Annotated in this window: 50 protein-coding genes and 1 other annotated feature; of the genes, 42 read left to right on the forward strand and 8 right to left on the reverse strand. The window is 36.4% G+C overall.

The annotated features are described in order from the left end of the window. Window positions 1–116: 116 nt before the first annotated feature. The 15 genes from ACTNEP_RS19075 (at window position 117) to yicI (ending at window position 19,257) form a co-directional block, all read left to right on the forward strand. Complete coding sequence (locus tag ACTNEP_RS19075; RefSeq protein ID WP_441163550.1) at window positions 117–953, forward strand: carbohydrate ABC transporter permease; 837 nt, start codon at window positions 117–119, stop codon at window positions 951–953. Window positions 954–980: 27 nt separating this feature from the next. After that, window positions 981–1,859, forward strand: coding sequence for a sugar phosphate isomerase/epimerase family protein (locus tag ACTNEP_RS19080; RefSeq protein ID WP_441163551.1), 879 nt, complete (start codon window positions 981–983; stop codon window positions 1,857–1,859). A gap of 25 nt (window positions 1,860–1,884) precedes the next feature. After that, on the forward strand, window positions 1,885–2,970 hold the full coding sequence (locus tag ACTNEP_RS19085) for a Gfo/Idh/MocA family protein (RefSeq protein WP_441163552.1): 1,086 nt from the start codon (window positions 1,885–1,887) through the stop codon (window positions 2,968–2,970). A 25-nt stretch (window positions 2,971–2,995) separates the two neighbouring features. Further along, entirely contained in the window at window positions 2,996–3,709 is a 714-nt protein-coding gene (locus ACTNEP_RS19090; protein ID WP_441163553.1) for a YesL family protein, read from the forward strand. Between the two features lie 110 nt (window positions 3,710–3,819). Continuing rightward, window positions 3,820–4,929 (forward strand): GntR family transcriptional regulator, encoded by a 1,110-nt coding sequence (locus ACTNEP_RS19095; protein ID WP_441163554.1) that lies wholly within the window; start codon window positions 3,820–3,822, stop codon window positions 4,927–4,929. Between the two features lie 204 nt (window positions 4,930–5,133). Further along, entirely contained in the window at window positions 5,134–6,186 is a 1,053-nt protein-coding gene (locus tag ACTNEP_RS19100) for a LacI family DNA-binding transcriptional regulator (protein ID WP_441163555.1), read from the forward strand. 272 nt (window positions 6,187–6,458) lie between these two features. Beyond that, on the forward strand, window positions 6,459–7,727 hold the full coding sequence (locus ACTNEP_RS19105; protein WP_441163556.1) for an extracellular solute-binding protein: 1,269 nt from the start codon (window positions 6,459–6,461) through the stop codon (window positions 7,725–7,727). A 129-nt stretch (window positions 7,728–7,856) separates the two neighbouring features. Further along, window positions 7,857–9,140 (forward strand): ABC transporter permease subunit, encoded by a 1,284-nt coding sequence (locus tag ACTNEP_RS19110; protein ID WP_441163557.1) that lies wholly within the window; start codon window positions 7,857–7,859, stop codon window positions 9,138–9,140. Further along, window positions 9,140–9,982, forward strand: a complete 843-nt coding sequence (locus ACTNEP_RS19115; RefSeq protein ID WP_441163558.1) for a sugar ABC transporter permease — start codon at window positions 9,140–9,142, stop codon at window positions 9,980–9,982. The genes ACTNEP_RS19110 and ACTNEP_RS19115 overlap by 1 nt, the downstream gene beginning before the upstream one ends. 45 nt (window positions 9,983–10,027) lie before the next feature. After that, window positions 10,028–12,412 (forward strand): glycoside hydrolase family 31 protein, encoded by a 2,385-nt coding sequence (locus ACTNEP_RS19120; protein ID WP_441163559.1) that lies wholly within the window; start codon window positions 10,028–10,030, stop codon window positions 12,410–12,412. 170 nt (window positions 12,413–12,582) lie between these two features. Then, window positions 12,583–13,638 carry a LacI family DNA-binding transcriptional regulator gene (locus ACTNEP_RS19125; RefSeq protein WP_441163560.1) on the forward strand — a complete coding sequence of 352 codons (1,056 nt, stop codon included), beginning with the start codon at window positions 12,583–12,585 and terminating at the stop codon, window positions 13,636–13,638. Window positions 13,639–13,925: 287 nt separating this feature from the next. Continuing rightward, on the forward strand, window positions 13,926–15,221 hold the full coding sequence (locus ACTNEP_RS19130; RefSeq protein WP_441163561.1) for an ABC transporter substrate-binding protein: 1,296 nt from the start codon (window positions 13,926–13,928) through the stop codon (window positions 15,219–15,221). Window positions 15,222–15,344: 123 nt separating this feature from the next. After that, a complete protein-coding gene (locus tag ACTNEP_RS19135) occupies window positions 15,345–16,148 on the forward strand; it encodes a carbohydrate ABC transporter permease (RefSeq protein ID WP_441163598.1) in 804 nt (267 codons plus the stop codon). Further along, window positions 16,145–16,969: a carbohydrate ABC transporter permease gene (locus ACTNEP_RS19140; protein WP_441163562.1), complete on the forward strand. Its 825-nt coding sequence runs from the start codon at window positions 16,145–16,147 to the stop codon at window positions 16,967–16,969. Before ACTNEP_RS19135 ends, ACTNEP_RS19140 begins: the two co-directional genes overlap by 4 nt. Before the next feature lie 26 nt (window positions 16,970–16,995). After that, window positions 16,996–19,257 carry an alpha-xylosidase gene (yicI, locus tag ACTNEP_RS19145; protein ID WP_441163563.1) on the forward strand — a complete coding sequence of 754 codons (2,262 nt, stop codon included), beginning with the start codon at window positions 16,996–16,998 and terminating at the stop codon, window positions 19,255–19,257. A 175-nt stretch (window positions 19,258–19,432) separates the two neighbouring features. Here the strand turns inward: yicI and ACTNEP_RS19150 are convergent, their stop codons facing one another. Continuing rightward, a complete protein-coding gene (locus ACTNEP_RS19150; RefSeq protein ID WP_441163599.1) occupies window positions 19,433–20,407 on the reverse strand; it encodes a pectate lyase family protein in 975 nt (324 codons plus the stop codon). A 399-nt stretch (window positions 20,408–20,806) separates the two neighbouring features. Continuing rightward, window positions 20,807–21,083, forward strand: a binding site (T-box leader). A 100-nt stretch (window positions 21,084–21,183) separates the two neighbouring features. Here ACTNEP_RS19150 and ACTNEP_RS19155 point away from each other — a divergent pair. The 5 genes from ACTNEP_RS19155 (at window position 21,184) to ACTNEP_RS19175 (ending at window position 26,006) form a co-directional block, all read left to right on the forward strand. Beyond that, window positions 21,184–22,041: an SAM hydrolase/SAM-dependent halogenase family protein gene (locus ACTNEP_RS19155; RefSeq protein WP_441163564.1), complete on the forward strand. Its 858-nt coding sequence runs from the start codon at window positions 21,184–21,186 to the stop codon at window positions 22,039–22,041. A gap of 95 nt (window positions 22,042–22,136) precedes the next feature. After that, window positions 22,137–22,691 carry an ECF-type riboflavin transporter substrate-binding protein gene (locus ACTNEP_RS19160; protein WP_441163565.1) on the forward strand — a complete coding sequence of 185 codons (555 nt, stop codon included), beginning with the start codon at window positions 22,137–22,139 and terminating at the stop codon, window positions 22,689–22,691. Between the two features lie 26 nt (window positions 22,692–22,717). Next, window positions 22,718–24,433, forward strand: a complete 1,716-nt coding sequence (locus tag ACTNEP_RS19165) for an ABC transporter ATP-binding protein (protein WP_441163566.1) — start codon at window positions 22,718–22,720, stop codon at window positions 24,431–24,433. Next, window positions 24,424–25,251 carry an energy-coupling factor transporter transmembrane component T family protein gene (locus ACTNEP_RS19170; RefSeq protein ID WP_441163567.1) on the forward strand — a complete coding sequence of 276 codons (828 nt, stop codon included), beginning with the start codon at window positions 24,424–24,426 and terminating at the stop codon, window positions 25,249–25,251. The genes ACTNEP_RS19165 and ACTNEP_RS19170 overlap by 10 nt, the downstream gene beginning before the upstream one ends. A 173-nt stretch (window positions 25,252–25,424) precedes the next feature. Next, a complete protein-coding gene (locus tag ACTNEP_RS19175) occupies window positions 25,425–26,006 on the forward strand; it encodes a thioredoxin family protein (protein WP_441163568.1) in 582 nt (193 codons plus the stop codon). Between the two features lie 161 nt (window positions 26,007–26,167). Here ACTNEP_RS19175 and ACTNEP_RS19180 read toward each other — a convergent pair whose 3' ends face one another. From ACTNEP_RS19180 to ACTNEP_RS19190, 3 genes are read right to left on the reverse strand one after another with little or no spacing between them, the layout of a single operon-like run. Beyond that, window positions 26,168–27,472 carry a TRAP transporter large permease gene (locus tag ACTNEP_RS19180; protein ID WP_441163569.1) on the reverse strand — a complete coding sequence of 435 codons (1,305 nt, stop codon included), beginning with the start codon at window positions 27,470–27,472 and terminating at the stop codon, window positions 26,168–26,170. 19 nt (window positions 27,473–27,491) lie between these two features. After that, entirely contained in the window at window positions 27,492–27,986 is a 495-nt protein-coding gene (locus ACTNEP_RS19185; RefSeq protein WP_441163570.1) for a TRAP transporter small permease, read from the reverse strand. 4 nt (window positions 27,987–27,990) lie between these two features. Then, window positions 27,991–29,001 (reverse strand): TRAP transporter substrate-binding protein, encoded by a 1,011-nt coding sequence (locus tag ACTNEP_RS19190; protein ID WP_441163571.1) that lies wholly within the window; start codon window positions 28,999–29,001, stop codon window positions 27,991–27,993. Between the two features lie 453 nt (window positions 29,002–29,454). On the opposite strand from ACTNEP_RS19190, the gene ACTNEP_RS19195 reads away from it, so the two are divergent. The 13 genes from ACTNEP_RS19195 (at window position 29,455) to ACTNEP_RS19255 (ending at window position 42,935) form a co-directional block, all read left to right on the forward strand. Further along, complete coding sequence (locus tag ACTNEP_RS19195; protein ID WP_441163572.1) at window positions 29,455–30,927, forward strand: sodium:solute symporter family protein; 1,473 nt, start codon at window positions 29,455–29,457, stop codon at window positions 30,925–30,927. A 46-nt stretch (window positions 30,928–30,973) separates the two neighbouring features. Next, entirely contained in the window at window positions 30,974–32,239 is a 1,266-nt protein-coding gene (locus ACTNEP_RS19200) for an AGE family epimerase/isomerase (RefSeq protein ID WP_441163573.1), read from the forward strand. Further along, window positions 32,220–33,455 carry a neutral/alkaline non-lysosomal ceramidase N-terminal domain-containing protein gene (locus tag ACTNEP_RS19205; protein WP_441163574.1) on the forward strand — a complete coding sequence of 412 codons (1,236 nt, stop codon included), beginning with the start codon at window positions 32,220–32,222 and terminating at the stop codon, window positions 33,453–33,455. Before ACTNEP_RS19200 ends, ACTNEP_RS19205 begins: the two co-directional genes overlap by 20 nt. Next, window positions 33,456–34,211, forward strand: coding sequence for a glucosamine-6-phosphate deaminase (locus ACTNEP_RS19210; protein ID WP_441163575.1), 756 nt, complete (start codon window positions 33,456–33,458; stop codon window positions 34,209–34,211). A gap of 1 nt (window position 34,212) precedes the next feature. Next, window positions 34,213–35,391, forward strand: coding sequence for an N-acetylglucosamine-6-phosphate deacetylase (locus tag ACTNEP_RS19215; RefSeq protein WP_441163576.1), 1,179 nt, complete (start codon window positions 34,213–34,215; stop codon window positions 35,389–35,391). A 3-nt stretch (window positions 35,392–35,394) separates the two neighbouring features. Continuing rightward, window positions 35,395–36,147: a sugar isomerase domain-containing protein gene (locus ACTNEP_RS19220; protein ID WP_441163577.1), complete on the forward strand. Its 753-nt coding sequence runs from the start codon at window positions 35,395–35,397 to the stop codon at window positions 36,145–36,147. A 76-nt stretch (window positions 36,148–36,223) separates the two neighbouring features. Next, entirely contained in the window at window positions 36,224–37,360 is a 1,137-nt protein-coding gene (locus ACTNEP_RS19225; protein ID WP_441163578.1) for an ROK family protein, read from the forward strand. 243 nt (window positions 37,361–37,603) lie between these two features. Next, on the forward strand, window positions 37,604–37,969 hold the full coding sequence (locus tag ACTNEP_RS19230; protein ID WP_441163579.1) for a hypothetical protein: 366 nt from the start codon (window positions 37,604–37,606) through the stop codon (window positions 37,967–37,969). Window positions 37,970–38,098: 129 nt separating this feature from the next. Continuing rightward, complete coding sequence (locus ACTNEP_RS19235; RefSeq protein WP_441163580.1) at window positions 38,099–38,878, forward strand: ABC transporter ATP-binding protein; 780 nt, start codon at window positions 38,099–38,101, stop codon at window positions 38,876–38,878. Window positions 38,879–38,890: 12 nt separating this feature from the next. Further along, entirely contained in the window at window positions 38,891–39,760 is an 870-nt protein-coding gene (locus ACTNEP_RS19240; protein WP_441163581.1) for an ABC transporter permease, read from the forward strand. A 22-nt stretch (window positions 39,761–39,782) separates the two neighbouring features. Beyond that, complete coding sequence (locus ACTNEP_RS19245) at window positions 39,783–40,784, forward strand: ABC transporter substrate-binding protein (protein ID WP_441163582.1); 1,002 nt, start codon at window positions 39,783–39,785, stop codon at window positions 40,782–40,784. A 60-nt stretch (window positions 40,785–40,844) separates the two neighbouring features. Further along, window positions 40,845–41,468 carry a cysteine hydrolase family protein gene (locus ACTNEP_RS19250; protein WP_441163583.1) on the forward strand — a complete coding sequence of 208 codons (624 nt, stop codon included), beginning with the start codon at window positions 40,845–40,847 and terminating at the stop codon, window positions 41,466–41,468. A 27-nt stretch (window positions 41,469–41,495) separates the two neighbouring features. Continuing rightward, on the forward strand, window positions 41,496–42,935 hold the full coding sequence (locus ACTNEP_RS19255; RefSeq protein ID WP_441163584.1) for an MFS transporter: 1,440 nt from the start codon (window positions 41,496–41,498) through the stop codon (window positions 42,933–42,935). A 106-nt stretch (window positions 42,936–43,041) separates the two neighbouring features. Here ACTNEP_RS19255 and ACTNEP_RS19260 read toward each other — a convergent pair whose 3' ends face one another. Both ACTNEP_RS19260 and ACTNEP_RS19265 read right to left on the reverse strand, forming a co-directional pair. Next, complete coding sequence (locus ACTNEP_RS19260; RefSeq protein WP_441163585.1) at window positions 43,042–43,161, reverse strand: VOC family protein; 120 nt, start codon at window positions 43,159–43,161, stop codon at window positions 43,042–43,044. Window positions 43,162–43,490: 329 nt separating this feature from the next. After that, the gene (locus ACTNEP_RS19265) at window positions 43,491–43,637 is read right to left on the reverse strand and encodes a BH0509 family protein (RefSeq protein WP_441163586.1); all 147 of its coding nucleotides are present in this window, start codon (window positions 43,635–43,637) and stop codon (window positions 43,491–43,493) included. A 258-nt stretch (window positions 43,638–43,895) separates the two neighbouring features. On the opposite strand from ACTNEP_RS19265, the gene ACTNEP_RS19270 reads away from it, so the two are divergent. Beyond that, the gene (locus ACTNEP_RS19270; RefSeq protein WP_441163587.1) at window positions 43,896–45,179 is read left to right on the forward strand and encodes an NCS2 family permease; all 1,284 of its coding nucleotides are present in this window, start codon (window positions 43,896–43,898) and stop codon (window positions 45,177–45,179) included. Between the two features lie 18 nt (window positions 45,180–45,197). Here the strand turns inward: ACTNEP_RS19270 and ACTNEP_RS19275 are convergent, their stop codons facing one another. Together ACTNEP_RS19275 and ACTNEP_RS19280 are read right to left on the reverse strand one after the other, a co-directional pair. Next, on the reverse strand, window positions 45,198–45,377 hold the full coding sequence (locus tag ACTNEP_RS19275; RefSeq protein WP_441163588.1) for an IS3 family transposase: 180 nt from the start codon (window positions 45,375–45,377) through the stop codon (window positions 45,198–45,200). Between the two features lie 40 nt (window positions 45,378–45,417). Then, window positions 45,418–46,335 (reverse strand): VOC family protein, encoded by a 918-nt coding sequence (locus tag ACTNEP_RS19280; RefSeq protein ID WP_441163589.1) that lies wholly within the window; start codon window positions 46,333–46,335, stop codon window positions 45,418–45,420. A 345-nt stretch (window positions 46,336–46,680) separates the two neighbouring features. Between ACTNEP_RS19280 and ACTNEP_RS19285 the strand changes: the two genes are divergently transcribed. From ACTNEP_RS19285 to ACTNEP_RS19320, 8 genes are all read left to right on the forward strand, one after another. Then, entirely contained in the window at window positions 46,681–47,274 is a 594-nt protein-coding gene (locus tag ACTNEP_RS19285; protein WP_441163590.1) for a glycerol-3-phosphate responsive antiterminator, read from the forward strand. Window positions 47,275–47,535: 261 nt separating this feature from the next. Then, on the forward strand, window positions 47,536–48,825 hold the full coding sequence (locus ACTNEP_RS19290) for an ABC transporter substrate-binding protein (RefSeq protein ID WP_441163591.1): 1,290 nt from the start codon (window positions 47,536–47,538) through the stop codon (window positions 48,823–48,825). Window positions 48,826–48,890: 65 nt separating this feature from the next. Continuing rightward, window positions 48,891–49,805, forward strand: a complete 915-nt coding sequence (locus ACTNEP_RS19295) for a carbohydrate ABC transporter permease (protein WP_441163592.1) — start codon at window positions 48,891–48,893, stop codon at window positions 49,803–49,805. Further along, the gene (locus tag ACTNEP_RS19300) at window positions 49,795–50,619 is read left to right on the forward strand and encodes a carbohydrate ABC transporter permease (protein WP_441163593.1); all 825 of its coding nucleotides are present in this window, start codon (window positions 49,795–49,797) and stop codon (window positions 50,617–50,619) included. Before ACTNEP_RS19295 ends, ACTNEP_RS19300 begins: the two co-directional genes overlap by 11 nt. Before the next feature lie 11 nt (window positions 50,620–50,630). Next, window positions 50,631–51,761: an ABC transporter ATP-binding protein gene (locus ACTNEP_RS19305; protein ID WP_441163594.1), complete on the forward strand. Its 1,131-nt coding sequence runs from the start codon at window positions 50,631–50,633 to the stop codon at window positions 51,759–51,761. Then, on the forward strand, window positions 51,758–52,561 hold the full coding sequence (locus ACTNEP_RS19310; RefSeq protein ID WP_441163595.1) for a sugar phosphate isomerase/epimerase family protein: 804 nt from the start codon (window positions 51,758–51,760) through the stop codon (window positions 52,559–52,561). Before ACTNEP_RS19305 ends, ACTNEP_RS19310 begins: the two co-directional genes overlap by 4 nt. A gap of 18 nt (window positions 52,562–52,579) precedes the next feature. Continuing rightward, on the forward strand, window positions 52,580–53,389 hold the full coding sequence (locus tag ACTNEP_RS19315; RefSeq protein WP_441163596.1) for an HAD-IIA family hydrolase: 810 nt from the start codon (window positions 52,580–52,582) through the stop codon (window positions 53,387–53,389). Between the two features lie 230 nt (window positions 53,390–53,619). Then, on the forward strand, window positions 53,620–54,474 hold the full coding sequence (locus ACTNEP_RS19320; protein ID WP_441163597.1) for a metallophosphoesterase family protein: 855 nt from the start codon (window positions 53,620–53,622) through the stop codon (window positions 54,472–54,474). The last annotated feature ends 491 nt before the right edge of the window (window positions 54,475–54,965 follow it).

Consider the following 54,965-nt stretch of genomic DNA (forward strand, 5'->3'; position numbering starts at 1 on the left):
CCTAATTTTGAATCAATTGGTGGCCACCAATTGATTCAAAAGCAACAAAACCATAAAAAATCAAAGAAAAACGGCGAAATTCTAAGAAATAATTAATTTATTGAGGGAGGTTGTAAATGATGCAGCCAAAGGTTAGAAAAAAACTTTTGAGAACTTCTGCCCATTTGGGTTTACTAATTGCTTCAGCATTTTTCTTAGTCCCATTTTTGTGGATGGTCTCCACATCATTGAAGCCAGTTACACAAATTTTTACTTATCCGCCTGATTTTATACCTAATCCATTTCAATGGAGTAATTATATAGAAGCAACAGAGTATATTCCGTTTTTTACTTATTTATCTAATACGGCTATTATTACAGTGTTTAGTACGATAGGTGTTATGTTATCCTGCCCTCTTGTTGCCTATAGCTTCGCGAAGCTAGAGTGGAAAGGACGCAATACGATGTTTATCATCACTATAGCAGTTATGATGATTCCGATGCAGGTTACGATGATTCCACTGTTTCTATTATTTAATCAGATTGGGTGGGTTGGAACACCTTTACCATTAATTGTTCCAGCGTTTTTCGGTGTCCCATTCTCGATTTTTTTAATGAGACAATTTTTTATGGGATTGCCGAACACATTACGTGATGCCGCAAAAATTGATGGCGCAAGTGAATTCAGGATTTATTGGCAAGTTATGTTACCGCTTGCTAAACCAGCAGTACTAGCTGTTGGGTTGTTTCAGTTTATGAATGTGTGGACTGATTTTATCGGACCATTACTTTATCTTACAGATGAATCACAATATACATTATCACTAGGGTTACAGCAATTCCAAAGCCAAAAAGGTACAGAATGGGGCTTGATGATGGCTGTTTCCACGATGATGACATTACCAATTATCGTTTTATTTTTCTTTATGCAACGAACATTTATTCAAGGTATCACCTTTAGTGGTATTAAATAAATAGTTTTATTATAGGAGGTTGTCAAGATGGATTATCAAATTGGAATGCGTTTATCTCCGAATATTGGAGGGGAAGGTATGGAATATGCTGCTAAATGGGCAGCAAGCATTGGGTTAGATGTGATTGATGTTCCTGAATGGAATCAAGATATAAAAGGAACACTTGATAAGTATGGACTTAAAGTTGGTTCGATTGATGGACGGGGTGCTGTAGGTAACTCAAAACTATTAAGCCTAGATTATGAGAAAAGGAAACAGGCGGTATTCAGTTTAAAAGAACAGATGTCCGAGGTTGCTGCTTTAGGTGGAAAGGTACTTTTTATGTGTTTGATTCCTGAGGATAATAGCACCCCAAGGCAAAAAAGTTTTGAATTATGGAAAGAGACGTTTCCTGAAATTGTGGAACATGCTGAAAAAGAGGATCTCTATATAGCATTAGAGGGTTATCCAGGTCCAGCTCCTTACTATCCCACAATTGGTTGTACACCTGAGATGTTAAGAGCGATGTTCGAAGCAATTCCTTCTAAACACTTCGGTTTGAATTTTGATCCGTCTCACTTGGTCCGCTTAGGGATAGATTATATGCGCGTATTAACAGAATTTGGTGATCATATAAATTACTGTCATGGCAAAGATACAGAAATATTGCAGCAAGAATTATATGAATACGGGATTTTACCAGCAACATTTGGAACGAATATTGATTTTTCCGAAGGATCTTGGCGCTATACAATACCTGGTCATGGAGAAGTGAAATGGGACAAAGTAGCGATAGGTCTCGAAAAAATAGGTTATAAAGGGCCGATAAGTATCGAGTTAGAAGATCACAGATATTGGGGCTCTCTTGAATTAGAAAAACAAGGTATTATCAAAGCGAAGGAGCATTTAGAGAGATATTTTAAATAACTTACTAAATAAAAGGAGCGTTATTATGACTAATAAAGTGAATATTGGGATTATTGGGAGCGGTGGAATTGCAACTGCTCATGCGAGAGCTTATTTAAGTTTTTCAGATGTAGAAATTATCGGTGTGGCAGATATAATACCAGGTAAAGCACAGAAATTTATCGATCAGCTTGGAATAGATGATGCAGTGGCTTGTGATAGTGTAAAAGAGTTACTAGCATTAGATATCGAAGCTGTAAGTGTTTGTACGCCAAATGTAGCTCATCACACTGTCTCAGTTGAAGCGCTGAAAGCAGGAAAACACGTCCTAGTTGAAAAGCCACTAGCTGTAACATTGGATCAAGGTATTGATATGGTAAGAGTAGCAAAAGATAATGACAGAATATTAAGTGTAGGTTTTCAACCAAGATATGATCCTAATATGATAGCAGTAAAAGAATTAATCGATTCTGGTAAATTAGGAGATATCTATTATATGCAAGCAGGTGGAGGACGGCGTAGAGGGATGCCTGGTGGAACGTTTATTAATAAAGAATTAGCTGGAGCAGGAGCAATGGCAGATATTGGGTGTTATTCATTAGATTTAGTTTTGAATGCGTTAAATTATCCTAAACCATTGACTGTGTCTGCTTACACGTCTAATTTATTCGGTACAAATCCAATTTATCATCCTGAAGCAGATAAGTTTGAAGTAGAAGACTTTGGTGTCGCGATGGTCCGTTTAGAAGGTGGTAAAGTATTGAATTTCAAAATCTCCTGGGCTATGCATATGGATTCGCTAGGACCAACTTTATTCCTTGGAACAGATGCAGGTCTGAAATTGACGCCGGCAGGTAAAGGTCCATGGAGCGGTGTCTGGGATGGTGGTATCGGATCAATTGCATTATTCCATGATCTTCATCATCATCACGTAGAGACATCCATTCCAGTAAAGGAGCACACCATCGATATTTTTAGAGAAAAGGTACGTGATTTCGTTACGGCAGTCAAAGAAGGAAAACCAGCACCCATTCCTGCTGAAGAGATTTTGATCAATCAAGCCATTATTGATGGCATTTTGCGGTCGTCAGAATTGGGAAGAGAAGTAGAAATTCATATTCCTGAAATTTGATCATCTCGCTAGAAGGGGCGATAATATGGAACTAGATGGCATAGCAGGAAAGGTCTATAAAATTACTGATTGGTTAATGATGATTGTTGTCACTAATTTGCTATGGTTTTTATTTAACCTGCCAATCGCTTATTTAGTTTTTATGTTATTAGTGGTTGATCATCTTAGAGAAGTGATTGCATTTTCCCTATATATCCTTATGTTAATACCATTATTGTTTTTCCCTGCAACTACAGCAATGTTTGCAGTAGTACGATATAGGATAATGTTTTCAGATCAAGATCCGGGCATTTTTAAGCTTTTTATAAAGAACTGGAAAGGTAATTTTGTTAGAAGCATGTTTGGAGGAATTATTTTTACGCTTCTTTGGATTATATTAGTGGTTGATTGTTACTTTCTCGTAAAAAATGTTAATGAATACTTTATGTATTTTTTTCTATTAATCGGTTTTTTTCTCATTGTTATCATGCTTCATTTCTTTTCTGTAACTGTACATGTTCATACAAAGCTGTTGCAGGCCATAAAAAATGCGATGATAATTTGTTTTGTTGATCCACTGTTAACGCTAATTATTGGTATCGTAAGCTTAGTTATTATTTATTGTAGCTTTCAAATAACTACATTTCTAATACCGTTTTTTATGGGATCCCTTATTGCATATGTAGCTTTTTATGGTTTTTATCGCTTCTTCACCAAAATGATGGAGACAATGCCTCTAACATCTGAAAGGGTTAACTAGTTAGCAGCTAGTTAACCTTTTACTTGTTGAGAAAAGAGGAATAATTTATGCCTCCTTCTTTTTTTGATATAATAATATATTAAGTACATCGTTGATCCTGAGGTGATAAAATGAGAGCATTGTATGAGCAAGTGTATGAGTCTCTGAAACAAGATATTCTTTCAATGAAATATAAGATAGGTGAAAGGATCCCTTCTGAGAAAGAGATAGCAGAAGCTTTTTCAGTGAGTCGTATAACTAGTAAAAAGGCATTAGAAAAATTAGTGCAAGAAGGGTTTGTATATCGGCAAAGAGGAAAAGGAACGTTTGTATTAAACACAAGTCAAATATCGGTAAATGTTGAAAAAAAAAATCAAACAAAGCCTGTATTCGGCTTGATTGTGCCGAATTTTGGTGACAGCTATGGGACAGGGATTATTGAAGCAATTGAAGAAGAAGCAAATGGTAAGTGTTTTATTATGTTAAAGCGTTCACAGGGGATACCAGAACGGGAAGAAGAAGCGATCAAGGAATTGCTGGCATTTGGTGTAGATGGGCTAATTGTGTTCCCGGCAAAATCTAAGCACTATAGTATAGAAATCATGAAAATGATTGTGAATAAATTCCCATTTGTATTAATTGACCGTAGCTTTAAAGGTATTGCTGCTCCATCTGTGTCTACGGATAATTTTACTGCTGCTAAGAAAGGGATTAACTATCTATTTGATATCGGGCATGAACAGATAGGTATACTTATTCCAGAGGATTTTGAAATTACGACGATAGAAGATCGGTTAAATGGAATTGTTAGCGCCTTCGCAGAAAATAAAGTCAGTGTTAATAAAGCATATTGGTGTGATACCATCAGAAGGACGCACAGTTCGGAAAAAAGAGACATTGAATTGATTAAGCAGTATTTAATGGATAATCCTGACTTAACAGCATTAATGGCATTGGAATATAGAATTGCCGTCTTAGCGAAAATTGCTGTCGAACAACTTGATAAAAGTGTACCTGAAGATATTTCGATTCTATCCTTTGACAGTCCAACGTTAACTTCATTGGAGTGGTGTTTTACTCATTTAAAGCAGAATGAAGGAGAGATTGGCAGACGAGCCATCCAAAAGCTATTAAAAATGCAAGAGCATGGTCTAGATTCTGATAAAGAACACATTAAAGCTACCTTCCATGAAGGTGATTCAACTAAACCACTTGTTAATGTCATTACTTCAAAGATGTAATATCTTCAATAAAAGCGGGAGTAGGTTCCCGCTTCTTAATCTTGGCTTTGTTCCTGTTATGTAATAGCTTCACAACTCTCATCGAGAAAGGTTTTGCCATTTTGCCTAAAATAATTGTCATTGATAGAATTTCTATATTGACAAGTTTAATAGATTGGATTACTATATAGGGGAAGTTAACCGGTTAACAGGATGGAGATGAACATGGAGAAAAAACCAACAATTAGAGATGTAGCTAAATATGCAAATGTATCTCCTGCAACGGTTTCATATGTGTTAAATGGAGTTAAAAAAGTATCGGACAAAACTAAAATGCGTGTGCTCGAAGCAGTAGATCAACTAGGTTATTATCCAGATTTTACAGCGGTTAGTTTGTCTAAAAAGAAATCAAATTTAATCGGGATAATGTTACCGCTAACAGATGACACACCTGGTGATTCCATGTCCTCCGTGCTGAAGAATAACCTCTATTATAATGAATTTATTAGTGGTGTGGAAATGGTTGCTCGTGAGAGACATTTTGATACGATGATCACTGGTGTTTCTAACCCAGAAGAATGTAGGAAATGGGTAAAAAAACGCAATGTTGATGGGTTGATTTTTTTGGGAATGTTTCCTCAAAGTATATATGAACAAGTGTCAGAATTAAATATCCCAATTGTACTGATCGATACTTATGAGGAGTATACGAAGCTATTTAATAATGTTCAAATAGATGATGAGCTTGGCGGATATCTGGCAACAGAGCATTTGCTCGAACTTGGCCATAAAGATATCGGATTTATTTCTACTAATCTCAACATAAGTCCAGTGGATACAAAACGCTTTAACGGATTTAAAAAAGCACTAAAAGAAGCAGGTTTAGAAGTGAATCAGCAATATATCTATGAAACTAGAGATATTACTTTTGAAAATGGTATGGAAATTGCTGAAAGGATTATGAAGGATTCCTCCTCTACATTAACGGGGATTGTAACCGTTTCAGATATTTTGGCAATTGGGATGGTTAAAGCATTTCAATATAATTATAAGCATGTTCCCAATGATTATTCTATCGTTGGATTTGACGATTTAAGTATAAGTACATATACTACTCCGAGCTTGACCACCATTAAACAAGACATCTTTCTTAAAGGGGAAGAAGCTGCAGGAATTTTAATGGACAGTATTGAAGATCAAAGTCTACAGCCAAAAACAATAGAATTGCCAGTGGAATTGATCGTCAGAGAATCTACACAAAAGGTGAATAAAGAGTAATGTGCTACACAATGTAAGACCTACTTCCAGCTTCAAGTAATATAGTGAAGCAAAGTGAAGGATCACAAAAGCTACCACCTTGATAGCTTTCGCTAATGATCAGTGAGGCCAGATCCCCCCATTGATCATCTTCTCATTAAATTTAACCGGTTAACCTTATTTTTTTGATGGCTAATTTAACCGGTTAACAAAATTAAAGGAGGTGATGTAGATAGTTGGCTGGAAGTAGCAGGAAGTTATTAAAAATTCACAAAAGGGGAGAAATTTAAAAGATGAAAAAGAATATAGTTATTTTGTTTTCGGTATTATTTATGATGTTTTTAGTAGCTTGTGGACCAGACCGAGATTCTTCATCAGAAGAGAGTGACTTGGATAACAATGAAAGCACGGAGGAAGGGAATACAGAAAGTTCAGAGGAATTATTAATTTGGGCTCCTACTGATCAAGCAAGTGCTATTGAAGAAATAACTCAAGGATTTACAGAAGAATCTGGGATTACAGTGGAAGTTGTCCCTTTTGCAATGGATGAACAAGAGGAAGCGATGTCTCTTGATGGACCATCAGGAAATGGACCGGATTTATTTTTCCAACCTGGTATCGGAAGTCTTTCTGTAAAAGGATTGGTACAACCAATGGAAGTAGATCAAGCAACTCTTGATACGTATTCAGAAGGCTCTGTTGAAGCGTTAAGTTATGAAGGTGATGTATATGGATTGCCGGCCGTGGTAGAATCATTGGCACTTTATTACAATAAGGATCTTGTTCCAGAGGCTCCAGAGACGATGGCTGATTTAGAAGCTATTATGGCTGATCTTACTAATACTTCCAATGACGAATATGGATTTTTATATCCTGCAACGGATTTTTACTTCTCATTCCCGTTAATGGCTGGATATGGAGCTTATATTTTTGGAGAAGAAGACGAAGTTTATCAAGTGGATGATATTGGATTAGCAAGTGTAGAAGCAATTAAAGGTGGAGAATTAATTAAAAGTTGGTTTGAAAACGAATACCTTCCGACAGGTATTACGCAAGATGTAGCAGGAGGATTGTTTAATGATGGGAAAGTAGGTGCTGTCATTAATGGTCCTTGGGCACTGACTGAATATAAAGAGGCATTAGGAGATCAATTAGGAACTGCTCCAATGCCAAAATTAGAAAATGGTGAACGCCCTGTTACGTTCCTTGGAACAAAAGGATGGATGCTTTCGGCTTATTCAGATTATCCAGAAGCTGCAACAGATTTAGCTATTTACCTAACTAGTGAAGAGTCATTAAAGACTTATTACGAACAAACAGGTGAAATGCCAGCGAAATCATCTATTTTAAGTAGTGATGAATTTCAAAATGACCCATTAGTAAATGGTTTTGCGACACAATTAGAGCATGCTAAACCATTTCCTCCAGTACCTGCATTATCAGCAGTATGGGATCCGATGGCAGATGCATTATCCTTCATCACACAAGGTGAAGATGTGGAAGAAACGTTCCATGATGCAGTAGAGGCTATTCAACAAGATATTGAATTAAATTATCAATAATCTATTATTTGTGCTTAGATAAGATGTCATTCCTGACTATTATCTAAGCACTTAAGATAATGTCACTACTGAACAATTTTTATTCAAGCGGGATTTTTGAATAGTTGCAAAGCGAAAGGAGGGTGCATTATGGCATCTAATGAGTCACGAAAACACAGTATAAAGTTAGCAACCTTATTGTCCCTTATACCAGGTTTAGGTCAACTGTATAATAAACAATATTTTAAAGGATCTATTTTCCTTATCTTAACGATTTCCTTCTTTCTTGTATTCTATGACATTTTAAATATAGGTTATTGGGGGCTTTTTACCTTAGGAACCATTCCTGCTGTAGACGATTCCAGGGTATTACTTAGCCAGGGGATTATTGCTCTTATCTTAACATCGTTTGCTTTAACCTTTTATGTTGTGAATGTAATCGATGCTCATAGAAATGCAATAAAGATAAAGGATGGCTTTCAACAAGCAAGTTTAAGAGAAAAAATAAGCGACGCTTGGGATACGGCTTTTCCATACGTCTTAACAGGGCCTGGATTAATTTTACTAGTCTTTGTTGTTATTTTCCCACTATTATTTATGACATTTCTTGCATTTACCAATTATACATTAATGAATTCGCCACCAAAGAATTTATTAGACTGGGTTGGCTTTGAAAACTTTAAATCCTTGTTAACTGTTCCTATCTGGAGAAACACATTTTTTTCTGTGCTTGCTTGGACGTTAATTTGGACGTTTGTAGCTACAACGTTACAAATTGCACTTGCGATGTATTTAGCGTTAATTGTAAATGATCCTCGGATAAAGTTTAAAAAATTTATACGGACAGTATTAATCCTTCCGTGGGCAGTACCTGGATTTGTGACGATATTGATCTTTTCAGCATTATTTAATGATAACTTTGGAGCGATAAATAGAGATATTTTAATGCCTCTGTTTGGATCGGGGATTCCTTGGCTGAGTGATCCTTTTTGGGCGAAAGTAGCTTTAATTAGCATTCAAACTTGGTTAGGATTTCCATTTGTTTTTGCCTTATTTACGGGTGTCTTGCAGAGTATCTCGTCCGAGTGGTATGAAGCTGCAGATATGGATGGAGCAAGTCGATTCCAGAAATTTAGAAATATTACGTTCCCACATTTAATGTTTGCTACTGCACCGTTATTAATTATGCAGTATGCTCAAAACTTCAATAATTTTAATTTAATCTATTTATTTAATGAAGGTGGACCTGCTGTTAAGAACCAAAATGCAGGAGGTACTGATATTTTAATTTCATGGGTCTATGATTTAACCTTTGAATCCAGCCAATTTAGTATTGCTGCGGCGATATCACTCATTCTAGGATTAATCGTTGCATTGTTTGCGTTTTTCCAATTTAGAAGAACATCTTCATTTAAAGAGGAGGGTGAAATGTAATGGGTAGAAAGATGAAAAATACGCTAGAATTAATCGGAATGTACGGTAGTCTCATTATCATGTTCGTCATCATCTTATATCCTCTTCTCTGGACATTTGGTTTATCACTGAATCCAGGATCTAGCTTGTTTGGTGCTAGTATGATCCCAGAAAATTGGTCCTTTAAACATTATACTTGGTTATTTACTGACCCTGATAGTGATTATTTAATATGGTATAAGAATACATTAATTGTTGCGTTTTCTACCTCAATAGGTGCAACTGTATTTGTTACTTTCGTAGCTTATGCCTTCTCAAGATATCGCTTTGTTGGAAGAAAATATGGTTTGTACGCCTTTTTATTACTTCAAATGTTTCCTGTATTAATGGCTATGGTAGCTATTTATATATTACTGAATTTAGTAGGGCTGCTAGATTCTCTATTAGGATTAATCATTATTTATATTGGCGGAGCCATTCCAATGAATGCTTTCTTAGTAAAGGGGTATTTTGATACTATTCCGAGAGAATTAGACGAATCTGCAAGAATGGATGGTGCAGGCCATTTTAGAGTGTTGTTTACTATTATGCTTCCACTAGCCAAACCAATTCTTGCCGTAGTAGCTTTGTTTAACTTTATGGCACCGTTTATGGATTTTATCCTGCCAAGAATTATATTGCGTAGTCCGGAGAATTATACGTTAGCTCTAGGATTGTACAACTTTGTTAATGCACAGTTCGCAAATAACTTTACGAGATTTGCTGCAGGATCGATTTTAATTGCTGTGCCGATTGCCATCGTCTTTTTAATGCTACAAAGATATTTAATTGGTGGCCTGACTTCAGGAGCAACAAAAGGTTAAGAGATATAGAAAAAGGATAACGAATTTAATTGGAGGGGACAGTTTATGCAAGATGGTAGTTTTGCTATATTACCAGAAAAGGAAAGTCAACTAGATAAAGAAGGATACAAGAGTATAGGCTCAATCGTGTCTTATGAGCTTTTAGACAGCAACAGATTAGAAATAAAAGGTGAGAATGGTTTTGTCTCTTTGCTTTTCTATCGACCTGATATTGTTCGAATAGTGATGAATCCGAAAAAGATACCATCTAAACAAACTAGTCATGCTGTGGTAAAGAAACCAGAAACAGTAAGTGTAACACTAACTGAACATGAGGATGACATTTTATTAGATACGAGTAAACTTTCCATTAAGATAAAGAAAGAACCATTATTATTTACTATATATGATGAAACTGGACGATTGATTGTAGAGGATGGTCCTAATGGAATGGCCTCTAATAAAAGGAAAGAAGTAATCTGTTTTAAGAAGATGGAGAAAGAAGATCATTTCTATGGTTTTGGAGAAAAAACGAGCTTTTTAGATAAGCGTGGCGAGAAAATGACAATGTGGAACACGGATGTCTATGCTCCACATAATCCAGAAATTGATGCACTCTATCAATCTATCCCATATTTTTTAACGATTCGTGATGGAAAAGCTTACGGAATCTTTTTGGATAATACTTCAAAAACTGTTTTTGATATGAAATCTTCTACAGATCTTTATTCATTTCAGGCTGAGCTGGGACAACTGGATTATTATGTGTTTGCAGGTCCTACACCAAGAGATGTTGTAGAGCAGTATACAGATATTACCGGTAAAATGCCACTTCCACCAAAATGGGCGCTTGGCTACCATCAATCACGATATAGCTATAAAACAGAGCAGGAGGTTAGAGAATTAGTACAAAGCTTTAAGGAGAAGAACATACCTTTGGATGCCATTTATTTAGATATCCACTATATGGATGGCTACCGTGTATTTACATTTGATGAAGATCGATTTCCAGATCCCACTAAATTAATACAAGATTTAAAGAATGAAGGAATCCATATAGTTCCTATTGTGGATCCCGGTGTGAAAGAAGATCCAGAGTATTGGGTCTATCAGGAAGGGATAAGAGACGATCAATTTTGCCAATATATAGACGGTCAAGTTTATCATGGAGACGTATGGCCGGGTAATAGTGCTTTTCCTGATTTCACAAGTGAAAAAACAAGAAAATGGTGGGGAGATAATCATACATTTTATACAGATATTGGTATTGAGGGGATCTGGAATGATATGAATGAACCGGCTGTATTTAATGAGACAAAAACAATGGACGTTACAGTCATGCATAAGAATGATGGAGACCCTAAAACACATCGTGAACTGCACAATATTTATGGATTATTAATGGGAAAAGCAACATACGAAGGATTAAAGCAAAATTTAGATGGAAATAGACCATTTTTATTAACGCGTGCTGGATATGCGGGTGTACAACGATATTCCACTGTTTGGACTGGTGATAACCGTAGCTTTTGGGAGCATTTACAGATGGCACTGCCAATGTGTATGAATCTAGGCGTTTCAGGGGTGCCATTTTGCGGACCAGATGTAGGTGGATTTGCGCACGATTCGAATGGTCAGCTACTAGCGCGTTGGACCCAATTTGGTACGTTCACTCCTTATTTTAGAAATCATAGTGAGTTAAATTCCATTCATCAAGAGCCTTGGTCTTTTGGTGAAAAATATGAAGAAATCGTTCGACGATATATTCAAGAGCGATATGTATGGTTGCCATACTTGTACACATTATTTCAGGAAGCAAGTGTAACTGGTATGCCAGTAATGCGGCCGCTTGTATTAGAATATCCAAATGACGAGAATACGTTTAATTTATCTGATCAATTTATGATTGGTTCAGATCTAATTATTGCCCCAATATTAACACCGGATACGTACCATCGTGTCGTGTATTTACCTAAGGGTGAATGGGTTAATTATTGGACTAATGAGGAACTGGAAGGCGGAAAGCACCACTTAGTGGAAGCTGATATTGAAACGCTGCCTATTTTTGTTAAAAAAGGTGCAATTATTACACAAGGTACCGTGAAAAGTTCTACTGAGATAATTGAGAGGAAACTGACTGTTCATGTCTATCCAACCAAAGAAAAAGCTTCTCATTTTATGTATTACGAAGATGACGGAAAGACGTTCTCATATGAAAATGGTGAATTCTTTCAATGTATGTTTAAAACAACATTAAAAGATGATCGATTAGCTATTACCGTTAATAGTGAACATCGTGAATATCAGCCGGATTGGAAAGAGATAGAGTTTATTATTCATGGTGTAGATTCTACTATTACCACGACGATTAATGAACAAGAGCAAAGCAATATCGATTATTTGTCAGAACATACCATCCGGATTCAACAAAATATCCAAACAATCTTGTAATAGAACTGGAATTTAATCAGGTCTGCATTCTAACTCTTTAGGTTGCAGACCTTTTTAGATATGGAATATGGTGTAATGAATTTTAATAATAAGTTAAAAAGTTTGACAATAGTATTAGGGGTCATGAAATAATATAGTACGATTAGAATAAAAATGTTGGAGGAAAATGTATGAAAGTGACTGCAAAGATGATAGCAGAAGAATTGGGTATTTCAACTGCTACGGTAGACCGAGTGCTAAATAATCGTAAAGGAGTAAGTGAAAAAACGATCCATAAGGTCAAGCAAAAAGCAAAAGAGCTTGGATACCAACCAAATAGAGCAGCTAAATTTTTATCTACCCAAAAAGTTGTAAGCGTTGCATTTATATTGCCTGTTTTTCCAGATTATTTCTGGGATGAATTAGAGATGGAAATTAAGGAGGCAGCTTCCCTTTATGCAGATTTTGGATTTCATATCGAGGTACATAGAGTCCATACCATTCCACAAAATGATCAACTAAAGTATATGGAGAAGTTAATTGATCAAGGGAAGTATCAAGCAATTGTTATTGCTCCTCATGACGCGACACCAACTGAACAGGTTATTAATGAGGCAATGAATAACAATATCCCTGTATTTACTATTAATACAGATGTGCCTAACAGTAAACGTATTGCTTATGTAGGTAGTAATTATTATGATGCAGGATACCTTGCAGGAGAACTAATTTATCTATTTCAAAAAAATATCACTAATATGGTATTAATTAGAGAGCAAGAAAATACGTTTCAAATGCAACAAAAAGAACAAGGTTTTGTAGATTTCTTTAAAGAAAGAAATATGGAAGATAAAGTGAAAATTGTTCGATATAACAAGAGTGCCTATATAGAAAAAGAACAAGTAGGAGAATTATTACATAAGCATAAAGAACTTTTTAATCAATCAGGGGCGGTATATGTTGCGGGAGGAATTCTTGATGAATTGCAAAAATATTGGTTCTTCTCTAAAAGCACACATATAATTATTGGTCATGATATTAATCAAACCATTTTTAATGCATTAAACAAAAGAGTGGTCACTGCAACAATTTGTCAAGATCCAATGGCTCAAGCTGCTGTTACATTAAAAAAGTTAACAAATTATTTTATGGACGATAGTTTAAGGGAGATAGATGATCACATCGTTAAATTGGAAATTGTAACGAAGGCAAATGCTAAATATTATTTGAAAGAGACAAAAAAATGATTGACGTACATCAGGCTTTTCGTTATGATGTAATAAGTAAAAGTAATTAACTTTTGCTAAAAATGATGTACGTGCATCATTTTTTGGGTGTATAGAAAATTTCGCGAAATTTTATTTTTTTGTTTGTGATGATGAACGTACATCATTATTTAAGGTTTGTATTTATAACAAAATGAAAGGGCATACGTATGGTTGGCTTTCATTGTAATGATGGAATTGTAGATGATAGTGCCGGTACAGTGTGTTGAAATGAAAGGGTTACCAAAAAAGAGTGTGGAGGAGATAAAATGCGTATAAAAAAGCTGTTAGTTGGTTTTCTGGTATTGGTGCTGTTGATGGTGCTAGCTGCTTGTGGGTCAAATGAAAATGATGATAGTGCTGATAATCAGCAAGGGAATGACGAAGTAGTAGTTGAGTTATTTAATATTAAGGTGGAAACAACGGATCAATTACATTCTCTTATAGAAGAATATGAAAGTGAAAATGAACATGTAAAAATTAATGTAACAACTGTAGGTGGGGGGCAGGATGCTTCTTCAGCATTACAGGCTAAATTTTCTTCAGGAGATGAGCCAGCTATTTTCTTGCTAGGTGGTCTATCTGATACAGAAAAATATAGCGAGTACTTATTGGATGTGTCAGATATGGAAAGTGCGAAAACAGCTATTGACGGTACATTGCAAGGTGCTACACTTGATGGAACACCATACGGAATTCCTTTAAATATTGAAGGATTTGGATGGATGATTAATAAAGAGATATTCGAAAAAGCTGGTGTTGATCCAAACACAATTGATACTTATGATAAGTTTGTTGAAGCAGTAGAGACAATTGATTCACAAAAGGAAGAATTGGGTGTGGATGCTGTATTTGCCTTTAGTGCAATGGAGGATTGGGTAGTTAGTCAATTTTCTAACCACTTTACTGCACCAGAATTCGATAATGATGTGAATGTTGCATATGAGGCTACGGAATTAAATTTTGAGTATGGCGAGAGAATGAAAGCGTATACTGATTTATTTAATCAATATAATTATCAGCCGATTCTTTCGTTAGACTATAGCACATCAGTAGAAGAATTGTTTGCAAATGACCGTGTAGCCATTATTCATCAAGGTAACTGGATTGTTCCATCATTGAACAGTATTGATGAAACATTTACACAAGAAAAGCTGGGTATTTTACCACTTTTTACTGACTCTGATAATGAAGGCTATATTAGTGCAGGTCCATCATGGTTCTGGGGAATAAATAAAGAAAAAGATGATGCTGTGGTTGAAGCGTCTAAGAACTTTATTGATTGGATGTACACTTCTGAAAAAGGTAAAGAGTTGATAGTGACTGATTTTCAATATGTTCCAGCACATGAAGGCTATGATGCGGATGCGATTACAGATCCAGTATCTAAAGAAGTATATGAAATGTTATTAGATGAAAAAGGGAGAGTATGGGCTCATAACCAATATCCTGACGGGTTCTTCTCAACAGCTTTATTCCCTGAATTCCAGAAATATTTAGGCGAACAAATCACTTGGGAGGAATTTGAAAAAGTAGCAGGAGAGAAATTCGAAGAGATGCGCTAAAAAAATGTTAAGAGTGGAGTTTAGTTCTCCACTCCTATACACTTTGCGAAGGATGTGAAACAAGTGAATTTTAACAAGCGCACGTATTGGTTATTTTTGTTTCCAACATTACTAGCTATATTGATGGTTTTAATCCTACCTTTTGTTCAAGGAATTTACTTTTCTTTTACTCAATATAATGGATTTCAGGTCACTGAATTTGTAGGATTGGATAACTATAAGAATTTATTTGTCGATGATCAATTTCTATATAGCTTATGGTTTACTGCTGGCTTCTCTGTTGCATCTATCATTGGAATTAATGTAATTGGTCTGTCATTAGCTTTGTTAGTAACACAAAAGCTTGGAAAAATAAGTACAATGTTTAGAACAGTTTACTTTATGCCGAATTTAATTGGTGGAATTATTTTAGGTTTTATTTGGCAGTTTATTTTTCTGAAAGCATTTACTGGTATAGCAGATTTGACTGGGCTTGAGGTTTTCCGTGGCTGGTTATCCAATACAGAAACGGGTTTTTGGGGTCTTGTTATTTTATTTGTATGGCAAATGAGCGGTTATATTATGGTCATTTATATATCGTTCCTCAATAATGTCCCTCAAGAGCTAATGGAAGCAGCTACAATTGACGGAGCAAATAGTTGGCAAAGTTTTTGGAAGGTGAAATTTCCGATGATAGCACCAGCCTTTACCATTAGTTTATTTTTAACTTTATCCAATGCTTTCAAAGTATATGATCAGAACATGGCCTTAACAGCTGGGGGTCCTTTCGGCTCAACAGAAATGGTTACGATGAATATCTATAATACAGCATTTAAGGTTCAAGAAATGGGATATGCTCAAGCAAAGGCGATTATATTTCTCATTATAATTACATTAATTTCTGTTTTACAGCTTTACATTACTAGAAAGAGGGAGACAGAACTATGAAGAACAAATTACGTATACACAAATATAGTATGATACTGATTGGTTTGATTGTCTCTTTAATATGGATATATCCTTTCTATTTAGTAGTGGTCAATTCTTTCAAAACAAAAGCGGATATTTTTAACAGTACATTAGGATTGCCAGAAATACCTACCTTTGAAAATTATCCGACCGCATTTGTGGAGTTGGATTTTGTTCAAAGCTTTATGAACTCCTTTCTGGTAACGGCGGGGAGTATTTTGATAATCGTTCTTTTTACTTCCTTGGCCAGTTATGCACTATCGAGGAATCCGGGTAAGACAAGTTCAGCAATTTACTTTCTATTTGCCATTTGTATGTTAATACCCTTTCAGTCTATTATGATTCCGCTAGTTTCCTTGTTTGGGGCAGTCGATATGCTAAATCGAACAGGATTAGCCATTATGTACCTTGGATTGGGATCAAGTATGGCAGTATTTCTCTATGTTGGTGCGATGAAGGGTATTCCGAGAGCGTTGGATGAAGCTGCAATTATCGATGGTTGCAATCGATTGCAGGTGTATTGGTTTATTATTCTGCCAATGTTAAAGCCAACCACCGTAACAGTAATTGTGTTAAATGCAATCTGGTTCTGGAATGATTATCTATTACCTTCGTTAGTGATCAATAAGGAAGGAATGTACACGATTCCCTTAAAGACGTTTTATTTCTTTGGAGAATATTCGACACAGTGGCATTTAGCACTAGCAGCTTTAGTATTAGCGATCATACCAATCATCATACTGTATGTGTTCCTACAGAAATATATAATTAATGGAATCTCAGATGGAGCAGTTAAATAAAAAAAGAGATTAAGGAGATGTAAAAGATGAAGTTCACAGATGGAAACTGGTTAGTACGAGAAGGATATCAGATACATTTTCCAAGGTTAGTTCATGAAATAGAGGAGAAAGATGGTACAGTCACTTTGTATGCACCATGTAAGTATCTTAATCATCGCGGTGATACACTAGATGGACCATTGCTAACCATTAACATTTCTTCACCTTTAGAAGATGTTATTCGTATTCGAACATGGCACTATAAAGGTGGCAGAAAAAAGTATCCGAATTTTCATGTGATTGAACAGCAGAAAGCGATCGAAGTAACAGATCAAGAAGATAGGCTGACCATCCACAGTGGGGCATTAAAGCTCTCGATTTCAAAGCAGGACTTTTCCATAGCATTTGATAATAAAAATAGACGTTTAACAGATGCAGATGGAAAGGGATTAGCATGGATTGAAGCTCCAGAAGATAAAACATATATGCGAGGTCAATTACGACTTGGAGTTGGTGAACACCTCTACGGCTTAGGGGAGCGATTCACACCATTTGTGAAAAATGGACAAACCATTGATATTTGGAATAGAGATGGTGGCACAAGCTCTGAACAGTCATATAAAAATATACCTTTTTATATGAGCAGTAAAGGTTATGGTATTTTCGTGAATCATCCGGAAGAAGTCAGCTTTGAATTAGGTTCAGAAACGGTGTCTCGTGCTCAATTTAGCGTAGAAGGAGAGTATTTAGATTATTACTTTATTAATGGTCCTACCCCGAAAGAAGTAATAAGCCGTTATACCGAATTAACAGGAAAACCTGCACTACCTCCAGCATGGTCATTTGGTTTATGGTTATCAACGTCATTTACAACAGATTACAATGAAGAAACAGTCAATCACTTTGTCGATGGGATGGCAGAACGTGGTATTCCACTAAGTGTTTTCCATTTTGATTGTTTTTGGATGAAGGAATTTGAATGGAGCAATTTTATTTGGGATCGTCGCAATTTCCCAGACCCAGAAGGTATGTTGAAACGTTTAAAAGAGAAGGGATTAAAGATCTGTGTTTGGATTAATCCATATATTGCCCAGAAGTCACCTCTTTTTGATGAAGGAATAGAAAAGGGTTACTTAATCAAAAAGCCGAACGGTGATGTTTGGCAGTGGGATCTATGGCAGGCTGGTATGGGAATTGTCGATTTTACCAATCCTGAGGCATGCAAATGGTACCAGGAAAAATTAAAGGCATTATTAGATATGGGGGTAGATTCCTTCAAAACTGACTTCGGTGAGCGTATCCCGACAGATGTTGTCTATTATGATGGGTCAGATCCACAGAAAATGCACAATTATTACTCCTATAAATACAATGAAGTAGTATTCGATCTATTAAAGAAAACAAAAGGTGAAGAAGCAGTAGTCTTTGCACGATCAGCGACTACTGGTGGACAGAAGTTCCCTGTACATTGGGGCGGTGACTGTGATTCAACCTATGACGCGATGGCAGAAAGTCTTCGTGGTGGCCTTTCTTTGACAACATGTGGATTTGGTTACTGGAGTCATGATATTGGCGGGTTTGAAAATACTGCAACCCCAGATGTGTTCAAACGATGGACGGCGTTTGGATTACTTTCAAGCCATAGTCGATTCCACGGAAGTTCTTCCTATCGTGTGCCATGGCATTTTGATGAGGAAGCTGTCGATGTAGCACGACATTTTACCCAGTTAAAGAACAGCTTAATGCCATATCTGTATGGCCAAGCTGTCGAAAACAGTAAGTCGGGGATTCCGATAATGCGTTCGATGGTATTGGAATTCCCGGAAGATCCATTGTGTGAGACATTAGACAGACAATATATGTTGGGCGATACGATTCTTGTTGCACCGATTTTTAATGACGAAGGTATAGGCTCTTTCTACCTACCACAAGGAAAATGGACACACCTTTTAACAGGAGAAGTTACCAAAGGAGGTAGATGGATTAAGGAACAGTATGATTACTTCAGCCTTCCACTGTTTGTAAGAGAAAGTACGATTTTACCAATAGGCTATAATGAAGAGAACCCTGTATATAACTACAACCAGGATGTTAGATTCAAAGTTTATGAGATGGCAGATGGAGCTAGCGCGACTCGAATTCTATATAATCAACATGGTGAAGAAGCTGGTGATATATATGTAAAGCGTCATGGTAATCAGTTTCAAGTCAAGGTTTCAGGGATAGAGGGAGATTGTACGCTGGAGATCGTAGGTTATAAGACAATAAGTTTAGCGCAGGGGATAAATGTATATAATATTGAGATTTAAGTAATAGAAAGAGATATCTTAGCTTTTTCTCTAAAGCGACTGAGAAGAGTGTACATCTTCCTTTTTATTAGCTTATGTACTCATAGGTACACACTAACTTTTTTAAGAGTGAAACAAGGGATCGATTCGAGCATATTATTAGAACAGAACCGGGCGAGATGCCCGGTTTTTTACATTACGGCTGCACAACCCCAACTCCTGCATATTGTGTTACTACTGATTTTACATCCTCAACAGGTGTTAGCGTGTAGCTATATGGCACTGTATAATTGGTTGTAGAAGTTGTCGGTTGACTACCAGTACTGTTTATAAATAGGTTGTTAGATACATTCCAATATCCTGGTGAGCTGCTGTACCAAGCGCCAAGTGGGTCTTTGGAGTTCTCAAAGACATTATTTTCTATCAGTAGTTCAGCACCCATTCTAGCATTGATCCCTGTATCAATAATTCCTTCAAAGTAATTGTTGTACAAGTGACCTTCACCGTATCGGAAGCTTGGAACACGTGAGTTTAAATTTTGGAAATAGTTATGGTGGAATGTGATGTTTCGGTGATCGCTATCACTGTCTGATGATCCCATTAGCATCGCTTTCCACCCATCATGGACATAGTTCCAGGAGAAGGTGATATTGTATGCATCACGTTTTACATCAAATAAGCCATCATAATAATCTTTGTCTACGTTCAGACTTGCATAAAGTTCATTATGGTCAACCCAAATGTTACTTGATGGCCCTTCGATGCTAATGGCATCTTTGTCTCCAATATTCACTTCATGTATCGTGAGATTACGGATGATTACATTATCTGCTCGCCATACTTTAATGCCTATTCCGTCAAGCTCACCGTTTGTACCCACACCTAATAAAGAAACATCTGAGACATCCTTAATATTAATTTTATTGTCAGAAGTATTATCAGGCGTTATGGTGCCATCCACATAAATAGTTAAAGGCGTGTTATCATCTTTGTCCCTTAATGCTTGGATAAGCTCGTCCCCCGTTTGAACAGTTACGGTATCACCACCAGCTCCTCCAGTTGTACCGCCATTTAAAGTGGCAAAACCTGTCATACTGAAATCAGGAGTACTTGCAGATACAGATTGGAACGATAAACATAAAAGAAAAGCAATGAAAAGACTAACAGACATCCATCTAAGCAAATTATTTTTCACCTTTTTCTCACATCCTTTTTTAAAATAATAGGAAGCTTGGGACTGACCTCGAAGCGATAAACATCAACCCTCCCTTCGTAGTGACTACTTAAATCATAACAAGAAAACGCTTTCTTTTAATAATCATTTTTCCATATTTTTTCCTTTTGATTGAATTATTTACTATGTAATAAGGGTTGTACGTAAGAATATGTAACAAAAAAGATTATAAAAGGTAATTTTTTTAAGGTAAAAATGTGAGATAATGATTATTTCTAGGAAGGAAAGAGGAAATAGTGGTTAAATTATAAATTATTGAAAAATTGAAAAAATACTTGCATTTAGAAGGAGTATTACGGTATAATCCAATTTAAATATTGACAGAATCATATAGTGAAAAAAGCAATGAAAAGGGAAAGTAAGTTTCGCGCATTTTTCTACAGAGAGCTTCGGTAGCTGAAAAGAAGCAAAAATGCAGATGCTGAAAATGGCCTTGGAGCTTCGTGCTGAACGCGTCATAATACAGATGCAAGTAAGTGGCGACGAGATTTGGTACTCGTTATCTATACCAAAGTATGAAAGCCTAATTGGTGGAGTACTTATAGAGGCTGTATATGTGAGTATGCAGTAAACAAAGGTGGTACCGTGTTGAATTGCTATCAACGCCCTTATTGTTCATTCGAGCAATAGGGGCGTTTTTTAATGGGCAAAATCTTGCCAATCGGCATCATGAAGGCTTTCACTTAATAATAATATTTCAAGGAGGAAATAAGATGACAAAGCATTTAGTTTTTCAGTCGGATTTTGGTACTAGTGACGGCGCGGTAAGTGCAATGTATGGAGTAGCAAAAACAGTGGATCAAGATTTAGATTTATATGATATTACACATGATATCCCCCAATACAATATCTGGGAGGCTTCTTATCGGTTGTATCAGACAGTTTGTTATTGGCCGGAGGGAACTGTTTTTGTATCTGTTGTAGACCCTGGAGTTGGTACAGATAGGTTAAGCATTGTAGTGAGAACCAAAGATAACCGGTTTATTGTCACACCGGATAATGGAACGATTACGCATATGGAGAATTCCATTGGAATTGAGGAGGCAAGAGTGATAGATGAAAAGGTAAACAGGCTTGAAAAGTCATATGAATCTTATACGTTCCATGGACGAGATGTTTATGCCTATACTGGCGCTAGACTTGCTTCCAATGTGATTGCGTTTGAAGAAGTAGGAGAGAAGATCGATGTTGATCAGTTAGTGAAGTTGTCAACCTCAGAAGTAACGGTAGATGGTGGCATTATTCAAGGAACGATCGATATTTTGGATGTCAGATTTGGTAATTTATGGACCAATATTCATAAGAAATATTTTCAGGAAGCATCTATTCATTATGGCGACACTTTGGAAGTAACCATATTAGATGATACAAGACAAGTGTACAAAAATGTAATGTCATATGGTAAATCATTTGCCGATACGCAGGTTGGTGAACCACTTCTTTATATTAATTCCTTGGAAAATATAGGAGTAGCTTTAAATCAGGGCTCCTTTGCGCAAGCGTATCATATTAAAACAGGTGAAAAGTGGAAAATATTTGTACGCAAAGCACCAAAAATTGTGTATAGTTAAAAGTAAGAATATTTTACTATAATTGTCGATCGAAGGCCATACAGCAATAGAAATCAGCTTGTTAGCAATAAATATAAAAAGAGGAGAGGGTAATCATGAAAGGGAATTTATCGATTAGAACAATTGTAGCTATTGGTATAGGAGCTGCGGTATATGTTATTTTGGGGCGGTTCCTAACGATTCCGACTGGCATTCCCAATACAAACATTGAGACAGCAGTTGCATTTTTAGCATTTATGGCTGTATTATTTGGACCTGTTGCTGGCGGACTTATCGGTTTGATCGGTCATGCACTAAAGGACGTTTTGCTTTGGGGATCGATATGGTGGAGTTGGGTTTTTGTCTCCCTTTTTATTGGTTTATTTATTGGATTATTCGCACGTCGAATTGCTTTAGAGGATGGAGAATTTGGTACGAAAAAAATTATTTCGTTTAATGTAATACAAGTGATTGTACAGGCTGTAGGCTGGTTCCTTTTAGCGCCATTATTAGATATTATTATTTATGCAGAGCCGGCAAATAAAGTATTTACACAAGGTGCAGTAGCAGGTATATCGAATATTATCTCAGTTGGTGTAATTGGTACGATCTTACTTGCTGCCTACGCTAAGACACGGACTAAAGGAAATAGTTTATCGAAGGAAGCATAGTAGATAGTCAAATAAAGGAGTATGGCATGAGACAGCCGATAATAGAATTTAATCATTTCACATTTAAATATTACAGCCAGACAGATCCAACGTTAACGAATCTTCATGTAACCATTTATAAAGGTGAGAAAGTATTAATTCTCGGCCCATCCGGTTCAGGGAAAAGCACACTAGTCCATTGTTTAAATGGACTAGTGCCATTCTCTTATAAAGGGGAGATCAAAGGTGAGCTTCTGATTAATGGAAGCAGCACAAAGGATTTAGATATCTTTACTATTTCTAAAATGGTAGGTACCGTTTTGCAGGATACGGACGGTCAATTCATTGGACTTAATGTTGGAGAGGACATTGCCTTTTCCTTGGAAAATGAAAGAGTTCCTCAGCATGTGATGAAAGAAACTGTTCAACAGATAGCTGAATTAGTGGAGATAGATGATCATATTGACCATTCTATCCATGAGCTATCTGGTGGACAAAAACAGCGGGTATCACTTGGTGGTGTAATGGTGAATGAGGATGTAGAAATATTACTCTTTGACGAACCGCTTGCCAATTTGGATCCTGCAACAGGTCGATATGCCATGGAGCTAATAGACCGTATTCATCAAGAGGCAGATAAAACGATGATCATGATTGAGCATCGTCTAGAAGACGCGCTTCATATCAATTTTGACAGAGTCATTGTACTAAATGAGGGAGAAGTAGTTTTTAATGGAGCACCAAAGGAATTATTAGTATCTGATAAGTTGGACCAAGTACATATTCGAGAACCACTTTATTTAAAGGCATTGAAGTATACAGGTTGCGAAGTTAATCTTGATATGGGACTCGAGCATATTCATCGATTAAACTTATCAGAGGATTGTAAAAGGAAATTACGAGAATGGTCTGTGAGGCCTAAAGATAAGTATACGGAAAAAACAACGAATGCTGTATTGGAAGTTCGTAACCTTCATTTTCAATATGAAGATGATCCTGTTTTGGAAGATATCTCCTTTTCAGTTCGACAGGGAGAGATGATAAGTGTCGTTGGGAAGAATGGTGCGGGAAAATCAACATTGTCCAAGCTTATTTGTGGTTTTGAAAAAGTTAATTGTGGACAAATATTGTTGAATGGTTTAGATATCACCAATCAAACGATTTTTGATCGGGCAAGTAAGATCGGTTTTGTGCTACAAAATCCAAATCATATGATTTCTAAGCATATGATATATGAGGAACTTGCATTGGGACTAGTTAATCGAGGATATTCTAAGGATGAGATTGAAGAAAGAGTGGCAAAAACGTTGAAGGTTTGTGGTTTGTATCCATTTCGTAATTGGCCAATATCTGCCTTGAGCTATGGCCAGAAGAAAAGGGTGACAATTGCTTCTATTTTAGTATTGGAGCCAAGCGTGATTATTTTAGATGAGCCAACTGCTGGTCAGGATTTGCGTCATTATACGGAAATGATGGAATTTTTGCGAGAGCTAAATGCCAATGGAACAACGATATTATTCATTACCCATGATATGCACTTAATGTTAGAGTATACCTCAAGAGCAATTGTACTGGCAGATGGGCGGTTAATTGCTGATAAATCGGCAGTCGAGCTTCTAACAAATAATGAGATAGTTGCCAGAGCTAATTTAAAGCGTACCACATTATTTGATCTTGCGGTAAAAGCGGATATTGCAGATCCTAAGCAATTTGTTCATCAATTTATAGCTTATGATAGAAAGGTTCGAGAAAGATGGCTGTAAATATACTAGGGTATATGGAACGAACTTCCCCGATACATCAATTATCAGGGATTACAAAGCTGATTGTATTTTTAATTTGGTCTTCCATTGCTATGCTTACCTATGATACAAGAGTGTTGCTAGTATTATTACTTGCAAGTCTAGTTATCTTTCATTTGTCCACAATTCAAGTTAAGGATATTTCCTTTGTACTGATAATTATTTTCGCTTTTCTCGCTCTAAATAATGTAGCCATTTATGTATTTTCGCCTCAGGAAGGTGTCTCGATATATGGCAGTAGTCATGTGATTTGGGAAGGAGTAGGCAGGTACAATTTAACATGGGAGCAGTTATTTTACCAACTCAATATTACATTAAAGTATTTTGTAGTGATTCCGGCTGCATTATTGTTTATTCTGACCACACACCCAAGTGAATTTGCGGCATCCCTTAATAAAGTTGGTATTAGTTATAAAATTGGAATTGCGGTATCGTTGGCGTTACGTTATATACCAGATATTCAGCGTGATTTTCGTATCATTGCCCAGGTTCAGCAAACGAGAGGGATTGATTTATCAAAAAATGAAAAATTAACTAAACGTCTAAAAAATGTCGTTTCGATTATGTTGCCATTAATCTTTTCCAGTCTTGACCGGATTGAAGTTATCAGTAATGCTATGGAGTTACGCAGCTTCGGCAAACATAAAAAGCGGACCTGGTATAGTGCCCGACCTTTGTTAAAAGCTGACGTGTTAACGTTGGCCATTAGTGTTTTGCTTTTTCTCGTAGCTATGGTGATTACTTTTCATGATGGGAATCGGTTTTATAATCCTTTTTAGTTATAAGCTTACTAAATAGTTAGATTGACGGATGAGACAAGACATAGGACTGTGTACATGTCTACTGAGGGGCAGAATACTTCTAGCTAAGCACGATTATTGAATAATTAGCTCATTTTTGATATCGTTTTCATTAATATTAACGAATATAGTAATAAAAGGAGGAATTTTTTATGGCTTTTACATTGGAGTTGGGTCAGAAGGCGCCGGATTTTAAGCTTCCTGCAACAGATGGTAAGAGATACAGCTTAGCCGATTTTGATAATGCAAATGTTTTGGTTGTTTTCTTCACATGCAATCATTGCCCATTTGTTGTTGGATCGAATGAAGTGACAAGAGCAACTGCCGAAAAATTTGCAGATCAAGGTGTTAAGTTTGTTGGGATCAATTCTAATAGTGTTACTACAAAACCGGATGATTCATTTGAAGTAATGGTGGAACAGATGGAAGAGAAGAAATTCCCGTGGGTTTATTTACATGATGAGTCACAAGAAGTGGCCAAAACTTATGGAGCTCTCCGCACACCACATTTTTACGTATTCGATCAAAATCGTGAGTTGGTTTATACTGGTCGTGGCCTTGACAATCCACGTGAGTCTGATAAAGCAACCGTAAATGATTTAGAAAATGCGCTTGCTGAACATTTAGCAGGCAAGCAAATTACGACACCCTTAACTAATCCAATCGGATGTAACGTCAAATGGCACGGTAAAGATGAACATTGGATGCCAGCAGAAGCGTGTGATTTGGTTTAGGATACTCGTGATTTGGTAGTTTGATAGATAGGTACTTTTATCTTAAAGCGATAAAAATAAGCGAAGACTGCTAACAACGCTTTCTATAGATAAAGTGTTGTTAGCAGCCTTTATTGGCATTATGAAAGAAATTACAATAAACTCACCAACAGTCCCCTGCTCTACAACCCTAACAGATTAGGAAGAAACAAACTAATTTCCGGAACATAGGTGACAACCATCAATAGCACAAACATTGCAACATAGAAAGGCATTAATGGTTTGATTAAGTTTTCTACTTTTTCTTTTCCGACCATGGATCCGACGAATAGTCCGGTTCCTACGGGTGGGGTAATCGTACCCACACACAAGTTTAATATAAAGAAAATACCAAAGTGCACCGGATCTATGCCAATACCTTCTGCGATTGGCAGGAAAATAGGTGTGAATATTAGAATCGCTGGGGCAATGTCCATGAACATTCCTATAATTAATAAAATGATATTAATCAATAATAAAATAACCAAAGGGTTCGTTGATAAACTAAGAATAAATTGACTCAAAGCATCCGGGATCCCGGTAAATGCCATAGCAAATGACATCAATGAAGATGCGGCAATAAGTAGCATGACGATACCAGACATTTCAACAGCTTTAATGAGAACTTCCGGTAATTGCTTGATCGATAGCGTTCGGTAATATACAAGTGCGAGAAATAGAGCATAGACTACACAGACAGCAGATGCTTCAATCGCTGTAAAAATACCAGTTAAAATACCACCGATAATAATAAAGATTAATAGAATACTTGGCATAGCGTCTAAGATAATCTTCTTTTTATTAATGTTTGCGATTTCATCCTTATGTACAATGGGGTAATTTCGTTTTTTAGCTATAACAAATGCCACTGCTATAATTGTTACTGTCCATAATATACCAATTAAGTATCCACCCAAAAACAATGCAGCAATGGATGTTCCACCACTAATTAACGAGAAGATAATAAACGCGGTACTAGGTGGTATTACCATTCCTGATGGAGCAGAAGCAATATTGACAGCTGCAGCGAATGTTCGATCATAGCCTTCTTTTTTCTGTAATGGAACCATTACCCCACCAATCGCAGTAGATGCAGCTATCGCAGAACTGGAAATGGAGCCAAATAGGGCGTTTCCTACCACGTTTGTATGAGCTAATGATCCTGGGACCCTTCCTACTATTAGCTTCGCAAATTCTACCAATTTATGTGCAATCCCACCATTATTCATAATAACTCCTGATAGAATAAAAAAAGGTACTGCTATTAGTGAAAAACTATTTAGGCTTGCTACCATTTTTTGCCCTGCAGTAAAAACGGCAATATCAAGTGGTAACATTAAGAGAATAGTAGCCAATGAGGCTACAGCAATACATATGACAATCGGTATACCAACTGCAAGTAATATTGCGAAAACAAGAACTAACAGAATACTAGCTTCTGCAACCATATTTATGTCACCTTCTTTTTTAAGAGTTTTCTTGTGTATGGAATGGTTTAGAAACTGCTAACTCCATTAGGTTAATGAAGCAGTACAACAAGATAATAAAACCAGAAACCGGTAGAGACAGATAGACATACCCCATGGGTAAACCTAGTGATGGAGATATTTGAGTCATTGTAAGTGATACTGCTTTGAAGCCACCCGTAACCATGATGACGGCAAAGAGTACGAAATTGATTTGGACAACGATATCCAACATTCGTTTCTTTTGCTCACTCTTTATACGATTACTTAGAAAAGTTATTGCGATATGACTTTTTTTGCCAACTACATAGGCACCTGCTAATAATGAGAACCAGATTAAACCAAAACGAAGAAATTCACCTGTTAATGAGCTGGGATTATTAAAGATATATCGACTGATCACTTGCCAACTTGTAACTACAACCATGACTATTAACAAAGTACATGTAATAATTTCAATCGTACGGTCAAGATATTTACGCATAGTTTTGTTCATCTCATTATTCCTCCACATTGCTACGTGCATCTAGGATCATGTAATATAGTTCACTTAATTCATTGTTCTGTTTAAACTTTTCATGGATAGGCTGTACTTTTTCTAAGAAAGGAGCCTTTTCTACTTCATTAAATTTCACGCTGTGTTTTTCAATAGCCTCCTGTTTTTCAGCTTCTACAGCTTCTTCCCATACTTCTTTTTCGTATTCAGTGGATTCTTTAGCAGCTTCTACTACAGCTTGTCGTTGTTCTTCATTCAATTGATTGAGTGTATTATCATTTATAATCACAATGTCTGGTACTCTCGTATGTTCATCATAGGAGTAATAACGAGCTACATCCCCATGTCCAGCCGTAACAAGGGCAAATTCATTGTTCTCTGAACCATCAATGATACCTTGTTGTAAGGAGGTGTATACTTCATCACTTCCAAGTGGTACCGCTGTTCCTCCCAATAATTCGATCATTTCGATAGCGGTTTCACTTTCCATTACACGAATTTTCTTCCCTTCAATATCCTCTGGGGTTTCAACAGGACCGTCTGTTAAATAGAAACTTCGTTGCCCTGAGTTGTAATAGGTTAACCCGACAAAACCTAAATCCTTAGTAGATTGATAGATTGGTTGCATGATGGCTTCGCTTTCCATGACACGAGTGAAATGATCAATATCATCAAAAAGATAGGGGATACCAAAGATAGAATATTTATTGGAAAAACTTTCAAGTGCAGAACCACCAACCTTTGTAATATCAATTGCCCCTGTTTGTGTTAATTCAATTAGCTCCCGCTCCCCGCCAAGCTGACCATCAGGGAAATAGGTAACACTTACTTGTCCGTTTGTCTTTTTTTCTACTAATTCACCAAACTTTGCCATAGCATCTTTTACAGGCTCTGGATTACTAGCATAAGCAAAATGCAATTCGATATGTTCGTCAGCGTGTGTATGGTGATTGCATCCGGTTACAAATAGAATAACGCTGACACTCAACAAGTAACAATAAATTATTCGCTTCATCTTGTTGCCTCCCTATTACTATTCTGTGATTTAAGCGAGAAATCCCTTACATTTTGAGTACGATTATACTAGTGAGCCAGAGTAAAGTCAAAAAATAATGTTTTATTTGTTATTGTTTTTATGGTTTTGTTTGGAGTATTTGCTGGTAAAAGATCTATTTACTTATAAAATCAAAAAAATACAAATAAATATTAGAAAATTTGAAAACTAGTGAGGATGATGATACTCCATTAAGTAACAAGTTTTATTGAGATTAAGGGAGATATTCAAAAATATAGATGGATATATGAGCGTTTCTCTTTCTGGTTTTTGTCAAATCAATACTACTCCATCCCTCTAAGGTATGAGTTCTTTTAACGCAATTACACTTTACCCTTATATGAAATATTAGTAATAGTCTATGACTAATTAAAATAGGATGTATTGTAAAACAAAATAAAGGGGGCTTGAAAAATGCATTCGTTAGATTGGCTTTCGATCGTATTGTTCTTTTTGGTTATGGTCATTATTGGTTTTTGGTCTTATAAGAAAGTAAACGGTTCGGGGGATTTCTTTGTTGCTGGAGGAAAGTTACCATGGTGGCTTTCTGGAATTTCTCACCATGTATCAGGATATAGTGGCGCTGTATTCGTGGGATATGCAGCCCTTGCTTACACCCATGGATTTAGCCTTTATATATGGTGGGCGGTAGTCATATTTATAGGTGTAACAACGGGGGCTTTTATTATGGCTCCAAGATGGGCAAGGTTAAGAATTAGTTACAATATCGAGTCACCTACAGAATATTTATCTTTACGTTACAATGTGCCAACTCAACAAGTCATGGCATGGTGTGGAGTTTTGCTTAAGTTGTTTGATGTTGGTGCAAAATGGGCAGCAATCGGCATACTTTTAAACGTATTTACAGGAATTCCAATTTTATACGGTATTTTACTTTCAGGTATTATTTCACTTGTTTATATCACTATAGGGGGATTATGGGCTGACGTTTGGACGGATTTTGTACAATTCGTTATACAGCTAGTAGCTGGATTGATTATGTTCTTTGTTGTTTTAAATATGATGGGGGGAATCAGCTCCATTACAGGAATTTGGGACCAATTACCAGCTAGCCATAGCCAGGCTTTCAATGATCCTTATACACTCTGGTATGTCATTTTTTATTTATTTGTTGTTTTCTTAAGTTATAATGGCGGTACTTGGAATCTAGCGACACGTTATATTTCTTCACCAACCGCTAAAGCAGCGAAGAAGAGTGCATTACTTTCAGGTCTGTTATATCTTATCTGGCCATTATTCTTATTCTTTCCAATGTGGGCCGCACCAATAATTTTGCCTGGTTTAGAGGACCCAAGCCAGTCATATGGGCTGTTGGCTCAAGAATTGCTTCCAGTAGGACTTGTAGGATTGGTACTCGCTGCTTTATTTGCTGCAACTATGTCAATGACTTCTTCTGATGCAAACACTATTTCCGCAGTAATTACTCGTGATATCTTACCGGTTATGTCAAAGCGCTTTGCCTCTTTAAATGCCAAAGCCTCTCTCCGAATTGCAAGATGGACTACTTTTATTTTTACTTTTATTACCCTTATCATTGGTATTCAATCCGAAAGTTTCGGTGGTGTATTAGGGTTAATCATTTCCTGGTTTGGTGCATTAGTTGGACCAATTTCGATCCCAATGTTATTCGGATTATTTCCAGCGTTTAAACGCTCTTGCTCAACTGCTGCTATTTCCTCGGTGATAGCCGGCTTAATCATGTTTGTACTCACTAAGTATGTCGTTGCTGTCCCGCTTTCTGTTGAAATTGGTGCACCAGTCATTACCTCAGCAATCGTGTTTATAGGATTAGGATTCTTAAATAATGGAAGGGAAGTGAAACCGGAAATTGAAGGTTTATTGCGTACAGTGAGTAATGATAAATAATCACATGATCAAGACGATCAAAGTGAATCATAAAGTGGGGATTATGATGGATATTGATAAACTTATAAACAAATACAAAAATGATTTACAAGTAAATTTCCTCTCTTTTTGGGAAAAAGCCATCGATTATAAATATGGCGGAGTTTTTACTTGTTTTACAAATGATGGAGCAACATTGGTAAGTGATAAAAAATATATTTGGTCACAAGGAAGATTTCTTTGGTTGTGCAGTCATCTCAGAATAATGCATAAAAGTGGCTTGATCCATTTGCCAAAACAGTGGGAAGAAATAACGGAACATACCTATCGCTTTCTAAAAGAACATGCATTAATCTCTAACAATCATGCTGTATATGCTGTTGAAAGGAACGGTCAGCATATACAAGATCAACTCGATACAAGTATTTTTTCCGATTGCTTTTATGTTTTAGGCTGTAATGCTTACGCTCACCTTAAAAATGATGCTCATTCCTTTGAGCAAGCGATCATTGTTTATCAATCAATCAAGGAAAGAATAGAAAAAAACTCCTTTGTTTCAGAGCCATATCCGATCCCCGACGGATATCGCTCTCACTCTATTCCAATGATTCTTCTAAATGTTAGTCAAGAGCTTTATGAGACGGCATCTAAACTTAACCATCATAGTAAGGCGTATCTGATGAAGGAAACCTTAAGTTTTTTAGAAGAAATTATGAAGGAGTTCAGGGATCAAGATAGGATTATAGAAATGAAGGCTTCTACATTTGGAAATGAAACTACCTTATTGGAAAGACATCTTAATCCTGGACACACATTAGAATCGATATGGTTTATGATACACACAAAAAATATACAAGGCTTAAAAAATAGGAAGTCTACTATTAAACAGTTAGCTAACATAGCTGACAAGGCACTCTCAGTGGGATGGGATGCTACGTATGGTGGATTATTCCGTTATGTTGACAAGGATAGCGGTAAACCGTGGGGGATAGGAAGCGGAACGGCTTACGAAAAGCTGATAATGGAAACATGGGATACTAAATTATGGTGGCCCCATGCAGAGGCTCTTTATACGACTCTATTACTCTATCATGAAACAGGAGAACCACGGTGGAGAAATTGGTTTATTATATTAGAAAATTATATATTTAAGACGTTCCCAAATCCAAACAAGGAAGTTGGAGAGTGGATACAGATTAGAGATAGAGCAGGTGATCCCATCGACAAAGTCGTCGCCTTACCGGTAAAGGATCCTTTTCATATCATACGTAGCTATCTTCTTATTATTAATCTTCTTGAAAGGAAAAGAAATCATGCGCTTAGGAGCGAGTAAGCGAGATATTACTCCCTCAGAGGCTATTAATTTAGCTGGTTTTGCTCACAGGCAAGGCAAAACGAATACCGTACAGGAAAAAATATACGTGAAAGCATTTGTTTTAGAGTTTTGCCATAAAGCTTTTCTTTTTATCGTTGCAGACTTAATTTGGTGGGATAACAGGCAAGTTGAAACATTAAAACTGGAAATCCAAAATAAGTTTAACATTCCCACTGACTACATTTGTTTCCATGCTACACATAATCATTCTGGGCCACAAACAAGTTCTCGATTTAGTAAAAAGCTAGGGAAAAGATCCCACTCCTATCTTGAGTTTCTACATACACAAGTGATCCAAAGTGTTATTAATGCACTCGATAACAAAGAAGAAGTAATTGTCAAAGTGAATCGAGGAAGTGTGCCGATAGGAATCAATAGAAGAAGCATGGTCAATGGAGAGGTAAGGATGGCTCCAGATGAAAGGGGAGGAGTTGATCATGAGGTCTCCGTATTTTCCTTTTATACAACCAAGGGTAAAGCAAAGGCGATTTGGATCCATTATACGTGTCATCCAACCTCAACAGATGCAAATGTTGTTTCGAGTGAATACCCAGGTTATTGTTGTAAGCAAGTGGAAACAAAGTATCCTGGAACGCATGTAGCTTTCCTTCAAGGCTTTTGTGGAGATATTAGGCCAGCACTCATGAAGAAAGGGAATTTTTATCGAGGAACTTTGGAGGATATGGCTTGTATCGGAGATATGCTTGCAAACGAGGTAACTAAACTGCTTGATCAAGAAGGAGAAGTTTGTCATCCAGAGCACATTACTGTCAAAGTGACCAAATTACCGTTAGTTTTTAACACAGAAGAGGTGCATAACAAGATTCCACAAGATTTAGCTAAAGAATGGCCGACACTTGTGCAACAAATAGACGGCCATTATGAATTGTTTATTCAATATGTACAATTAGGTAGTCATTTAAAATTATTATGCTGTAATGCAGAACTAGTCCATGAGTATGGGAAGATGATAAAGGGAATTAACAAGGATATTTTACCACTAGGTTATTCTAACGGAATGGTGGGGTATGTTCCAACTGCAAAACAGTTAATGGAAGGTGGTTATGAAGCCGAGGAATCTCTCTATTATTTTGGTTATCCTGCCAAACTTTCCGCTTCTTTTGAAAATGACCTTGTCAAGCAATTAGAGCAATGTGTAAAAGGAGGTATTTAATTGAAGAAATTAACAAAAGATAATCTGATCTATTACGTTTGTGCTAATCGACATAGTATGGGGCAATTAGCCGCAAAGTTAGCAGGTGATCGGATCAAGCAATTATTACTTGTGAAAGAGGAGGTACGGGTGATTTTTGCTGCAGCCCCTTCACAAAATGAATTTCTGTCTTATTTAACGGGAGATAAGGATATTGACTGGTCGCGTGTCGTTGGCCTTCATATGGATGAATATTTAGGCCTTGCTCCTAATTCTGATCAATGGTTTAGCAAATATCTGCAAAGAAATATTACGAATCGAGTTCAGATGAAAGATTTCCATTTTATTAATGGTTTGGCAGCACCTGAGGAGGAGATAGATCGGTATACCAATTTAATAAAGGAGGCGCCTATTGATCTTGTCTGCCTTGGAATAGGGGAAAATGGTCACATCGCGTTTAATGACCCACCAGTAGCTGACTTTCAAGATCCCACCGTTATGAAGATAGTGGAATTAGACCATTACTGCCGTCAGCAACAGGTTAATGATGGATGTTTTGAGAATCTTGAGGATGTCCCCACCCATGCTTTAACGTTAACGATACCTGCATTAATGTCAGGTAAATCTATGATATGTACAGTGCCAGGCGATTCAAAAAAAGATGCCATCCATAACGTTTTAAATAAAGAAATCAGTACTATGTGTCCTGCTTCTATACTACGGACGCATAAAGATTCCCATCTCATAGTAGATAGGGAAGCATATGGGAGCCTGTAAGATGTCAGGTATTCATACTAGTCTTCTAGGGACTCATTATTTAACAGGAAAAAAGATAGAGGTTCAAATGGTGAATGGGCGAATCGAAAATATAAAGGAAATAGAAGTATTTGAAAACGATAAGAATAATCATGATATTATTGCCCCAGGATTAGTAGATTTACAAGTTAATGGGTTTATGGGGATAGATTTTAATAAAAATCCATTAACTTTTTCAGAATGGAACAAAGTTACCGAACTTTTAGCAGGTGTAGGGATCACAACCTTCTTTCCAACAGTTATTACGAACTCTTATGAGCATTTAGCCCATCTGTTTACTGAAACCGTTAAGAATCTATGTATTCTACCAGTTCATTCTAATATAGTGGGAGGTTTTCATTTAGAAGGTCCTTATATTTCACCTGAAGACGGGCCAAGAGGTGCACATCAGCAAGACTTTGTTCGTGCACCCAATTGGGAAGAATTTTGCCATTTACAAGAAAAAGCACAAGGAATGATTCAAATCATTACGTTATCTCCAGAATGGCCAGAAGTAACGCACTTTATACAAAAAGCTGTAGAAAGTGGTGTAAAGGTTGCGATTGGTCACACAGCAGCAACGTCAAGCCAAATAAAAGAAGCAGTTCAAGCAGGAGCAATATTATCCACACATTTGGGGAATGGCGCTCATCCAACTCTTCCAAGACATCCAAATTATATTTGGGACCAATTAGCAGAAGATATGCTTTGGGCTTCTGTCATATCAGATGGACATCATCTACCGGATAATGTTCTCAAGGTAATCCACCAACTAAAAAAGGAACATATGATTCTTGTTAGTGACAGTGTAGCGTTAGCTGGTATGGAGCCAGGACAATACAACATGCCTGTGGGGGGAGAAGTAACACTATCCAAGAATGGTCGGCTACACATGAGAGCTAATAAAGATCTCTTAGCTGGTTCTGCTCAACACTTATTGCAAGGGGTCCAAAATCTTGTAGATAAAAAAATAGTTGGATTAAAGGAGGCAGTTCATAAAGCCTCTATTTATCCGGCAAAACTACTGAATCTTCCCCAACAGAAGGGTCTTCAAGTAGGTGCTCCTGCTGATTTGATAGTAGTTGATATGTGTTCTAGCAAGTGGAGAGTTTTGGAAACCTATAAAAACGGCCAGTTAATATTTAAAGAAAGGAAGGTGTAGTAAATGGATGTGATGTTAAAGTATTATGACGAAATAAAGAATATTTTATCTGCTGTGATAGCGACTGAAAAAGATACAATCAATGAGGCAGCAAGTGTAGTCGCTGCACATATCAAGCAGGATAAGATTTTTTATGTTTTTGGACCAGGAGGACATTCGAATTTAGCTTCACAAGAAGTGTTTTTTCGTGCTGGTGGACTAATGCATGCTAGTGCCATTTTAGATGAAGGAACACTACTTAGTAATGGCGCTTTACGGTCGATGGCAATTGAGCGTACGTATGGTTATGGAAGAATCGTCATCGAGGATAACCATTTGCAAAAAGGTGATTTACTAATCATGGTAAATGCATATGGAATAAATAGTGCAACAATCGATGCAACATTAGAGGCAAGAGATCGTGGTGTAAAAACGATAGGCATCTGCTCTTTTGAGCATGCAGAAAGCACGCCGAAAAATCATCCTGCCAGACATCCATCCAAATATAATTTGCATGAAATTACTGATATAAGTATTGATTCGAAAATAAAAGTAGGAGATGCGGTGGTGACTATCGAGGGGATAGAGCAGAAGGTTGGTGCATTGTCCACCTTTGTTAATGCTTTTATTTTGAATTCTATCTGTATGGAGGCAACCCAAAAACTCGCGAAAGCAAATATTGAACCACCGATCTGGAAAAGTGGCAATGCGACAGGCGGGGATGAGTGGAATCAACAATTTATGGATCGATTTAAGGATAAGATTAAGAAATTGTGATTCTTTAGGAAAAACCTTTCTTGGACTCCCCGTGAACCAGCAGTTACGAGTTTTCTATGAGAATGGAGTGTACTATTTGTCAAAGGGAACAGGAATACTTAGAGAACAAAATAAAAGGAAAATATTATTCCATTTACGTCAGTGTAGAGAGACAACGAGAAAAGATTTGGCAGAAACATTGCAAGTGAGTAAAAATACGATTTCGTTGATTGTTGACGAATTTATTCATCAAGGAATCTTGAAGGAAGTGGGCATTAAAGAGCCAGGAACAAAAGGCAGGCCGAAAGTGATCATTCAAATGAATGAAAATGCGTATCAGTCGATAGGATTCATTATTAATAAAAATGAGATTGAATACACAGTAACCAATTATTATGGTAAGGTGTTAGAACAACAGCTTGTCTCTAGTCCTAATAAAAATTCAGAGAAGGCGAAGAGGAAGCTCCAGACTTTAATTAAATCTCTTTTAGGAAAATACGATAAAGTACTTGGTGTCGGAATTGGTATACCAGGTATTGTAGATAGGGAAAGACAGATCATTTATAGATCTACTCGTTTGGAATGGCAAGATGTATCCCTTATAGATGAAGAACATCAGGCATTCAGTATTCCATTCACAGTAGAAAATAGTGTGAACTTAGGTGCGTTACACGCTATTGAACAGGAAGGAAGTCAACAGGGTGGGAGTTCTTTTTATATTCGGGTAGAAGAAGGTGTTGGAGGAGCTTATATTATTGATAATAAGATTATTAATGGAGGAAGCTGGACGGTTGGAGAGATCGGTCATATATCATTGGATCCAAAAGGAGAAGTATGTGCATGCGGCCAGAAAGGTTGTCTTGAACACTTAATTAATACGAATACCTTTCGAGAAAGACTAGCAAACTTTGGGCAACTTATGATAGAGGATGGGATGTTTTCAAATGAAGCGGAACGGCAGAGAGAAGTAAAAGAACTATTCAGTGAATTTGGAACCTATTTAGGAAAAGCACTTGTTTATGTTATTCATTTAATTAATCCTAATCAGATTGTTATTGATACTCCTTATAATCGTTCCCAAAGCTTTTCAACAAGTTGTTTAAATTATATAGAAAATAATGCGCTACAATTTCCAATCCAAAAAACAAAAATAATTTTCAGCAAAGAAAGGTCCAGTTTAAGTACAGGAGCGGCTCTATCTACCATTATTAATTATGAAAGGCTTTATTGGTAGTAGATTTATACAAACCACCTACCTTTAACAGCCTTACAGAAACAGTCTTCAAGACTGATTCGGCTTAATGAGTTTCAATATTAGAACAAACTCCACTATTATTCTATATGATCCACCATGTTTTAACATTCACTTAAAAACAATGTAAAATAATGTTACAAAAATAAAGATAGTCAGATAGATGTGTGTTAGGTTTAGAACATCCAGAAAGATAGACAGGAGGTGCACTAGATAAACAAGACATTGGAAAACTCTACAATTGGAAAGTTGAAACAGAATTTAATGAAGCAAAATAATCAAGTGCATCAGGATATTTTTAAAATAGGATTAATTGAACAACACGTCACTCTAATAGAGAACAAAATTATAATTGTATCGAAAAATAAAAGAATTCCTGTTTTGAATATCATCTATGAAACAAGTAAAGATGTCTCCCATATAATCGAAAGGTTAGTAAATATCAATTATAAAGAGCAATTGGAGAAAAAGTTGGTAGAACATTTTGATTTTGATATTGAAATCGTTCTACGAGACTATGATCCTACTAAGAATATGAATGTAACAATTATCATTTTGAGTAATAATATAACAAATTATGTGACTGGTTAAATGAACTCAATCTTTTGAGAGCAGGAAAACCGTCAGCTTATGATCTTATCATGGACGAGAGTCTATATTTTCGGAGATCTGAGTTGACGGTTTTTTCTATATTATAAATTGAATGAGGGAGTGGATAATATGTATAAATTGGAAGTTGTAGAGGGCAGTAAAGTTTTCAGAAAAGGGGGGCAAGACATTATTGCATTACAGGAAACAAATATGAAAATCTCTGAAGGTAAATTTGTCAGTATAATCGGACCTAGCGGATGTGGTAAGTCTACATTATTTAATATGATAGCGGGCTTATTAAAACCTAGCTCCGGCGAAATTCTATTGGATGGCCAAAATATTATCGGAAAAAGTGGACATGTAGGGTATATGTTGCAGAAGGATTTATTACTTCCATGGCGGACGATTTTGGCTAATATCATTTTAGGTCTAGAACTAAAGGGAGTGTCGAAAAAAGAAGCAGAAAAAAGAGCGATTCCCTTGATGGAAAAATACGGGTTAGGCGGGTTTGAAAATCATTATCCAGGTGAATTGTCAGGTGGTATGAAGCAAAGGGCCGCGTTGCTTCGCACGTTGCTATATGATCAGGATGTTATTTTATTAGATGAACCATTTGGGGCTTTGGATGCTCAGACGAGACTACTGATGCAAACTTGGTTATTGCAAATTTGGGGAGATTTTAAGAAAACAGTACTATTTGTTACCCATGACATTGATGAGGCGATTTATTTATCGGATGAAATTTATGTGCTTTCACCTCGACCTGGGAGATTGAAGGAAATTGTTGCTGTTAATCTTCCTAGGCCGAGAGGGCAAGATACATTATCCATGTTGGAATTTGTTAATTTAAAGAAAAGATTACTTGGAATGTTAAAAGAAGATCAAGAGAGCCTTGATAAAGCTGAATAAGGAGGAAACAAGATGAATAGTGGATCTAATAATGTGGCGGTAAGTAAAGATCATATGACACAAAGAAGTGTTGTTCCTAAAGTTAAGAATCAATCCGTAGTAGATGATCCAGAGCAGCGAGAAAGTAGAACAAAAAATATCACTTTACTAGGCAGAATACTTGTTGGATTTCTCATTGTAGTTGCCTGGGAGTTATGCACTCGAGTTGGAATACTAGATTCTTATTATTGGAGTAATCCTTCCACCATTGTCCAGACAGGCTGGACATCATTGACCGAAGGATCATTATTAATGGATTTGGCGTACACTTCAGGAGCAACTATTATCGGTTTTATATTAGGTACCTTTATTGGATCGTTGCTTGGGCTATCTTTTTGGTGGTCAGATCTATATTCCAGAATATCAGAACCTTATATTATTGCATTCAATGCTATCCCTAAGTTAGCGTTGGCGCCGGTATTAGTTATTATGTTTGGCATCGGTTTCTCCTCTAAAGTTATTTTAGCATTCATGATGACTGTCATTGTGACTGCGTTGGCAGCAAAAAGTGGTGTGCATTCCGTCGATAAAGATTTAGAAAAGATGTTATTTTCATTAGGTGCGAGTAGAAACCAAGTATTTTCGAAGGTCGTTATTCCATCTGCAATGCCTTGGATTGTGAGTAGTTTGAAAATTAATATAGCGTTGGCCTTAGCCGGGACGATTGTTGGAGAATTCATTAGTTCGAGACAAGGTATTGGAAGGATGATTTTATATGCAGGACAAATAATGGATACTAATCTCGTTTGGGTTGGTGTAGTGGTGTTATCTGTCGTATCCATTCTTATGTACTTAGGTACGGTCTGGTTAGAACGATTCTTATTACAAGGAAGACCACAATAATAGAGAAAAAGGGGACAAGTTTATGAAAAAACTGTTACTTATAGTAATTGTTTCTTTGATGGTTTTAGGTGGGTGTTCGAATGCCTCGGGTGCTGAGGAAGAACTGAAGAAAATTACAATTGCAGAACCACTTCATTTAATTGGATACTTGCCTTTATATGTTGCAATAAATGAAGGATATTTTGAGGAAGAAGGATTAGATGTAGAAGTAGTAACATCGACTGGAGGGGCACATGTTACCACCGTTATAAGTGGAGAAACTTGGGGTAATATTGGTGGTCCAGAATCCAATCAAATGGCGAATGACGGAAGTGATGATCCGATTAAGTCTATTGTCAATGTGGTTAACAGGGCAAATGTGTATATCATGGCTGAAACGAATCAAGTATTGGAGGATGATAGTGAACAAGGATTGAAGGAGTTTTTTGAAGGAAAGACAATTGCTGCAGGACGATATGGAGGTAGCCCCAATCTCTTAACAAGATGGTTATTAATGAATGTTGGACTTGATCCTGATAGTGATGTCGTATTAGAAGAACCAGCTGACGGTTCCGCAGTTTTATCTTTAGTTGAGAATGGACAGGCTGATATGGCTGTTGGAGCAGAACCGCAAATAAATAGTGGTATTGACAAAGAAGTTTGGAATGAACCATTTTATAAATTTCCTGAAATTGGTGATTATGCTTATTCAGTATTAAGTGTTAGACAATCAACAATTGAAGAAGATCCTGAAGCTGTTCAAGGTTTTGTAAATGCAGTTATTAAAGGGTTGAAAGCAGTGAATGACGATAAGGAATTAGCAATGAATGTGTTAAAAGAGGAATTTTCAACATCTTCTGAAGAGGATTTGCAAGCTTCATTGGACAGAGCGTATTCCGATGATTTGTGGAGTGTAGATGGATATATTTCTGAGGAAGCCGTTGAAAATGTAATGGAAGTAGTGGAACAAACAGGAGTGTATACAGATGGTTATGATTATGATGAATTAATCGATATGCAATTTGTTGAAAAGACAAATGAATAACAGGATTGAGAGTGGGGGATGAAGCCTCCATTCTCTTTAAAAAAAGAGAGGAAGGGAAATATGTCACACTTAAAACCAGAAGAAACAGCGTTGATCATTGTTGATGTACAAAATGATTTCTGTCATGAAGAGGGGAGCTTAGCACAAAAAGGAGCAAATCTAGAAATGGTTAGTAGTATGATTACTCCTTTAAAAAAAGTGATAGAACAAGCAAGAAAAGCAGGAGTAACAGTTATTTTTATTCAGACCATACATGAAGACAGTACGGATTCGAAGACTTGGATCAATCGCTTTAAAAATAAAGAAAAGCCAGATGTATGTAGAAAAGGGACATGGGGCTCTGAATTTTATCGAATTAAGCCACACGCTGAAGATATTGTCGTGATAAAGCATCGTTACAGTGCTTTTATTAATACAAGACTAGAATCGGTGTTAAGAACGAAGGGGATTAAGTCATTGCTGATGACAGGAATTAGTACAAACGTATGTGTAGAATCGACTGCAAGAGATGGTTTTATGCTAGATTACCAGGTGGTGCTATTGGAAGACTGTTGTGCCTCTTTTTCAAAGGAAGCACACGAAATGACTATAATCAATATTGATGAATATTTTGGGGATGTGACAACCTCAGATCAAATTTTAAACAAATGGATGACACCCGAACCATTAGTACGGACTTTCTAGATTGCAAGAAGTGTAGGTGAATGATTGATGGGAAAAGCTAATTCTGAACATATTGTTTTACCGATAACTAAAGAAAAAACAATTGCACCAGTATTTATTCTGTTAGTAGTGTGTCCTGGTGCTTTTTTGTCTCACTTTTCCGCAGGATTGATTAATATTGCTTTACCTCAACTGTCATTATTTTTTCAAGCTTCTCTCAGTATTACACAATGGGTGATCACTTCCTATTTATTGGCAGTAATGATTAGCTTACCTCTAATGGGTAAGCTAGCAGATATATTTGGATTGAAAAAGGTACATAATATTGGATATATAGTGTTTGGGGTAGGTGTACTACTATCAGCAGTTTCCTTTTCCTTGTTTTTTTTAATAGCAGCAAGAATTATTCAAGGTGTTGGTGCTGCTATGCTACAATCTACTAACATGGCGATTATCTCAACGAATTATCCGGACGAAAAGAGAGGGAGAGCATTAGGTATTATTGGAACCTCAGTTGGGTTAGGAGCGTTATTAGGACCGTCTATAGGTGGGTTATTGATCAATGTCTTTTCGTGGAACATATTATTTTGGATACAAGTACCGATCATTATTGTTGTATCTGTATTATCATTTCGTTTTATTCCCAGCGATAATCCTGAACGGGCAAATAAACCTTTTGATTATTCGGGAGCTGCAATGTTTGCCTTTGGTATCACTGCAGTTATTTATGTATTAACAATGATAGGAGATAATGGGTTTGCACTTTACTTGCTACCTGTTTCTTTGACTGGTTTTATAGTAATTTGGTTATTTATTAAAAGAAGTTATCAAATAGAATACCCATTTATTCGACTTTCCTTATTCAAACCGCCTCTTATAAAAATAGGAGGTATAACGATTATTGTTAGTTATTTGACTACATTCTCTACAATGGTTGTTATTCCCTTTTATTTAGTAGGTGTATTAGAAGTAAGTACATCTTTCGCAGGAATATTATTAATGGCGTATCCTTTATTTATGGCAATAACTGGACCAATCAGTGGAAGTCTAGCAGACCTTTTTGGTGGTAAAAAGGTGGTGATAACTGGATTGGGTCTCATGTTGGTTAGTTTAGTGGGATTAAGTTTTATTTCATCAGCAACTGTTACTTGGAAGATTGCCACTTTATTATGTCTACTTGGAGTAGCAATGGGGGTCTTGACATCACCAAATTATACATTGATGATTGGTCAAGTATCTAAAGAATTATTAGGGACAATGAGTAGTGCAATCGCTTTGCTAAGAAATTTAGGACTGGCATTAGGTTCTGCCTTAGGAGTAACATTTATGAATTTGTGGGTAGAAGGATCAATAACGGAATGGATGAGCGGAGGTGATCATAGTCAATTAGGTCAAGTTATCCTTGGATTTCAAAGTTTTTTTTGGTTTCTGTTGTTCATTAATACAGTAAACTTATTATTGAGTATCAGGGTTTTTGCAGAAAATTAAAGGAATCCCTCTGAGAGTATCTCTATGGGGATTCCTTTGTAAGGAGTTTTTAAGTGCCTATTATTTATACACCTTCTGCAACTCCACAACATCAAGCTTCTTCATTTTAAGAGTAGCTTTCTGTTGGCACTATTTTCCATGAAATTCCGTGCTTATCTTTTAACCATACGCATTGTTCGGATTCAGGAACCGCAGACAGTTTGTCACAGTAGTAATCAACATTCATATATTTCGATTCTTATATATATTTTTCCAGTGATTTCTCATTTTCGATTAAGTTTTATAGGTTATTTAAATATGCTTTTATATTAAGTTTGTCATATCCACACATGCCTTTATTAATAATGATTGGATGTGACTTTATTTATTACTTTTTCGGTGTTGATTCCGTTTCTATTTGGTAATGCATTCGGTGTGCTCAATATGTCAATTAGTAAGTGGATATTTAAAAGAATAGCAAAAAACTGAGTTATCATTAAGTTAATTTGGCTTTTGTATTAATAAGAAAAAATGAGTGAATAAGGAAAAAATATCATGAATAATTTTTATATCGAGCTACATTAAATCATATACAGAGTCCTCGAAATAGAGCCAGTGAAAATATTCAATTTGTTCGTCTGTCATATGTAATAGGCTTTCTTCACTAAATTTGTTTTTTTCTAGGAGATGTTCCATTTTGTCGTTTCTTTCGATTTGGCTCATCTGAAGTCCTCCTTGCAACTTGTTATTAAACGCTTTCATTTGTTATTTTTATTATAAATCTCAATATGAGATTATACAAATATCAATTTGAGAACAATTGAGTAGAAAGTAATATAAGGTTGGTATCATTAAATAGGAGCGTTTTATTAATAAGAAACAAATATTAAAGTTGACAAGTCCCTTAAATTTAATACAATATAAGTTGGCTCTTTTATTAGAGTGGGTCGGGAGAGGGATAATTGAATAGAAGGAATTACATTGAGAAAAGATATATTCCAATTAAAACAACATGGGACAAGTGTAAAACAAGAACTGTCTGCTGGATTAATCGGATTTTTCACGATTGCTTATATTATTGCCGTGAATTCTCTTATCTTATCTGAAGCGGGTGTTCCTTTGGAAGGTGCCGTATTAGGAACAATTCTTACTTCTTTTGTTGGCTGTTTGATTATGGGATTATGGGCAAATGCGCCAATTCTGATTGTTCCTGGCATGGGTATTAATGCGATGTTTACTTATACGTTAGTACAGTCTATGGAGCTCACCTGGCAACAGGCTCTGGGTGTCACTACTCTGTCAGGTCTTATTTTTACAGTAATTGCATTTTCAACGCTAACAACGGTGATCAAGAATGCCATTCCTGAATCATTGACACTAGCAATCAATATTGGGATCGGTCTATTTCTGATGTTAATCGGATTAGAAAATGGTCATCTTGTCAAGCGAGGCGAGCAATCGATTATTACCTTAGGGGATTTCAGTGATCCTGCTGTTTTTGCGACGATTGTTACGTTCATCATTGCGCTAGTCTTATTTATTCGTAATGTAAAAGGTAACTTCTTATGGACAATTCTGTTTGGAACTGGAATAGCATTTTTATTAGGAGTACTGCCTTCTAGAGCAAATGAATCATTTTCGTTACAAGGATATCAGGAAGTATTCGGTGCTTCCTCTTTTGTTGATTGGGCAACATTACCGTATTTAGTGGCAGTGTTTTCGATTACGATGGTTGTGTTGTTTGAAAATGTTGGTTTAACCTATAATCATGTTGCAGCAACGAATCGACCAGAGAAGTTTAAAAAAGCTTTTCAAGCAAATGGCATTTCTGTTATGTTATCTGGTCTATTTGGTTCGAGTCCAACCGTATCTACTGCAGAGACAACAGCAGCCATTACGGCAGGTGGACGTACCGGATTAACTACCATAACGACAGGTTTCTTGTTTTTAATTGTTACTTTTTTTATTCCATATATCCAAATGATTCCTTCCAATGCGATTGCACCGGTATTGATGATCATCGGAGGGCTTATGGTCCAAGATATAAAGAAATTAGATGTACGTGATCTAAGTGAGTCTTTCCCTGCGATATTTATTATCGTGATGATCCCTTTCACTTACAGCATTGCAGATGGAATTGCGATTGGATTTATTCTTTATGTGATTTTGAAATTAAGTACAGGAAATGCACGAAAAGTACCCTATCCGCTTTACGTAATTGCTTGCCTGTTTTTACTTCATTTCATTATTCACTTTGCAGTTTGAGTCTAGGACAACAGAAATTTATACGTACAAAAATCCAAACGATTTGAACTGCACCCTGTCAAGTAGACAGTGAAAATAATAAAAAATGATTTTAGCGGCCTTCGTCCTGTATTCTATAGGACTGAGGCCCTTTAATTTTCCTTGATACCTATGATGGTTGTAAAAATATATATCGCTTTCCGAAGGGCAAAATTCCAAGCTTTTATTTCTTTTGCGATTGGTTAAACCTTCCTATCGACTATCCTATGTACGCTTGCTGTAACTTTTTGATGTCAAGTTTTTTCATTCGTAGAGTCGCCTGACTAACACGTTCAATTTGTTCTGGTGTACTGTTACTGCTCATCATTTTTTCCATTTCTGTCGGCACTATTTGCCATGACAAGCCATACGTATCTTTTAGCCAACCGCATTGTTCAGCCTCAGGAACAGAAGATAGCTTATGCCAATAGTAATCAATCTCCTCTTGAGTGTCACAATATACCATAAAGGAGATAGCTTCGTTAAAATTAAATGGATGATTTAATGCACTGTCCATTGCAGTAAACCACTGATTTTCCAGCATGAAATCAGCAAACATAATTGTTCCTTCTTTGTCAGGTTCCATCCCTTTAGTATAGCGCTCGATATCTCCTTGTTTTGAATCTTTAAATACAGACATATAAAAATTGATCGCTTCCTCTGCTTTCCCGCAGTTATCGCCGACAAACGTAAACGAGGGGATTATGGTAGGGCGTTCATCGCCTTCTGGATTGGTAAGGATTAGTTGCCACGATAGACCGTACTTATCTTGAATCCAGCCATACTTCTCACTAAATGGATAAGTATCAAGTGGCATTAATACGGTTCCACCTTCTGTTAATTGATTCCATACCATATCTAATTTTGTACTTGCATCTTTTTCACGTGAAGGGTCAAAGTTAACCATGAAAGATATCGATGGATTGAATGTAAAATGTGGTCCCGCATTGATCGACATGAATTGGTGGCCCCATAACTCAAATGAAATGATATCCGCATTACCTGACGGTGTATCATGGATGGTTGTAATATTGTTAATGTTGGATTCCGGAAAAATGGAAGCATAAAACGTTGCAGCTTCAACTGCTTCCTTGTTATACCATAAATGAGGGACAATGGTTTGAGTTAGTATTGACATCTTGATACCTCCTTTTTTGTTTAGTTTACCATTTTGCATCTATTTCCATTTCTTATAAATTGCTAACATTGTAATACAAGGACTAAAAGCTAAAAAATGGAACAAAAATAAAATGATAGAAATGAAAGAGAGGATTAAGAAGACATTAATTATTTTACTAAGATGTTAAACGTCGTGTTAGCTTTTTCCGTTTCGTTACTAAATCATTAATAGGAAGGTTAGTTAACTTTACGTTTTTTTCACTTTCTCTTTATCAAGAATTAACAATGGGGCGATATTCTATCAATACAGAGGCTAAAAGTCTGTATTGATTTTAATCAAGATTAAAGGGGGATGCAGAAATAAATGCATGAGGGGATTTTATTAGAAAGCTTAAAAGAGAATAAAATGGTTGCTGCATTAAAGGAATCAAAGTATATCGAAAAGACGATTAAATATAAACACAATTTAAGTGCAGTCCTATTAATGACAGGGACGATTTTGACTGTGAAGCGTTATGTTGATTTTATCCAAAGCAATGGACTTCCGGTCATTTTACATGTGGAAAAAATCGGCGGATTAGATATGGATAAGGATGGTATTGATTTTGTAAAAAAATATGTTAAACCAGCAGCTATTGTAACGACGAATCAGGGAATAATTAAGAGAGCAAAAAAGGCAGGGTTGTTCGTCGTTCAACGAGTATTTTTAATCGATACAGATGTATATCTCCATTTAGTGAGAGATCCCGATAATATACAAGCAGATCTCATTGAGGTAATGCCAAGTAGAGCCCCTGATATCATAGAAAAATTATCTAAGGTTTCACCTGTTCCTATCATTACTGGGGGACTTTTATCTTTACCAGAGCATGCAAAAAGTGCTTTGGAGCATGGGGCGATTGCGGTATCTACCTCAAATCCAGATATGTGGAAATATGATGTTAATTTAATAGTTTAAATAGATTTTACATTCCTTTTAAACTTCTTTAATATTTCGCAAGTATACTCATAATTGAAAAGTGAATAAAACAATCGGTGCAATTAGAGAGACCAAAAATAAATAGTATATGTTTCCTATATACTGTCTATTTTTGGTCTCTTTTTAATTTGTATGTTGGAGGTGACATATTCTGTTTCAGTATAAGTAAATAAGAAGAATTCCTGCTATGTTCTATTATCAGCTTTTACTAAAAAATACTTTTTGTAAGGAGAGGGAAAAATGAAGCAGTTATTAAGAGTAGTAACCTTTTTCACGCTAGTCATGTTCTTAGCAGCATGTAATTCGGAAGGAACCGCAAGTACCAACGACAATGAAAAAACGGTTATTGAGTATTGGCATGTCAATGCGGAAACTCAAGGTGGTCAAGCAGTTAAACAATTGGTCGAAGATTTTAATGCCCAAAGTGACACAGTAGAAGTGGTGGATAAATACAATCCAGATATGTACAAGGGATTAATGCAGAATCTTCAGGCAGAAGCTGCAGCAGGGAATTCACCGGCCGTGGTACAAGTTGGTTGGTCGTTTTTGAATTATTTTTCCGATAATTTTAGTTATGTTCCTCCACAAGAAATTGTTGATGCACATTTTCCAGAAGATGAAACATTTCTACAAGATAACTTTCTGCCAAATGTTTTAGGCTTAGCGAAAAATGAGAATGGTGAGCAAGTCGGTATTCCTTACTCATTAAGTTCTCCAGTTCTTTATATTAATAGGGATCTTCTCAGAGAAGCAGGACTAGATGAAAATGGGCCAAAGACATGGGAAGAAGTGAAAGAATTTTCAAAAGTAATTAAAGAGGAAACAGGGAATTATGGTTTCTATTTCCAAGAGCCCGCAGATAACTGGGCTACACAGGCATTATTAGAAAGTAATGGTGCTCAGTTTATTACAGATGGAAAAGCAACCTTTGCTTCAGAAGAGGGAATTGAGGCGTATCAATTATTAAGAGATATGGTGGTAGAGGATGAAACGGCTCTACATATTGGCTGGGATCAAGGTATCCAAAGTTTTATTGATGGAAATGTAGCAATGGCTTATACAACGATTGCCCAACGTTCTAACATTCAAGATAATGCACAATTTGATGTGGCGGCAGTGAAATCACCAGCTTGGGAGGGGAAAGAAGTAAAGCTTCCGGCAGGTGGAGCAATGCTTTCGATCACAGCCCAAGAGGAAGAGCAACAAAAGGCAGCATGGGAGTTTATGAGATTTTTATATAGTGTTGAGTCTGTAGCAGAATGGACAAAAGGTACTGGATATGTACCGCCTCGCCAGGGTGTTGCTGATGCGGAAAATGGCTTGAAATCCTATTTAGAAGAAAATGAAATGATGACTGCCGCAATTGAACAAATGGATGGTGTGGTACCTTGGGCGTCTTTCCCTGGAGATTCAGGATTAGAAGCGGAACAGCTACTTTTAGATGTACGCGATCAAATTTTAAGTGGCAGTGTGTCAGTTGAAGAGGGATTAAAGTCAACAGAAGAGCAGGTTAATGAATTATTGCAATAAAAAGAGATTCGAACTGCTAGGGGGCAGGTCTGCCCTCTTAACAGTTCATTTTGGAGGACGTGTACATGAGTACCTTAATTCAGGTGAGAGAAAGGCTACATCTTAACAAGGAAAATGTATTTGGTTATATTCTGCTCATCCCATCTATTATCATTTTTGCTATCTTTACGTTCTGGCCATTTTTATATACCGTTTATCTAAGCTTCTTTGATTGGAATATGATTAGTCCGAATAAAGAATTCGTGGGATTGCAGAATTATGTGGATGTTTTAACAGATTCGAGAACCTATCAAATCCTTGGTAACACCTTTTTGTATATTGTTTTATTACTCGCCATAAATTGTGTGGTTCCTTATATCTTTGCTTTTGTGATTGATGTCATTTTGAAACGGTGGAGAGGTTTCTATAAAAGTGCCATGTTTTTACCTGCATTTATTTCCTTGGTAGTTGGTTCGATCTTGTTTACTTGGATTTTAAACCCGGTATCGGGTCCGTTAGCGATTATTTTTGGTTGGTTTGGTTTAGAAATTCCGAACTGGACGAAAACAGAAGGATGGATCATTCTTGTCCTAAGTATTATTACATCCTGGAAGGTGTTCGGATATAATTTCATTCTTCTTTATGCATCGATTAATGGTATTTCCAGGGAAATTATCGAAAACGCTCGATTGGATAATATTCCACTGTGGCGGATTTTCTTTCAGATTATTTTACCGATGAGCAGTGCTACCGGAATTTATGTTTTTATCATTACCATTGTTCAAAGTTTGCAATACGTGTTTACACCAGTTAGTGTGATTTCTCAAGGTGGACCAGATTATGCAAGTTCTAACCTTATTTATCATGCATATCATGAAGCATTTGTTGTGTTTCGGACAGGACACTCAGCTACTTTATCCATTATAACAATGGTATTATTTCTCCTTTTATTATTTCTGGAATTTAAGTTTGTAGAACGGAGAATTTATTATGAAAATTAACAGAACCGTAGAAATAACATGGCATATGGTCTTTTGGGCAACGATCCTCTTATTAATTTTTCCAATTGTCTATGCGCTTGGAATGTCCTTTAAACCGTTACAGGATGCTTATAACAATGTTCTCAACATATTTCCGTCAAATCCGACACTGGAAAACTATACAACATTGTTTAATACCTTACCGGTTGTACAGATAACAGCTAATACGTTTATTATTGCGTCTGTGGTGACCATTTTTAAAGTAATTACCTCTTTTTTAGCGGCGTATGCCTTTGTGTATTTTGATTTTAAAGGGAAAAACATCTTGTATTTTGTTTTAATTAGTACTATTTTCATTCCATTTACCGTTACGATGATACCAAATTATTTAATTATTTCTGAATTGGGATTGTTAGATAGTGCTTGGGGTGTTATTTTACCACAGCTTGCAGACGCGATTGGTATTTTCTTGATTAGACAATCGATGAAGAGTATTCCACTCTCACTTATCGAGGTGGCACGACTAGATAATATAGGTCATGCAAAAATTATGAAAGATATTGTATTACCATTAGTTAGACCTGCTGTAACATCTGTTGGGATTTGGTTTTTTATTAGTACATGGAATGAATTTGTCTGGCCTGTTCTTATTTTAAAAACGACAGAGAACTATACGTTACCACTGGCATTACAAATGTTTATCAGTGTAGAGGGTGGAACAAACTTTACTGTGGCGATGGCTGTTTCGGTTGTCACGATGATAATCCCTCTTGCATTATATTTAACTTTCCAGAAGTATATCATCGGTACATTCACTTCATCTGGAATTAAATAATGGAGGTTATGATGAAAGAAATTCGATTTGAACACGTAAAAAAATCCTATGGAGATACAGAAGTAGTCAAGGATTTAAATTTCACCATTAACGAAGGGGAAAGATTAATTTTACTTGGGCCATCAGGGTGTGGAAAATCAACGATATTACGAATGATTGCTGGATTAGAGGAAATTACAGAAGGAAATGTATATATGAATGGAGAAAGAATCAATGATGTTCCTAGTGGTCACAGAAATGTATCGATGGTTTTTCAAAATTATGCCTTGTATCCTCATATGACAGTGAAGCAGAATATCATTTACGGGCTAAAAGTACAGAAATTATCTAAACAAGAAATTCAAGACAGACTAGATTCGGTTTTAGATATGTTGCAATTAAAGGGATTAGAAGATCGATTGCCGAAAAATTTGTCTGGTGGACAACGTCAACGTGTTGCATTAGCAAGAGCAACGGTCAAGCGTAGTGATTTTTTCTTATTAGACGAACCTTTGTCTAATCTAGATGCACAGCTACGAGAATCAGCCCGCAAAGAGTTGGTAAAGATTCATGAAATGTTTAACCAAACCATTGTATATGTTACCCATGATCAGATCGAGGCGATGACCTTTGCAGATCGTATTGTTCTAATGTATAACGGAGAGCTACAAATGATCGATACACCAACAAATGTGTATCATCGTCCAGCTAATGTTTTTACTGCAAAATTTATCGGCTCACCGCCAACCAATATCATTGAAATAGATTACCAGGATGGAAGTATTCAAATAGGTAAACAGCTTTTTGACTTAAATGATATGTGGAAAGAACATTTAACCAAACAGAATAACCGAAACTTATTGTTTGGCATTCGCCCAGAGCATGTCGAATTGTCTACCACCCCATTATCTAATGGATTAAAAGGTAGAATTAAATACAAAGAAAATCTCGGAAAAGGCTATAGCGTTTATTTGGATATAGATGGACAGGAAATGGTTGCAGTAAGTGAAAAAGGAAACTGGCAGCAAGACCAACTAATCTATATGCGTCCAATTATTGATCGAATTCATTTATTTGATCAAGAAACCGAAAAATCAATTGGCTATCCAGAGCAATTATTAAAAGCAGATCAAATTATAGAAGAAGGTAGGGTTCTTATATGACAAATAAATCAGTTACTTATTCAGATTTACCACTATTGAACAAAGGTATTATCGAAAATGTGCAGCAATTAATAGAATATGGTGCTGACAAGATCGAATTAATGATGGATGGAGACAAGTGGGAGGAGATGGAGCAACTTTTTGAACCTCTTGCAAACCAATTAAAAGAATTTCCGGTTTCTTATTCCATTCACCCTCCAGCATGGGATATTAATTTAACGAGTGAGAATAGAGCGATACGTGAGGCATCTTTCAATGAATATAAGAAAGCAATTGAATTTGCCGCAATGATTAGTGCCAGCCACGTTGTTATCCATCCTGGATTTTGTTTTTCTCCTGTTTTTGATAAACAATTAGCACAACAACGTGCGACACAGTTGATTGGTGAGTTATGCAAAATAGCAAAGCCACTTGATGTACGGTTAGCGATTGAAAATGTTGGTTACAGGGGCAGTGCTATTTTCACGGAAACTGAATTTGTTCACTTCCTTGATAATTTCGATAGAACAGCTGGTTATTTAATTGATATAGGACATGCACAATTAGATGGTTGGGATATACCCTCTGTCGTTAACGCTGTTAAAGATAGATTAATCGCTCTTCATATCCATGATAATAGGGGAACGGCAGATGATCATTTGCCACTTGGTCATGGCGAAATGGACTGGAAAAAGGTGCTGGATATTGTTAAAGAACACCAAATTGATTGTGAGCTAATTTTAGAATATGCGCCGGGAACATCACTGGAAGTATTGCGAACTGGAAAAGAACTTTTAAATCAGAACGTTCTTGTACGTTAGGTGAAGGAAGTTGATTCGATGATTTCACCTAACGACTACGAAGCCTATTGTTTTGATATGGATGGAACCATTTATATCGGTGATCAATTATTACCGGGGGTGAAAGAAACCTTCGAAACAATTAGGTCTCATCAGAAAAAGGTTCTTTTTATTACGAATTCCCCCACACTAACAAGAAAAGCTGGAAAAGCACGACTGCAACAATTTGGCATAGAGGTTGCCTTAGGAGAAGTAATTACCGCCCCTTATTTAGCAGCTCTCTATTTTGCTGAAGCTACTACTGGTGCATCTGTTTTTATAATTGGTGAACAGGCGATACGTGAAGAGTTGGAAAGTCTCTCGATTAAGATCGCTGATAGGCCAACAGAGGCTACACATGTTTTAGTAGGTTTAGACAGAGAGTTTACTTATAATGATTTACAGATGGCTATGGATGCGGTACGACATTGTGGAAAGCTGATTGTAACTAATCCTGATCCTAATTGTCCAGTGCCAGGAGGTTTTATTCCAGATACAATGTCTATAGCTAAGGCGATAGAGGTTGCGTCTGATAAGAAGATAGATAAAGTGATCGGAAAACCACATGATACATATGGAGATAAAATGTTAGATTTGCTAGGACTAGATAGCAAGAAGATATTAGTTATTGGCGACCGGCTGGAAACAGATATTCAATTAGGAATCACCAAGCAATTTGGAACCTGTCTCGTCCTTACAGGGGTATCGAAAGAAGAAGATGTGAAAAAATCCTCTATTCAACCAGACTATGTTATACAAAATTTGGAGAGTTTATTCCATCATACGTTGACCGGCCAATCTATCAAGTAAAGTACTTTGTTTTTACGTCCCAAAGGTTGAGTACAAAATTTAGCCTTTGGGGTGTTAAGGTATGGATAAGTAGTAAGAAAATAAACTAGGATGTTGATAACTAGCTATAATTAATAGTCTTGCTTTTACGAAAAAGTAGAAGAAATAATGAAAGAAATTAACGTTTTTTTACCAAATATTTATCTAGCGTTAATATTAGTCAGGTATTATTTAGGGTGAGGAGGGATAAAATGAAATTTTCTGTTATCGGGGATTTGCATTTTCCAGAAGTAGATCAAAGCGTGGAAGGTTTAGAGGAAGCAAAATGGAATTTTTATCGGTCTTTCTTAAGTCATTTTCTTGATCATGAGGCAGATATGCATATTTCACTAGGTGATTTAACGAATTATGGTACGACTGAAGAGCTCAAAGGAGTTTATCGAATTATTGATAATAAATATAAGAACTTTTATCATGTACTTGGAAATCATGATTTATATGCACAACCGATTGAGCGTGTACTTGAGATTACAAAACAGCCTTTGTATCATACTGTTGCCAAAGATAATGCTATTTTTGCCTTTTTAAACACAGCTAGAGAAATGGATTATGAGGATTGGGGCGGTACGATCAATCAAGAACAATTGGAATGGCTTGAGGAGGTAGTCGAGGCATCTGGCACTAAACCGCTCTTTGTTTTTGCACATCACCCGGTATACGATACAACCTCCCGTTCAGATATGGAGAAACATTCGATTGATCCTACTATTGATATGTGGCGTATTTTAAACAAGAAAAAAGGTCAAGGTGTTTATTTTAATGGTCATAATCATCAAAATTCCATTGTACATAAAGGTAACTGGACATTTGTACAAATTGCAGCATGTTTGGATGAACAAGCATGGCGTTTAGTCGAATTGACTGAAGACCAGATTATAATTACTAATTATACAATCACAAATCCTCTAATGGCAGAGCAGGCGGCATTTCTCTCCGCCAATATGAATCATTTCAGCCCCTTTCGAAATGCTGGAGGTAAAGAAGAAGATACTTATTGTGTCCTTCCAGTTCGAACAGTTAGTGAGGGTGTTCTATCAAACAAATAATTTTGTGAAATGGAGACTGTCATCTTTGGCAGTCTTTTTTTAGTAAAGGAAGAATAAAACGTACTACTTTATTATGGGTCATTTAAAATTTAGGATATTTCTGCATTTAATTGCCTAACCCAAATAGCCAATGGTACAATAAAAAAGAAAATTTTTACATTTCTAGTTTCTACTTAATAACAATCGAAGAACAGATTCTTCTTTGATGCTATTTTTCCTCCAACCTGTATAAGATTCCCTCGTTACGAAATTCAACCAAATAAAGCTAAAGGAGAAGTGATTGATTAAAAATTTTAAACGGACTTTCTCCCTAAACATGGGACTATATGAACGTGAAAGGACTGCTTGGTTACTTCTAGAGCTTGATAAGATATATATATAAGGAGCATTCCTGTAATAAGAAAAATTGACCCTAGATGAGGTTATTTGGAGTTACACAAAAAAAGCCCTCCTTGGTAGTATAGAGAGTGTCACGTCACGAAACAATGACC

Origin of the sequence: Gracilibacillus sp. HCP3S3_G5_2, from assembly GCF_052063305.1 — a bacterium.
In the GTDB taxonomy this organism is placed as follows: Bacteria; Bacillota; Bacilli; order Bacillales; family Amphibacillaceae; genus Gracilibacillus.

What these genes read in the sequence shown, in the direction of transcription:
- ACTNEP_RS19090 (WP_441163553.1), top strand. Translation starts at nt 2,996, where the DNA reads ATGGAACTAGATGGCATAGCAGGAAAGGTCTATAAAATTACTGATTGG.
- ACTNEP_RS19310 (WP_441163595.1), top strand. Translation starts at nt 51,758, where the DNA reads ATGACAAATAAATCAGTTACTTATTCAGATTTACCACTATTGAACAAA.
- ACTNEP_RS19120 (WP_441163559.1), top strand. Translation starts at nt 10,028, where the DNA reads ATGCAAGATGGTAGTTTTGCTATATTACCAGAAAAGGAAAGTCAACTA.
- ACTNEP_RS19135 (WP_441163598.1), top strand. Translation starts at nt 15,345, where the DNA reads ATGGTTTTAATCCTACCTTTTGTTCAAGGAATTTACTTTTCTTTTACT.
- ACTNEP_RS19245 (WP_441163582.1), top strand. Translation starts at nt 39,783, where the DNA reads ATGAAAAAACTGTTACTTATAGTAATTGTTTCTTTGATGGTTTTAGGT.
- ACTNEP_RS19280 (WP_441163589.1), bottom strand. Translation starts at nt 46,335, where the DNA reads ATGTCAATACTAACTCAAACCATTGTCCCTCATTTATGGTATAACAAG.
- ACTNEP_RS19240 (WP_441163581.1), top strand. Translation starts at nt 38,891, where the DNA reads ATGAATAGTGGATCTAATAATGTGGCGGTAAGTAAAGATCATATGACA.
- ACTNEP_RS19215 (WP_441163576.1), top strand. Translation starts at nt 34,213, where the DNA reads ATGTCAGGTATTCATACTAGTCTTCTAGGGACTCATTATTTAACAGGA.
- ACTNEP_RS19300 (WP_441163593.1), top strand. Translation starts at nt 49,795, where the DNA reads ATGAAAATTAACAGAACCGTAGAAATAACATGGCATATGGTCTTTTGG.
- ACTNEP_RS19255 (WP_441163584.1), top strand. Translation starts at nt 41,496, where the DNA reads ATGGGAAAAGCTAATTCTGAACATATTGTTTTACCGATAACTAAAGAA.
- ACTNEP_RS19150 (WP_441163599.1), bottom strand. Translation starts at nt 20,407, where the DNA reads ATGTCTGTTAGTCTTTTCATTGCTTTTCTTTTATGTTTATCGTTCCAA.
- ACTNEP_RS19250 (WP_441163583.1), top strand. Translation starts at nt 40,845, where the DNA reads ATGTCACACTTAAAACCAGAAGAAACAGCGTTGATCATTGTTGATGTA.
- ACTNEP_RS19085 (WP_441163552.1), top strand. Translation starts at nt 1,885, where the DNA reads ATGACTAATAAAGTGAATATTGGGATTATTGGGAGCGGTGGAATTGCA.
- ACTNEP_RS19185 (WP_441163570.1), bottom strand. Translation starts at nt 27,986, where the DNA reads ATGAACAAAACTATGCGTAAATATCTTGACCGTACGATTGAAATTATT.
- ACTNEP_RS19260 (WP_441163585.1), bottom strand. Translation starts at nt 43,161, where the DNA reads ATGAATGTTGATTACTACTGTGACAAACTGTCTGCGGTTCCTGAATCC.
- ACTNEP_RS19125 (WP_441163560.1), top strand. Translation starts at nt 12,583, where the DNA reads ATGAAAGTGACTGCAAAGATGATAGCAGAAGAATTGGGTATTTCAACT.
- yicI (WP_441163563.1), top strand. Translation starts at nt 16,996, where the DNA reads ATGAAGTTCACAGATGGAAACTGGTTAGTACGAGAAGGATATCAGATA.
- ACTNEP_RS19165 (WP_441163566.1), top strand. Translation starts at nt 22,718, where the DNA reads ATGAGACAGCCGATAATAGAATTTAATCATTTCACATTTAAATATTAC.
- ACTNEP_RS19075 (WP_441163550.1), top strand. Translation starts at nt 117, where the DNA reads ATGATGCAGCCAAAGGTTAGAAAAAAACTTTTGAGAACTTCTGCCCAT.
- ACTNEP_RS19320 (WP_441163597.1), top strand. Translation starts at nt 53,620, where the DNA reads ATGAAATTTTCTGTTATCGGGGATTTGCATTTTCCAGAAGTAGATCAA.
- ACTNEP_RS19285 (WP_441163590.1), top strand. Translation starts at nt 46,681, where the DNA reads ATGCATGAGGGGATTTTATTAGAAAGCTTAAAAGAGAATAAAATGGTT.
- ACTNEP_RS19180 (WP_441163569.1), bottom strand. Translation starts at nt 27,472, where the DNA reads ATGGTTGCAGAAGCTAGTATTCTGTTAGTTCTTGTTTTCGCAATATTA.
- ACTNEP_RS19315 (WP_441163596.1), top strand. Translation starts at nt 52,580, where the DNA reads ATGATTTCACCTAACGACTACGAAGCCTATTGTTTTGATATGGATGGA.
- ACTNEP_RS19195 (WP_441163572.1), top strand. Translation starts at nt 29,455, where the DNA reads ATGCATTCGTTAGATTGGCTTTCGATCGTATTGTTCTTTTTGGTTATG.
- ACTNEP_RS19130 (WP_441163561.1), top strand. Translation starts at nt 13,926, where the DNA reads ATGCGTATAAAAAAGCTGTTAGTTGGTTTTCTGGTATTGGTGCTGTTG.
- ACTNEP_RS19115 (WP_441163558.1), top strand. Translation starts at nt 9,140, where the DNA reads ATGGGTAGAAAGATGAAAAATACGCTAGAATTAATCGGAATGTACGGT.
- ACTNEP_RS19205 (WP_441163574.1), top strand. Translation starts at nt 32,220, where the DNA reads ATGCGCTTAGGAGCGAGTAAGCGAGATATTACTCCCTCAGAGGCTATT.
- ACTNEP_RS19095 (WP_441163554.1), top strand. Translation starts at nt 3,820, where the DNA reads ATGAGAGCATTGTATGAGCAAGTGTATGAGTCTCTGAAACAAGATATT.
- ACTNEP_RS19265 (WP_441163586.1), bottom strand. Translation starts at nt 43,637, where the DNA reads ATGAGCCAAATCGAAAGAAACGACAAAATGGAACATCTCCTAGAAAAA.
- ACTNEP_RS19140 (WP_441163562.1), top strand. Translation starts at nt 16,145, where the DNA reads ATGAAGAACAAATTACGTATACACAAATATAGTATGATACTGATTGGT.
- ACTNEP_RS19220 (WP_441163577.1), top strand. Translation starts at nt 35,395, where the DNA reads ATGGATGTGATGTTAAAGTATTATGACGAAATAAAGAATATTTTATCT.
- ACTNEP_RS19160 (WP_441163565.1), top strand. Translation starts at nt 22,137, where the DNA reads ATGAAAGGGAATTTATCGATTAGAACAATTGTAGCTATTGGTATAGGA.
- ACTNEP_RS19110 (WP_441163557.1), top strand. Translation starts at nt 7,857, where the DNA reads ATGGCATCTAATGAGTCACGAAAACACAGTATAAAGTTAGCAACCTTA.
- ACTNEP_RS19100 (WP_441163555.1), top strand. Translation starts at nt 5,134, where the DNA reads ATGGAGAAAAAACCAACAATTAGAGATGTAGCTAAATATGCAAATGTA.
- ACTNEP_RS19305 (WP_441163594.1), top strand. Translation starts at nt 50,631, where the DNA reads ATGAAAGAAATTCGATTTGAACACGTAAAAAAATCCTATGGAGATACA.
- ACTNEP_RS19080 (WP_441163551.1), top strand. Translation starts at nt 981, where the DNA reads ATGGATTATCAAATTGGAATGCGTTTATCTCCGAATATTGGAGGGGAA.
- ACTNEP_RS19105 (WP_441163556.1), top strand. Translation starts at nt 6,459, where the DNA reads ATGAAAAAGAATATAGTTATTTTGTTTTCGGTATTATTTATGATGTTT.
- ACTNEP_RS19235 (WP_441163580.1), top strand. Translation starts at nt 38,099, where the DNA reads ATGTATAAATTGGAAGTTGTAGAGGGCAGTAAAGTTTTCAGAAAAGGG.
- ACTNEP_RS19200 (WP_441163573.1), top strand. Translation starts at nt 30,974, where the DNA reads ATGGATATTGATAAACTTATAAACAAATACAAAAATGATTTACAAGTA.
- ACTNEP_RS19155 (WP_441163564.1), top strand. Translation starts at nt 21,184, where the DNA reads ATGACAAAGCATTTAGTTTTTCAGTCGGATTTTGGTACTAGTGACGGC.
- ACTNEP_RS19295 (WP_441163592.1), top strand. Translation starts at nt 48,891, where the DNA reads ATGAGTACCTTAATTCAGGTGAGAGAAAGGCTACATCTTAACAAGGAA.
- ACTNEP_RS19290 (WP_441163591.1), top strand. Translation starts at nt 47,536, where the DNA reads ATGAAGCAGTTATTAAGAGTAGTAACCTTTTTCACGCTAGTCATGTTC.
- ACTNEP_RS19175 (WP_441163568.1), top strand. Translation starts at nt 25,425, where the DNA reads ATGGCTTTTACATTGGAGTTGGGTCAGAAGGCGCCGGATTTTAAGCTT.
- ACTNEP_RS19190 (WP_441163571.1), bottom strand. Translation starts at nt 29,001, where the DNA reads ATGAAGCGAATAATTTATTGTTACTTGTTGAGTGTCAGCGTTATTCTA.
- ACTNEP_RS19170 (WP_441163567.1), top strand. Translation starts at nt 24,424, where the DNA reads ATGGCTGTAAATATACTAGGGTATATGGAACGAACTTCCCCGATACAT.